Genomic DNA, 53,008 nt, shown 5'->3' on the forward strand with positions numbered 1-53,008 from the left:
CAGAGGGCGCCTGATCCGGGCGATCCTGAGGCTCGCCATGTTTTCGGGCGATCGCCCGACAAGTTCATTCAGAATGTGCACCTATTCCGCGACCAATATGCTGGAAACGACGACATTCCCTCCGAGCATGTTGTTGTATTTGATGAAGCGCAGCGGGCCTGGAATCAGCAAGAAACGGCCCGTTTCATGCGAGAAAAGCGAGGCTTGGCAGATTTTGGCCAATCCGAACCGGAATTCCTGTTGTCTGTAATGGACCGGCATTCCGATTGGTGCACGGTAATTTGCCTCGTGGGGGAGGGACAGGAAATCAACCGTGGTGAAGCCGGCATCACGGCCTGGATATCAGCCTTGGCCAAGGGCCGACTGGCCGACTGGACGGTTCACGCATCTCCGCAGTTGGTTGCGGCTAACTCGTCCCTGTCTGCGGATGTTCGCTGGATGCTGGAACGGCGTTCCAGCGGATTCGACCCCGCGCTTCATTTGTCGGTCTCAGTGCGGTCTTTCCGCGCTGAGACGGTATCCGCCGGCTCTGTTGCAAAGATTGGCGGCAGTCAGAGGTAGGCTGTCGCTCTGCGCCGATCAGGCGGCTGCTGCGAAATGGTGGTTGAGCATGCCCATGGCCTCCGTCAGCGCCGAGGGCCCAATGCCAAAAGCTCTCTCCACAAGGCGCACCTCGCCCCTGATGCCGGGCTGCAGGCACCAGGGGCGAGCCTGTCCTTTGCGCAGGGCTCGCATGACTTCGAATCCCTTGATCGTGGCATAGGCCGTGGGGATCGATTTGAAACCGCGCACCGGCTTGATCAGTATCTTGAGCTTTCCGTGATCGGCCTCGATCACGTTATTGAGATACTTCACCTGCCGGTGGGCCGTCTCCCGGTCCAGCTTTCCTTCGCGCTTCAATTCGGTGATCGCTGCACCATAGCTCGGCGCTTTGTCGGTATTGAGCGTGGCAGGCTTTTCCCAGTGCTTCAGGCCTCGCAGGGCCTTGCCCAGGAACCGCTTCGCTGCCTTGGCGCTGCGGGTCGGCGACAGGTAGAAATCGATCGTGTCGCCCCGCTTGTCGACTGCCCGGTACAGGTAGGTCCACTTGCCCCGCACCTTGACGTAGGTTTCATCCAGGCGCCAGCTCGGATCAAAGCCACGCCGCCAGAACCAGCGCAGCCGCTTCTCCATCTCCGGGGCGTAGCACTGGACCCAGCGATAGATCGTCGTATGGTCGACCGAAATGCCGCGTTCCGCCAGCATTTCCTCAAGGTCGCGATAGCTGATCGGATAGCGACAATACCAGCGCACCGCCCACAGGATCACATCACCCTGGAAATGGCGCCACTTGAAATCCGTCATCGTTCCGTCCGTCCAATCTCCGCCAAGCATGCTCAAGCTTCACGATTTTTGCAACAGAGCCTATCCGCCTATGTCCATGCCCTGCTTTCAGATGATGCACACGCGGCAAAGGCTGCACTGCCGGCGCGAGAGCGGTTCTCCATCGTGCGCACCCGATCCTTGTCCACGGCACGGAACTGGCTTCGAAGCAGGCGCCGGGCAGATGAACGGGCTGGCTTGTTGGCGTCATCAAACGCGATTCGACTGAAGCCTGAAGGTTTGCATGTGAAGGCGAAGGTCGATGTTGCCAGCTGGTTTCTCAACAGCGGCTTGGACATTCGTGCATCAAATGCGCTGGAGGACGCGGCAACGGAGTTCGATGTGCAGGGGCTGGAACTCGACTGGACCGGGGTCGCATGGGACTTGAACCTGATGCGCGGCCCGGATGGTTGGGTCCCACGCCGATTCCGTGGAACCGCCTGGGAAAATGTGAACGACAGCGACAAGCGCGCCTATGTCATCAACAGTTATCGCGTGTTGTTGACGAGAGCACGGCAGGGCATGGTCTTGTTCGTTCCCCGCGGGGACGCTGCGGATCCAACTCGTCCGCCTGAATCCTATGATGCAATCGATGGCTGGCTGGCAGAATGCGGCGTTCCCACGCTTGACGTCTGATCCTCAAACCACCGGCTTCCACCGCGCCGCAAGCCGCTTTCGACAGGCCCTGATTCCCAATGTGGAGAGGTGGCGAAGCCGCCGCCGCCGCCGCAAAGAGGCGGCTGGGCTGAAGGAGAGAGACGATGGCGCTGGTTGAAACGGATATTGCCGACGGGGTGGCGATCGTTACGCTGAACCGGCCCGAGGCGATGAATGCGCTGTCGAAGGCGCTGCGCGCCGAACTCGCCGCGGTGATGGTGGAAATGGACCGGCGCGACGATGTGCGGGCCGTGGTGCTGACGGGGGCCGGAACCCGCGCCTTCACGGCCGGGCTCGATCTGAAGGAGCTCGGCTCCGACGCGAGCGCCATGGGCGACGCGACGGGCGAAACGCCGCAGGCCAACCCGGTGAAGGCCATCGAACAGTGCCGCAAGCCGGTGATCGGCGCAATCAACGGCGTCGCCATCACCGGCGGCTTTGAGCTGGCGCTGGCCTGCGACGTGCTGATCGCATCGGAAAACGCCCGTTTCGCCGACACCCATGCCCGCGTCGGCATCATGCCGGGCTGGGGGCTGTCACAGAAGCTCAGCCGCCTTATCGGCCTCTACCGGGCAAAGGAACTCAGCCTGTCGGGCAATTTCCTCGACGCCGCCACGGCGGAACGCTGGGGGCTGGTGAACCGCGTCGTCCCGGCGGATCAGCTGCTGCCGGCGGCGAAGAAACTCGCCGCCGACATGGCGACGATCGAGCCCGGATTCTCGGCTGCCTACAAGAAGCTGATCGATGACGGCTTCGCCGCAAGCTTCGGGGAGGGGATGGCGCTCGAACATGCCCGGTCCAGTGCGGCAAACGGCAGCGTCACGCCGGACGAGGTTGCGAAGCGCCGCGAAGCCGTGCAGGCAAGAGGCCGGCAACAATAAGGGCCGTCAACAGCAAAGGGATCCTGCACGAATGAAGGCGATTGTCCTGGCGGCGGCTGCCGCATTGATTGCGGCGCCGGCGGCTGCCGAAACCGTGCTGATCACGGCGGAACGGATGGTGGACGTGCTGACGGGCCGCACAATCGAAAAGCCCGCGATCCTGGTGGAGGATGGCCGCATCCGGCAGATCGGCACCCAGGGGACGCTGACCATCACCGACGGCAAGCGGCTCGACTTCCCCGGGCTCACGCTGGTGCCTGGCTTCATCGACATGCATGTCCACCTGTCGGGTGATCCCCGCATCAGCCCGATGGACAGCCTTCTGAAGACAGACAGCTACTGGCCGATCGTCGGGGCCGTGCAGGCCCGCAAGATGCTGGATACGGGCTTCACGACGGTCCGCAACGTCGGCTCCGGGGATTTCAACGATGTCGCCATCAAGCAGGCGATCGACGATGGCTGGGTCGTCGGCCCGCGCATCGTGCCCGCCGCCTATTCGCTGGGCGCGACCGGCGGTCACTGCGACGAAACCTTCTATCCGCCCAGCTTCGAACGCACCAGCCGGGGCGTCGCGGACGGTGCGGATGCCCTGCGCGCCAAGGTGCGCGAAATCCGCAAATATGGCGCGGAAGTTATCAAGGTCTGCGCGACGGGCGGCGTGTTCAGCCGCAACACCGAACCCGGCCAGCAGCAACTGCGCGAGGACGAGCTGAAGGCGATCGCTGATGAAGCCCATATGTGGGGCGTCAAGGTGGCGGCCCACGCCCATGGCACGGCCGGCATCAAGGCCGCGATCCGCGCCGGCATCGACACGATCGAGCACGCCAGCCTGATCGACGACGAAGGCATCCGCCTTGCGAAGGAACGCGGCGCCTATCTGTCGATGGACATCTACAACACGGATTACACTCAGTCCGAAGGCCGCAAGAACGGCGTGCTGGAGGACAACCTCCGCAAGGACCGCGAAGTGGCCGACGTGCAGCGCGAAGGGTTCCGCAAGGCGAATGCGGCGGGCGTGAAGATGGTGTTCGGCTCGGATGCCGGCGTCATGCCGCACGACCTGGCGGTGAACCAGTTCGCAACCATGACGCGTTTCGGCATGAGCCCGCTCCAGGCCCTTCGCGCAGCCACCAGCACCGCAGCCGAGGCGCTCGGCCGGGAAAAGGACGTGGGCGCAATTGCTGTCGGCCGCTACGCCGACATGGTCGCCGTCGCGGGCAACCCGCTGGAAAGTGCCACCCCCCTCCTTTCGGCGAAGGCCGTGGTGAAGGGCGGCGAACTCGTCAGCGACCGCCGCTAAAGCAGCAGCAGGGCAAGGGCCGCCGCCGCCATGGCGGCGGTCGCTGCCCACCCCAGCAGTCTTTGCCAGCGTGGCGCGACGAACGGGCCCAGCAGCCGGCGGCTTGAAGCGACCCGCATTGTGGCGGCCATCAGAGGAACGGCGATGATTCCGTTCAGCACGGCGCTCCAGACCAGGGCCTTGATCGGGTCGATCGGCAGGAAGATGACGCAAAGTCCGATCCCCATTCCGGCCGCGATGACGGCATAGAAGGCGCGGGCGCCTTCAGGCTTGCGCTCCAGCCCCACCGGCCAGCCGCGCAGTTCCCCGATGGCATAGGCGGCCGAGCCCGCCAGCACGGGGAGCGCGAGCAGCCCGGTGCCGATGATGCCAAGGCTGAACAGCAGGAAGGCGAAGGGGCCGGCGATCGGCCGCAGGGCTTCGGCGGCTTCTGCCGATGTCGTGATGTCGGTGATGCCGGCACGGTGAAGCGTGACGGCCGTTGTCAGCATGATGAAGAAGGCGATCAGGTTCGAGAAGGCCATGCCGACGATGGTGTCGAGGTCGATCCGGCGCAGTTCGGCCGGCGCCTCGGCGGGGGCGTTGATCAGGTTCGTTCCATTGCCCCTCAGCGTCGCATCCTCGATTTCCTCGGACGCCTGCCAGAAGAACAGATAGGGGCTGATCGTGGTGCCGAAAACGGCGACGACGATCAGCACGGCGTCCCGTGTCCAGCTTATCTCGGGACGGAAGATGAAGCGCGCCACATCCGCCCAGTCGATATGGACGCTGAAGACGACACCGACATAGGCGAACAGCGCCAGTGTCATCCATTTCAGGAACACGACGTAGCGGTGATAGGGGATGAAAACCTGCAGCAGCAACGAGCCGATGGCGAAGAGGATTGAGAACAGGGCCTGCCCGCGCCCGGCCAGCAGTTCGGCCGCCGCCCCCATCGCGGCAAGGTCCGCGCCGATGTTCACGGCGTTCGCGATGAACAGCAGGGCGATGAACAGGCTGATCAGCGGGCGCGGCATCACTTCGGCCATGTTGCTGGCAAGGCCGCGCCCGGTGACGCGACCGATCCGGGCGCAGATCGCCTGCACCGCGGCCATCAGCGGATAGGTGAAGATGACGGTCCACAACATGTTGAGGCCGAACTGGGCGCCTGCCTGGGAATAAGTGGCGATCCCGCTCGGATCATCGTCGGCGGCGCCGGTGATCAGGCCAGGGCCAAGCCGACTGAAGAACAGGGCCGGTCTCCGGTGCTTGCGTGGGGAAGGCGTGCCGTGGGGGGCAGGGGGGCTGGCTGTCATCGCAACTCCGGGTCGGGTGCGCCTGCGTTGAACATCTTGCCGGGGAATGGCAAGCGGCCGGGCAGCGCCCGCCCTGCCTGTTGACCTTTCGGGGCGGCAGGACTATGGGCGGCGCTCGTTTCCGGGGGGCTTCGGTTCTGCCGCCGTTCCCAGGGAAGCGGGAAAAGATACGACAGGCCGAGCCGCGCGGCGAGCAGCCCTCTGGGCTTGCTCGCGCTTATGCCGTGGATTTCCGTTTGGAAAACAGGGGCGGGTCTGGGCTGGAGTAGGCCGGATTCCATGGTGGAATCGGGCCGAACAGAGAAAGACGTTCTGCGAATGCCCACGATTAACCAGTTGATTCGCAAGGGCCGCGAGCCGCAAAAGGCGCGCAACAAGGTCCCTGCGATGGAAGCCTGCCCGCAGAAGCGCGGCGTGTGCACCCGGGTCTATACCACGACCCCGAAGAAGCCGAACTCGGCGCTTCGGAAGGTTGCCAAGATCCGTCTCACCAACGGCTTCGAAGTGATCGGCTACATCCCCGGTGAAGGCCACAACCTGCAGGAACACTCTGTGGTTCTGATTCGCGGCGGCCGCGTGAAGGATTTGCCCGGCGTGCGCTACCACGTGCTCCGCGGCGTCCTCGATACGCAGGGCGTCAAGAACCGCAAGCAATCGCGCTCGAAGTACGGCGCGAAGCGTCCGAAGTAAGCTGGGGAGACCAAGCCAATGTCACGTCGTCGTCGCCCCGAGAAGCGCGAAATCCTGCCCGATCCCCGTTTCGGCGATCAGGTTCTCACCAAGTTCATGAACCTCGTGATGTACGAGGGGAAGAAGTCGGTCGCTGAAACGATCGTCTATTCCGCCCTCGACACCGTCGAACAGCGCGCGAAGCGTGATCCGCTCGGCGTGTTCCACGATGCGCTCGCGAATGTCCGTCCGCTGGTCGAAGTCCGGTCTCGCCGGGTCGGCGGTGCCACCTATCAGGTGCCTGTCGAGGTTCGTACGGACCGCGCCCAGGCGCTCGCCATCCGCTGGCTGATCGCGGCTGCCCGCAACCGTCCGGAAAAAACGATGTCGGCCCGCCTGTCTGCCGAACTGATGGAAGCCGCCAACAACCGCGGCGCCGCCGTCAAGAAGCGCGAAGACACGCACAAGATGGCGGAAGCCAACCGCGCCTTCTCGCACTACCGCTGGTAGTTCAAAACCTAGTTACCGGAGCACAACATGCCTCGCTCTCACCCGCTTGAGAAGTATCGCAATATCGGCATCATGGCACACATCGATGCCGGCAAGACGACCACGACCGAGCGGATCCTCTATTACACCGGCAAGTCCTACAAGATCGGCGAAACGCATGAAGGCACGGCCACGATGGACTGGATGGAGCAGGAGCAGGAGCGGGGCATCACCATTACCTCCGCTGCGACGACCTGTTTCTGGAATGACCACCGGATCAACATCATCGACACGCCGGGCCACGTCGACTTCACGATCGAAGTCGAGCGTTCGCTGCGCGTGCTCGATGGTGCGATCACCTGCTTCGACGGCGTCGCCGGCGTGGAGCCGCAATCGGAAACGGTGTGGCGCCAGGCGGACAAGTATCGCGTGCCGCGCATGTGCTACGTCAACAAGCTGGATCGCACCGGCGCGAACTTCGATCGCTGCGTGCAGATGATCAAGGATCGTCTGGGTGCACGCCCGGCGGTGCTCTATTTCCCGATCGGCCTCGAAAGCGACTTCGTCGGCCTCGTTGACCTGGTCGAGAACCGGGCCATCGTCTGGCTCGAGGAATCGCTGGGCGCGAAGTTCGAATATCGCGAGATTCCCGATGAGCTGAAGGACAAGGCGGCTGCCGCCCGCGCCGAGCTGATCGAAATCGCCGTCGAGCAGGACGATGCGGCGATGGAGGCCTATCTGGAAGGCAAGGAACCCGACACGGCGACGCTGAAGAAGCTGATCCGCAAGGGAACGCTGGCGTTCGATTTCGTGCCGGTGCTCTGCGGCTCCTCGTTCAAGAACAAGGGTGTTCAGCCCCTGCTCGACGCCGTGATCGATTATCTGCCCAGCCCGCTGGACATCCCGGCCGTTCAGGGCGTGAAGCCCGGCACGGAAGAGGAAGACACCCGCGACGCGAGCGACGAAGCGCCGTTCAGCGCGCTTGCGTTCAAGATCATGAGCGATCCGTTCGTCGGTTCGCTGACCTTTGCGCGCATCTATTCCGGCAAGCTGGAAACCGGCACCTCGGTTCTGAACTCGGTGAAGGACAAGCGCGAGAAGATCGGCCGCATGCTGCTGATGCATGCCAACAACCGGGAAGACATCAAGGAAGCCTATGCCGGCGACATCGTCGCGCTGGTCGGCCTCAAGGAAACGACCACCGGCGACACGCTGTGCGCGCCGCTGAAGCCGATCATCCTGGAGCGCATGGAATTCCCCGAGCCCGTCATCGAAGTGGCTGTGGAACCCAAGACGAAGGCCGACCAGGAAAAGATGGGCATCGCGCTCAACCGTCTGGCGCAGGAAGATCCGAGCTTCCGCGTGACGTCCGACGTCGAATCCGGTCAGACGATCATCAAGGGGATGGGCGAACTCCACCTCGAGATCCTCGTCGACCGCATGAAGCGCGAGTTCAAGGTGGAAGCCAATGTCGGCGCGCCGCAGGTGGCGTATCGGGAATCGCTGGCCCGCAAGGTGGACATCGACTTCACGCACAAGAAGCAGTCCGGTGGTACCGGCCAGTTCGGACGCGTGAAGATCATCGTCGAGCCGGGCGAGCGTGGTTCCGGCATTACCTTCGTGGATGAAGTGAAGGGCGGGAACGTTCCGAAGGAATATATCCCGGCCGTCGAAAAGGGCATTCGTGAAGTGGCCGCCTCGGGTGCGCTGATCGGGTTCCCGATCATCGACTTCAAGGTGACGCTGTACGACGGCGCCTACCACGACGTCGACTCTTCGGCACTGGCCTTTGAAATCACCGGCCGTGGCGCCATGCGCGAAGCCGCCAGCAAGTCCGGCATCAAGCTGCTGGAGCCGATGATGAAGGTGGAAGTCGTCACGCCCGAGGACTTCATGGGGGATTGCATCGGCGATCTGAACAGCCGCCGGGGTCAGATCCAGGGCACCGACAGCCGGGGCAACGCCCAGGTGATCGAAGCCCTGGTGCCGCTGGCGAACATGTTCGGCTATGTGAACCAGCTCCGTTCCATGACCCAGGGGCGCGCGCAGTACACCATGCAGTTCAGCCACTATGAGGAAGTGCCCTCCAACGTGGCCGAGGAAGTGAAGGCGAAGCTGGGCTGAGCCCGGTTTCAACAACTGACAAACGATTGAGGAAAAGAGGAAACCCAAATGGCGAAGGCGAAGTTTGAGCGGAACAAGCCGCACTGCAACATCGGCACCATCGGTCACGTCGACCACGGCAAGACATCGCTGACGGCTGCCATCACCAAGGTGCTGGCGGAAACCGGCGGCGCCACGTTCGTTGACTATGCGAACATCGACAAGGCCCCGGAAGAGCGCGAGCGCGGCATCACCATCTCGACGTCGCACGTCGAGTATGAAACCGACCAGCGCCACTATGCGCACGTCGACTGCCCCGGCCACGCCGACTATGTGAAGAACATGATCACCGGTGCCGCGCAGATGGACGGTGCAATCCTCGTCGTGTCCGCGACCGACGGCCCGATGCCGCAGACCCGCGAGCACATCCTGCTTGCCCGTCAGGTCGGCGTGCCGGCTCTCGTCGTGTTCATGAACAAGGTCGACCAGGTTGATGACCCGGAAATCCTCGAACTCGTCGAGCTTGAAATCCGCGAACTGCTGTCGAAGTATGAATTCCCGGGCGACGACATTCCGATCATCAAGGGTTCGGCCCTGATGGCTCTGGAAGACAAGAACCCGGAAATCGGCCGCGACGCGGTCCTCGAGCTCATGAAGGCCGTCGACGAGTACATCCCGCAGCCGGAGCGCCCGCTCGACAAGCCGTTCCTGATGCCGATCGAAGACGTGTTCTCGATCTCGGGCCGCGGCACCGTCGTTACCGGCCGTGTCGAGACCGGCATCATCAAGGTTGGCGAGGAAGTCGAGATCGTCGGCATCAAGGACACGGTGAAGACTGTCTGCACCGGCGTCGAAATGTTCCGCAAGCTGCTCGATCAGGGGCAGGCCGGCGACAACATCGGCGCCCTGCTGCGCGGCACGAAGCGTGAAGACGTCGAGCGCGGCCAGGTGCTTTGCAAGCCCGGCTCGATCAAGCCGCACACCGAGTTCAAGGCCGAAGTCTATGTGCTGTCGAAGGATGAAGGTGGCCGTCATACGCCGTTCTTCGCCAACTACCGTCCGCAGTTCTACTTCCGCACGACCGACGTGACGGGCACCGTGGAACTGCCGGAAGGCACCGAGATGGTCATGCCGGGCGACAACGTCACCCTCGGCGTGAAGCTGATCGCGCCGATCGCCATGGACCAGGGCCTGCGCTTCGCCATCCGCGAAGGTGGCCGGACTGTCGGCGCAGGGGTTGTCGCGTCGATCATTAAGTAATATAGGGCTGCCTCCCGCCCGGCCGGTGATTCGTCGCTGGCTGGGCGGGATTGCTTTTGGCGGGATGCCGAAACCGGCTGAACGCGAGAAGTTAAGCTGTTTGGACTGTCGATCCTGGTTTGAATCGGTGACGTTGATCCCTCCTTTGGGGATGCGCCACCGGAACGAGAAGAGTTGGGAATATGGAAACGCAGAATATCCGCATCCGCCTGAAGGCTTTCGATCACCGCGTGCTTGATGCCGCGACCGGAGAGATCGCCGACACCGCCAAGCGCACGGGTGCCGATGTCCGCGGCCCGATCCCTCTTCCGACCCGGATCGAGAAGTTCACGGTGAACCGCTCGCCGCACGTCGACAAGAAGTCGCGCGAGCAGTTCGAGGTCCGCACCTACAAGCGGCTTCTCGATATCGTGAAGCCGACGCCGCAGACGGTCGATGCGCTGATGAAGCTGGACCTGGCGGCGGGTGTTGATGTTGAGATCAAGCTTCAGGGCTGATTTCTGCAGGTAGCCAAGCCCTCCGGCGTTCTTCGGTGGGCCTCTGAGTGGTCAAGCCCCGATGGCGCAAGCGCCGGACAGGGCCTCTGATGAAGGAATTGAAATGCGAACCGGCGTTATCGCCAGGAAGGTGGGCATGACCCGCCTGTTCCGTGAAGACGGGGTCCATGTGCCCGTCACGGTCCTGGCCCTCGAAACGAACCAGGTCGTCGCCCAGAAGACGGCGGAGCGTGACGGCTATGTCGCGGTCCAGCTCGGTGCTGGCTCGGCCAAGGCCAAGAATCTGACCAAGCCCGAGCGCGGCCATTTCGCCAAGGCGGAAGTGGAGCCGAAGGCCATGCTCGCCGAATTCCCGGTGGCGGAAGACGCCCTGGTCGAAGTCGGTGCCACCATTTCTGCGGATCATTTCCTCGTCGGCCAGATGGTCGACGTGACGGGCGCGACGCAGGGCAAAGGCTTTGCGGGCGCCATGAAGCGCTGGGGCTTCGGCGGTCTTCGTGCGACCCACGGTGTTTCGGTCTCGCACCGCTCCCACGGTTCGACCGGCCAGCGCCAGGATCCGGGCAAGGTTTTCAAGAACAAGAAGATGGCCGGCCACATGGGTGACCGGAATCGCACGCAGCAGAATCTCGAGATCGTCCTGACGGACGCCGAGCGGGATCTGCTGTTCGTGCGCGGCTCGGTGCCGGGTTCGAAGGGCGGCTGGCTGCTGGTTCGCGATTCCGTGAAGGTTTCGCGCCCTGCCGATGCGCCGTATCCGGCTGCCGTGAAGGGTGCGAACGCACCTGTCGAGGCCCCTGCCGAGGAAGCTCCGGCCGTCGAAACGACTGGTGAGGAGCAAGCGTGATGAAGGTTCAAGTTCAAACGCTTGATGGCGGCAAGGCCGGTGAGCTCGAGCTCAACCCCGAAATCTTCGGGCTGGAGCCGCGCACGGACATCCTCCACCGCGTTGTCACCTGGCAGCTGGAAAAGCGTCGTGGCACCGCCCGTGGCGCCAAGGGCCGTTCCGAAGTGTCGCGCACCGGCAAGAAGTTCGGTCGCCAGAAGGGCGGCGGCACTGCCCGTCACGGCAACCGCGCGGCTCCGCAGTTTATCGGCGGCGGCAAGGCGCATGGCCCCGTGGTCCGCGACTTCAACCCCAGCCTGAACAAGAAGGTGCGGGCACTGGGCCTGAAGGTTGCGCTGTCCGCCAAGGCCCGCGAGGGCAAGCTCGTTGTCGTTGACAACCTTGCGCTGGACGCTGCCAAGACGAAGGGCCTGAAGGCGAACCTCGAGAAGCTCGGCGTTGCCAACGGTCTGTTCATTGACGGCACTGCGGTCGACGTGAACTTCGCGCTGGCCAGCCGCAACCTGTATAAGGTTGATGTGCTTCCCGCGATTGGCGCCAATGTCTACGACATCCTGAACCACGATCACCTGGTGCTGACGCGCGCCGCGGTCGAGAGCCTGGAGGCGCGTTTCAATGGCTAAGCAATCCGAAACCATCGACCTGAAGCACTATGACGTGGTGGTGAAGCCCATCATCACGGAAAAGTCGACGCTGGTCGGAGAGCATAACCAACTGGTGTTCGAAGTCGCCAGGACGGCCTCCAAGCCGGAGATCAAGGCGGCGATCGAAGCGCTGTTCAACGTGAAGGTCACGGCTGTGAACACGCTGATCCAGAAGGGCAAGACGAAGCGCTGGCGGGGCAGCCCCTACCGGCGGTCCGATCTCAAGAAGGCAATCGTGACGCTGGCGGAAGGCCAGTCGATCGACGTGACGACGGGTATCTGACGCCATGGCACTGAAGCAATATAATCCGACGAGCCCGGCCCGCCGCGGCCTCGTGCTCGTCGACCGCTCGGCGCTCCACAAGGGTAAGCCCGTCAAGGCGCTGACCGAGGGCAAGACCAAGACCGGCGGCCGCAACAACATGGGCCACGCAACGGCTCGCGGCATCGGCGGCGGTCACAAGCAGCGTTACCGGATCATCGATTTCAAGCGTCGCACCTGGGATACCCCGGCGACTGTCGAGCGCCTGGAATATGACCCGAACCGTTCGGCCTTCATTGCGCTCATTACCTATGCAGACGGCAAGCAGGCCTACATCCTGGCGCCGCAGCGTCTTGCTCCCGGCGACAGTGTCGTGGCCGGCAAGAAGGTTGACGTGAAGCCCGGCAATGCGATGGAAATCGGCCAGATCCCGGTCGGCACCATCGTGCACAACGTTGAGCTGAAGCCGGGCAAGGGCGGCCAACTGGCGCGCGCTGCCGGCACGTTCATCCAGGTTGTCGGCCGTGATCGCGGCATGGTGATCATCCGCCTGAACTCGGGTGAGCAGCGCTATGTCCGTTCGGACTGCATGGCGACGGTCGGTGCGGTGTCCAACCCGGACAATTCGAACCAGTATCTGGCCAAGGCCGGTCGGGCCCGCTGGCTGGGCATTCGCCCGCTGACCCGCGGTGTCGCGAAGAACCCGGTCGATCACCCGCATGGTGGTGGTGAAGGTCGCACCTCGGGCGGCCGTCACCCGGTCACCCCGTGGGGCAAGCCGACCAAGGGCGCCAAGACGCGTTCGAACAAGGCGACGGACAAGATGATCATCCGGTCCCGCCACGCGAAGAAGAAGAGGTAAGCGATGGCACGTTCCGTCTGGAAGGGCCCGTTCGTCGAACTGAGCCTGCTGAAGAAGGTGGAGTCGGGCAGCAAGGGCCCGATCAAGACCTGGTCGCGTCGCTCGACGATCCTGCCGCAATTCGTTGGCCACACGTTCAACGTGTACAATGGCAAGAAATTCGTGCCGGTCTCGGTGTCGGAAGAAATGGTTGGCATGAAGCTTGGTGAGTTCGCGCCGACGCGGACCTTCCCGGGCCACGCCGCCGACAAGAAGTCGAAGAGGTAAGCGAGATGTCGAAACCCCAAGCAGGTCGCAAGGTCGGCGAGCGCGAGGCGCTTGCGGTCGCGACCACCGTGCGTGGTTCGCCCCAGAAGCTGAACCTCGTCGCCGGTCTGATCCGCGGCAAGAAGGCCGAGGAAGCCGTCGTGGCCCTGAACTTCTCCCGCAAGGCGATGGCCGTGGATGTGCGCAAGTGCCTCCAGTCCGCGATTGCCAATGCGGAAAACAACCACAACCTCGACATCGATCGGCTGTGGGTGAAGGAAGCCTCGGTCGGTAAGTCGATCACCATGAAGCGCTTCGCGACCCGTGCGCGGGGCCGTTCCTCGCGCATTGTCAAGCCGTTCAGCCGGCTTCGGATCGTGGTTCAGGAGCGTGACGTGACGGAAGGGCAGGACGCGTAACATGGGTCAGAAGACTTCCCCCATCGGCCTTCGCCTTCAGATCAACCGCACCTGGGACAGCCGCTGGTACGCCACCGGCGACGACTATGGTCGGCTGCTTCTGGAAGACCTGAAGATTCGCCAGTTCATCCAGAAGGCGCATCCGCAGGCTGCCATCTCCAAGGTTGTCATCGAGCGTCCGGCAAAGCTGTGCCGCGTCTCCGTCTTTGCCGCGCGCCCCGGCGTGATCATCGGCAAGAAGGGCGCCGACATCGAGAAGCTGAAGAAGCAGATCGGTGCGATGACCAAGAGCGAGGTGAGCCTGAACATCGTCGAGATCCGCAAGCCGGAAATCGACTCCAAGCTCGTGGCGCAGGGTGTTGCCGATCAGCTTGAGCGCCGTGTCGCGTTCCGTCGCGCGATGAAGCGCGCGGTGCAGTCCGCGCTCCGGCTTGGCGCCGAAGGCATCAAGATCACCTGCTCCGGGCGCCTTGGCGGCGCGGAAATCGCGCGGGTTGAATGGTATCGCGAAGGGCGCGTGCCGCTGCACACGCTTCGCGCGAACGTCGATTATGCAGAAGCCCAGGCGCACACCGCCTATGGTGTCTGCGGCGTCAAGGTGTGGATCTTCAAGGGTGAGATCCTCGGCCACGACCCGCTGGCCCAGGACCGGCTGATGATGGAATCCCAGACTTCGGGAGTTCGCCCGGCCCGGTAAGCGACGAGATATTCTCGTCGCCTTATCGGAGGGCTCTCCCTCGACTGAAGGCGAGACAAGATGCTGCAACCGAAACGGACTAAGTTCCGCAAGGCCTTCAAGGGCCGTATTCATGGGGATGCCAAGGGCGGCACCCAGCTGAACTTCGGCGCCTTTGGCCTGAAGGCGATGGCGCCCGAGCGGATCACCGCGCGCCAGATCGAAAGCGCACGTCGCGCGATCACCCGCCACATGAAGCGCCAGGGGCGCCTCTGGATCCGCATCTTCCCGGATGTGCCGGTCTCCTCGAAGCCCGCCGAAGTGCGGATGGGCTCGGGCAAGGGCTCGCCGGAATTCTGGGCTGCCCGCGTCAAGCCGGGCCGGATCATGTTCGAGATCGATGGCGTCAGCCACGAGATCGCCGCCGGTGCGTTCGAGCGCGCGGCCGCCAAGCTTCCCATCAAGGTGAAGATGGTGACCCGCCTTGGCGAGCAGAAGGACTGATCATGGCCAAGACTGAACTCAAGAGCCGGTCGGACGCCGACCTTGCCAACGATCTGCAGGCGCTGAAGCGCGAGCAGCTCAACCTGCGGTTCCAGGCTGCGACGCAGCAACTGGAAAAGCCGAGCCGGGTGCGCGAAGTGCGCCGTGGCATCGCCCGCATCCAGACCGAACAGAATGCCCGGGCCAAGGCCCAGGCTTCGAACGCTTAAGGAGGCCCTGATGCCCAAGCGCGTGCTGCAGGGGACGGTGGTCTCCGACAAGACGGACAAGACCGTCGTTGTGCTGGTGGAGCGGCAGGTGCCGCACCCCCTGTACGGCAAGATCATCCGTCGTTCGAAAAAATATCATGCCCATGACGAAGCCAATGCCATCAAGGCCGGCGATGTCGTGCGGATCGAGGAATGCGCCCCCATCTCCAAGCTGAAGACGTGGCGCGTTCTGGAAAAGGTAGGCTAAGCCATGATCCAGATGCAGACCAGGCTCGATGTTGCCGACAACTCGGGCGCCAAGGAAGTGATGTGCATCAAGGTGCTCGGCGGGTCCAAGCGCCGCTTTGCCGGCGTTGGCGACGTGATCGTCGTCTCCGTGAAGGAAGCCGCACCGAAGGGCCGTGTGAAGAAGGGCGACGTGCACCGCGCCGTCGTCGTCCGCACCGCCAAGGACATCCGCCGGGCCGACGGTTCGGTGATCCGCTTCGATGGCAACGCCGCCGTCCTGATCAACAAGAACGAGGAGCCGATCGGCACCCGTATCTTCGGCCCGGTGGTCCGCGAACTGCGGTCGACCGGCCACATGAAGATCATTTCGCTCGCGCCGGAGGTGCTGTGATGTCGATGGCGAAGATCAAGAAGGGCGACACCGTTGTGATCCTGTCCGGCAAGGACAAGGGGCGTGAAGGCCAGGTCGTCAAGTCGCTGCCGAAGGATGGCAAGGTTGTCGTGTCGGGCGTGAACATGATTGCGCGCCACACCAAGCCTACGCAGGCCGATCCGGAAGGCGGCGTGAAGCGGCGCGAGGCGCCGATCCATGTGTCGAACGTGGCGATCAAGGATCCGAAGACGGGCAAGCCTGCCCGTGTCGGCTTTGAAGTCCGCGACGGCAAGAAGGTGCGGGTCCTGAAGGGCTCGGGCGAGGTGCTGAATGGCTGAAGAACGCGTGAAGCCGCGGATGCAGAAGCTCTATGAAGAGCGGATCCGCAAGGCGATGACCGATGAGTTCGGGTACACCAACCCGATGCAGGTCCCGAAGATCGAGAAGATCGTGATCAACATGGGCGTCGGCGAGGCGACCCAGGACAAGAAGAAGGTCGAGATCGCGGCTGCCGAAATGATGGCGATCGCGGGCCAGAAGCCTGTCGTCACCCGGGCCAAGAAGTCGATCGCACAGTTCAAGCTGCGCGAGGGCATGCCGATCGGCTGCAAGGTCACCTTGCGTCGGGACAACATGTACGAGTTCCTGGACCGTCTGATCACCATCGCACTGCCGCGCGTGAAGGACTTCCGGGGCGTGAACCCGAAGAGCTTCGACGGTCGTGGCAATTATGCGATGGGTCTGAAGGAACAGATCATCTTCCCGGAAGTGCCCTACGACAAGATCGACAAGATCCGGGGCATGGACATCATCATCACCACCACCGCTGGGACCGACGACGAGGCGCGCGCGCTTCTTCGTCACTTCGGAATGCCGTTCATTGGCGATGCGGAAGCGCGCCAAGCGGCTGCGGCTTGAGATAGAAGAGAGAGCTTAAGTCCATGGCGAAACTGAGTTCGATCAACAAGAACGAGCGTCGCAAGCAGCTGGTCAAGCAGTATGCGGCCAAGTTCGAGAAGCTGAAGGCAATCGCGGACGATGAAAGCCGCGATGAGGGCGAGCGCCTGATCGCGCGCCTGAAGATGGCCGAGCTGCCGCGCAACGCGAACCCCACCCGCGTGCGCAACCGCTGCGAACTGACGGGGCGCAGCCGCGCCTACTACCGCAAGTTCAAGCTTTCCCGCGTGATGCTGCGTGAACTGGCCAACAAGGGCCTGATCCCCGGCGTCACGAAGTCGAGCTGGTAAGGGCCGACAGACATGAACATGACCGATCCTCTGGGTGATATGCTCACCCGCATCCGCAACGGCCAGTCCGCCAAGAAGGACAGCGTGCTCACGCCCGCGTCGCGTCTCCGGGCCTCCGTTCTCGATGTGCTGCAACGCGAAGGCTATATCCGTGGCTACTCCAAGGAGGAGACCACCGGGCCGCAGCCGAACATCCGCATCGAGCTGAAGTATTTCGAAGGCCAGCCGGCGATCCAGCACCTCGCGCGGGTGTCGAAGCCCGGTCGTCGCGTCTACGCCGGTGCCCAGGAGCTGCCGCGCGTGAAGAACGGCCTTGGAATCACCATCGTCTCGACGCCGAAGGGCGTTCTCTCCGACGCGGAAGCTCGGGCCGAGAACGTCGGCGGCGAAGTCCTCTGCCAGGTGTTCTGATCATGAGCCGCATCGGAAAGAAGCCCGTTGCGATTCCTGCCGGTGTGCAGGCGTCCATCAACGGAGGAATCATCGAGGTGAAGGGGCCCAAGGGCACCCTTTCCATGCCGCTGGCCGATGACATCAGCTACGCGATCGAAGCAAACGAGATCCGCGTGAGCCCGGCAAATGAGACCAAGCGCGCCCGCGCCTTCTGGGGCATGCAGCGCACGCTGGTTTCCAACCTGGTGGTGGGCGTCTCCGACGGCTTCACCAGGGTGCTGGAAATCACCGGGGTCGGCTATCGCGCCGCTGTCCAGGGCAAGATCCTGCGTCTGCAGCTGGGCTACAGCCACGACGTCAACTACGAGATCCCGGACGGGATCACGATCAAGACGCCGGACCAGACCACGGTCGAGATCTCCGGTTCCGACCGGCAGAAGGTGGGCCAGGTGGCCGCCGAGATCCGTCGCTGGCGCAAGCCCGAGCCTTACAAGGGCAAGGGCATCAAGTATCGCGGCGAGTTCATCTTCCGCAAGGAAGGGAAGAAGAAGTAATGGTGAAGCATCTTTCCCCCTTCGAGGCCCGTCGGCGCCGCGTGCGCACGGCTCTCGTCGCCAAGGCCGGTGGCCGTCCCCGCCTGTCCGTCCATCGCTCGCAACAGCATATCTATGCGCAGGTGATCGACGACGCGGCCGGCCGGACGCTGGCTGCCGCCTCCACGCTCGAGAAGGATTTCACGGGCACTGGTGCAACCGTTGCGGCTGCCGCCGCGATCGGCAAGCTGCTGGCCGAGCGTGCCAAGGCGGCGGGCGTCTCCAAGGTCGTGTTCGACCGGGGCGGATTCATTTTCCACGGCCGGGTGAAGGCTCTGGCCGATGCCGCCCGCGAAGGCGGACTGGAGTTCTGATATGGCTGACGACGTGATCGAAACCGAAGTGGCGGCAACGGAAGCCGCGCCGCAGGAAGAACGCCGCGGCCGTGGTGGTCGTGGGCGTGGTGGCCCCGGCGGGGACCGTGGCGGCCGTGGCGGCCGCGATGGTGACCGCCGTCGCCGCGAACCCCGCGCAGCCGAGGGCGAGGACGGGCAGGAGCTCATCGAGAAGCTCGTGCACATCAACCGCGTCTCCAAGACGGTGAAGGGCGGCAAGCGCTTCGGCTTTGCGGCGCTGGTCGTCGTGGGCGATGGCAAGGGCCGTGTGGGCTTCGGCCATGGCAAGGCGCGCGAAGTGCCGGAGGCCATCTCCAAGGCGACTGCGGCGGCCAAGAAGGCGATGATCCGCGTTCCGCTGCGCGAAGGCCGCACCCTGCACCATGATGGCTACGGCCATTTCGGCGCCGGCAAGGTCCATGTCCGCTCGGCCACCGCCGGTACGGGCATCATCGCCGGGGGCCCGATGCGCGCTGTGTTCGAAAGCCTGGGCGTGGCCGACGTGGTCTCCAAGTCGACCGGCTCCAACAACCCCTACAACATGGTGCGCGCGACCTTCGCCGCGCTCGAAGGGCAGACCTCGCCTCGCACGGTCGCCCAGCGGCGTGGCAAGAAGGTGGCGGATCTGCTGGCCCGTCGCGGCGACATCAGCCCGGCCCAGGCCGCGGCCGATGCCGACGCGGTTGTCGCCTGAGGAGAGTGACGATGGCAGACGTGAAAACCGTTAAGGTGACGCAGATCGGTTCGCCGATCCGCCGCACCAAGGACCAGCGCGCGACCCTGATCGGCCTGGGCCTGAACAAGATGCACCGCACGCGTGAACTGCAGGATACCCCCGAGGTGCGCGGCATGATCGCCAAGGTGCAACATCTGGTGAAGGTGGAGGGCTGAGCCCTCTGCCGTTCACTGCGCGAACAAAGCGAAAGCGAGTGCAATGACCAAGCTCAATCAAATCAATGACAACCCCGGCGCCCGCAAGGACAGCGTGCGCGTTGGCCGCGGCATCGGCTCCGGTCTCGGCAAGACGGCCGGTCGTGGTCAGAAAGGCCAGAAAAGCCGTTCAGGCGTGGCCATCAAGGGCTTTGAAGGCGGCCAGATGCCGCTGCACATGCGTCTTCCGAAGCGCGGCTTCAACAAGCCGAACCGGGCCGAATACAGCGAAGTCAACACCGGTGCCCTGCAACGGGCCGTCGACGCCGGGCGTCTCGACGCCGGGAAGCCGGTCGATATGGCGGCGCTGCAGGCTGCCGGCCTCGTCACCCAGCCGAAGGACGGCGTCCGTCTCCTCGGCAAGGGCGAACTGAAGGCAAAGCTCGATCTGCATGTTTCCGGCGTCACGAAATCCGCCCGGGCCGCAGTCGAAGCAGCCGGCGGTTCCGTTACGCTTCCCGTGAAGAAGGTGGCTGCAGAAGCCTGAGCCTCCGGGCTTTGCAAGGCCGGGCCGAGCGCCTACATCCTGACCAGATGTGGCGCCCGGCCCGACCGGGCAGCCGGATCGAGGACTGCGCCGGGAACCGGCCCCCAGACAGGATGAGACAATGGCGACAGCCGCCGACTCCCTTGCCCAGAACCTGAGTTTCGCCAACTTCTCCAAGGCGACCGATCTGAAGAAGCGCCTGTGGTTCACCGTGGGCGCTCTGATCGTTTTCCGCCTCTGCTCGTTCGTGCCGCTTCCCGGTATCGACCCGCTGGCCCTCAACCAGCTCTTCACCCAGACATCGGGCGGCATGCTCGACTTCTTCAACATGTTCTCGGGCGGCGCGCTTGAGCGGATGTCGATCATCGCGCTCGGCATCATGCCCTACATCACGGCCTCGATCGTGGTGCAGTTGATGGGCTCCATCTACGAGCCCTGGAAGGCGCTGAAAAAGGAAGGGGAGAGCGGCCGCAAGAAGCTGAACCAGTACACGCGCTTCGGAACCGTGATCCTCACCATCTTCCAGGGCTATGGCATCGCCGTCGGCCTCGAAAGCTGGGGCGCCTCGGCCGGTGCGTCCGCCGTGATCGATCCGGGCTGGTTCTTCCGCATTTCCACCATCATCACCCTGCTGGGCGGAACGCTGTTCCTGATGTGGCTGGGCGAGCAGATCACCAGCCGCGGCATCGGCAACGGCATTTCGCTGATCATCATGGCCGGGATTGTGGCGCAGGTGCCTGTGGCCATCGGCGGCCTGTTCGAACAGGGCCGAACCGGTGCCATCTCGGCCGGCTTCATCATCGCCGTGCTGATCGTCGGCCTTGGGGTCATCGCCTTCATCTGCCTGATGGAGCGCGCCCAGCGCCGGATCCCGATCCAGTATCCGAAGCGCCAGATGGGCAACCGCATGTTCCAGGGCGACACTAGCCATCTGCCGCTGAAGCTGAACACGGCTGGCGTGATCCCGCCGATCTTCGCGTCCTCGTTGCTGCTGCTGCCGCTCACCATCGCCCAGTTCATGGGCCAGGAAGGCGGGCCGGACTGGCTGCTCACGGTCACCACCTCGCTCCAGCATGGCGCGCCGCTCTACATGGCGCTTTATGCGGGTGGCATCATCTTCTTCAGCTTCTTCTACACCGCCGTGGTGTTCAATCCTGAAGAGACAGCCGAAAACCTGAAGAAGCACGGCGGCTTCGTGCCCGGCATCCGCCCGGGCGAGAAAACCTCCCAGTATCTGGATTTCGTGCTGACCCGCATCACCGTGATCGGCGCCGCATATCTGACCTTGGTCTGTCTTCTCCCGGAATTCCTGATCAGCCAGATGGCAATTCCCTTTTATCTGGGGGGCACGTCGCTGCTGATCGTGGTCAATGTCACGATGGATACGGTCGCCCAGATCCAGGGCCACATGCTGGCGCACCAGTATGAGGGGCTGATCAAGAAGGCGAAGCTGAGAACAGGGGGGCGGCGTTGAGCAACGCGGGGGCATCCGAAGGCATCAACATCATCCTGCTGGGCCCCCCGGGCGCCGGCAAGGGCACGCAGGCCAGCAGCCTCGTCGAAAGCCGCGGCATGGTCCAACTCTCGACGGGTGACATCCTGCGCGCAGCGGTGAAGGCCGGAACGGAAGTCGGCAAGCTCGCCGACGACATCATGAAGGCCGGCAAGCTCTTCCCCGACGAGCTGATGGCCGAGATCCTTGGCGAGCATCTGGATGGCATCCCACTGTCCAAGGGCGTGATCTTCGATGGCTACCCCCGGACCGCTGTCCAGGCGGACCTGCTTGACGGTCTGCTGTCGGCCCGCGGCCGCACGCTGCATCATGTGATCGAGCTGGTCGTTGATGAAGATGCGCTGGTTGATCGCATCACCGGCCGCTTCACCTGCGCCACATGCGGCGAAGGCTATCACGACCGCTTCAAGCCCACGAAGGCCGAAGGCGTCTGCGACAAATGTGGCGGCACTACGTTCAAGCGCAGGCCCGACGACAATGAGGAAACCGTGCGCACGCGCATGGCGGAATATCGCGCGAAAACCGCGCCGATCCTGCCCATCTATGCGGCACGGGGCCTGGTGAAGAATGTGGACGGCATGGCCGGGATGGACGAAGTGTCCGCCGCGATCGCCGCCATCCTGGACGGGAAACCGGCCCGGGACTCGAAACAGGCTTGACAGTATCGGAATTCAGGCGGCGCGCCCTTGACAGCCACGCCTGTCATCTATAGCGACGCCTCTTCCGATTCCCACGCGCGTGCAGCCGTAGCCCCGGATTGTTCCGGTTGGCCCGGTTTCCGCTGGCGGGAAGTCGGCAGCGCAGAGAGATGGAGCGCCCCGCCCAAGGCGCACCGTGGAGCAGGAGCAGTTTGTGGCACGTATCGCAGGGGTCAACATCCCCACCAACAAGCGCGTGGAAATCGCGCTCACCTACATTCATGGCATCGGCCGGACCCGCGCCAAGGAAATCACGACCAAGCTCGGCTTCCCGCCTGAGCGTCGCGTGCAGGATCTGACGGACGCCGAAGTGCTTTCGATCCGCGAAACGATCGACCGCGACTACACGGTCGAAGGCGATCTTCGTCGGGATACGGCGATGAGCATCAAGCGGCTGATGGATCTGGCCTGCTATCGCGGCCTGCGTCACCGCAAGGGCCTGCCCGTCCGCGGTCAGCGCACGCACACCAATGCCCGCACCCGCAAGGGCAAGGCCAAGCCGATCGCAGGGAAGAAGAAGTAATGGCACGCGCACCTGAAAGGCTGAAGCGCCGCGAGCGCAAGAACATCACGGCCGGCGTCGCGCATGTGAACGCCAGCTTCAACAACACGATGATCACCATCACCGATGCGCAGGGCAATGCGATTGCCTGGTCGTCGGCCGGCACCATGGGCTTCAAGGGCAGCCGCAAGTCGACGCCCTACGCCGCGCAGGTCGCCGCCGAGGATGCCGGCAAGAAGGCGGCGGAACATGGCGTCCGCACGCTGGAAGTGGAAGTGAAGGGGCCCGGTTCGGGTCGTGAATCTGCGCTTCGTGCCCTGCAGGCCGTCGGCTTCCAGATCACGTCGATCCGCGACGTCACGTCCATCCCGCACAACGGGGTGCGTCCGCCGAAGCGCCGCCGGGTCTGACGTCATCGCATTTCCGCCCGGCGGTGCCCACCGCCGGGCGGCCGCGCTTTCCGCTCCGCTGCGGCGAAGCGCCTGAGGGGCACGAAACAAGAGGCTGATGGTCGACGGGCCATCCCGCCAAAGGCAAAGGTGAAACGATCGTGTCAGCAGCCTATGCGAAGAACTGGCAGGAACTGAAGAAGCCGAACGCGCTGGACGTGAAGGCCGGCGGTTCGGCAAGCAAGAAGGTGTTCGTGGCGGAGCCGCTCGAGCGCGGGTTCGGCCTGACACTCGGCAACGCGCTGAGGCGCGTGCTGTTGTCGAGCCTTCAGGGCGCGGCAGTCACCGCCATCAAGATCGATGGCGCGCTTCATGAATTCTCCTCGCTGCCGGGCGTTCGCGAGGACGTGACCGACATCGTGCTGAACGTGAAGCAGGTCGTCGTGAAGATGCAGGGCGATCAGGTTAAGCGCCTCTCGCTGTCCGCTTCCGGCCCCGGCGAAGTCACGGCCGGCCAGATCGCCGTTTCCGGCGACATCGAGATCTCGAACCCGGATATGGTGATCTGCACGCTCGATGAGGGCGCGACCTTCAACATGGAACTGACGGTGCAGACCGGGAAGGGCTATGTCCCCGCTGCCCTGAACCGTCCGGCCGACGCCCCGATCGGGCTGATCCCCATCGATGCGCTGTATTCACCGGTCCGCCAGGTCGCCTACAAGGTGGAACCCACCCGCGTCGGCCAGGATCTTGACTATGACAAGCTGACCCTGACGGTTGAAACCGACGGCTCCGTGCCGCCGGAAGATGCGGTCGGCTATGCGGCCCGCATCCTTCAGGACCAGCTGCAGCTGTTCATCAACTTCGAAGAACCGGCTGCCCGCCCGGTCGCCGCCGCCCCTGTGGCCGGCACGGTCGACGAGGCGCCGACGGACGTGATGATGAACCGCAACCTTCTGAAGAAGGTGGACGAACTGGAACTTTCGGTCCGTTCGGCCAACTGCCTGAAGAACGACAACATCATCTACATCGGCGATCTGGTGCAGAAGTCGGAACCGGAAATGCTCCGGACGCCGAACTTCGGCCGCAAGAGCCTGAACGAGATCAAGGAAGTTCTCGCGTCCATGGGCCTGCGCCTCGGGATGGATATCCCTGGCTGGCCGCCCGAGAATATCGAGGATCTCGCCAAGAAGCTCGAGCAGGAATTCTAAGACCCGAGGCGCCCGGGGTTGTGCGGGCGTGGACTGGGGTACCTGACCCACCCATCGAAGCGGGGCTTCGATGGGGGCAGGGCACGGCCCCTTTACGAACGGAGACAGGAAAATGCGTCACAAGATTGCCCATCGGAAGCTCGGCCGCACCACTGAACATCGCATGGCGATGCTGAAGAACATGTCGGCTTCGCTGATCAAGCACGAACAGATCGTCACCACGCTCCCCAAGGCGAAGGAACTTCGTCCCTATGTCGAAAAGCTGGTGACGCTGGCCAAGAAGGGCGGTCTTTCCAACCGCCGCCTCGCCCATGCGCGCCTGCAGGACGATGCGCAGCTGAAGAAGCTGTTCGACGTGCTGGCTCCGCGCTACGCTGGCCGTCCCGGCGGCTATGTCCGTGTGCTGAAGGCCGGCTTCCGCGCCTCCGATCAGGCCGCCATGGCCGTGATCGAGTTCGTGGATCGCGATGTCAGCGCCAAGGGCCAGGATTCCGGCCCGGTCGAGGCTGCCGAAGCAGCCTGAGCCGGCGTCGCAATGCAACGAAAAAGCCCGGCAGGCGCCCCGCCTGCCGGGCTTTTGCGTATCCGGCGCAGTCGGTTCCGCAATGCTGCCCTGCAACATGCGGCCTCCCATTTCCCATGCTCATGGGCTAAGGCCGAATCATCGGGCAAACAGAGGATGGTCGTCGATGGCTGAGAAGCGGGAAATGCGTCCACGCGGATATTACAAGGCCTGGCGGCCGATCGCGACGCGCTGGATGGACAATGACGTGTACGGCCATGTCAACAATGTCGTCTATTACAGCTTCTTCGACACCGCCGTGAACGCCTGGCTGGTGGAACATGGTCTGCTCGATATCGAAAAGGGCCCGATGATCGGCCTCGTCGTCGAAACCGGCTGCACCTACGCCCGACCCGTCGCTTTCCCGGAGGAGGTGCAGGCCGGCATCGCCGTCAGCCGCATCGGCAACACGTCGGTCCGCTACGAGATCGGCCTGTTCGTGAAGGGCAGCAATCAGCCGGCGGCCGAAGGCTTCTTCGTCCATGTCTATGTGGACAGGGAAGGCCGTCGCCCCAAACCGCTGTCGCCGGACTGGAAGAGCGTGATCGGCAGGATCGCTGTCGACAGCTGATCCTCGGCACTGGCGCGACTCGGATTCGGGCCTTATGAGCCCGCCATGTCAGTCTCCGCCGAAGCCCAAGCCAACACCGTCCTGATCCTCGACTTCGGGAGCCAGGTCACCCAGCTCATCGCCCGCCGTGTTCGAGAGGCGCATGTCTATTGCGAGGTGGTGCCCTTCCACGGCGCAAGGGCCGCGCTGGAACGGCTGAAACCGAAGGCCATCATCCTGTCGGGCGGCCCCGCCAGCGTCACGGAAGGCGGCTCCCCCGAACTTGCCCCCGAAGTGCTGGCGGCCAACGTGCCCGTGCTTGGGATCTGCTATGGTCAGCAGGCGATGGTGAAGGCGCTCGGCGGCCAGGTATCGCCGGGGCGAACCCGTGAATTCGGCCGGGCCGAAGTGAAGGTCGTCGCACCCTGCCGCCTGTTTGAAGGCGTCTGGACCGACGACGCCAGCCACATCGTCTGGATGAGCCACGGCGACCGCGTGGACAGCCTGCCCGACGGATTCGAAGTCGTCGCCGCTTCCGAAGGCGCGCCCTATGCCTTCATCGCCGATGAAAGCCGCGCCCTCTACGCTGTGCAGTTCCATCCGGAAGTGGTGCACACGCCTGACGGCCGGGCACTGATCGAGAATTTCGTGCTGCGCGTGGCCGGCGCCAAGCCCGTGTGGAGCATGGCGAGCTTCCGCGAGACGAAGATCGCGGAAATCCGCGCCCAGGTCGGGCAGGGCAGGGTGATCTGCGGCCTGTCGGGCGGGGTCGATTCCGCTGTCGCCGCCGTCCTCATCCACGAAGCCATCGGCGACCAGCTCACCTGCGTCTTCGTTGATCACGGCCTGATGCGCCTGCACGAGGCGGAGCAGGTCGTGCAGCTGTTCCGCGACCACTACAACATCCCCCTCGTCCATGTGGACGCCGAAGAGCTGTTCCTTGGCGGCCTCGCCGGCGTCACCGACCCGGAGGCGAAGCGCAAGTTCATCGGCAAGACCTTCATCGACGTGTTCGAGGCCGAGGCGAAAAAGATCGGCGGCGCGAAGTTCCTGGCGCAGGGCACGCTCTATCCGGACGTGATCGAAAGCGTGTCCTTCACCGGCGGCCCTTCCGTCACCATCAAGAGCCACCACAATGTCGGCGGTCTGCCCGAACGGATGGACATGGCCCTGGTGGAACCGCTGCGCGAACTGTTCAAGGATGAAGTCCGCGCGCTGGGCCGCGAACTCGGCCTGCCCGAAGTGTTCGTGGGCCGTCATCCCTTCCCGGGGCCGGGCCTCGGCATCCGCATTCCCGGCGAGGTGACGAAGGAAGCCTGCGACATCCTGCGTTTGGCTGACGCCATCTACCTGGAAGAGATTCGCGCAGCCGGCCTCTATGATGCGATCTGGCAGTCCTTTGCCGTGCTGCTGCCGGTGCGCACCGTCGGCGTGATGGGCGACGGCCGCACCTATGATCGCGTCTGTGCGCTGCGCGCCGTGACCAGCGTGGACGGCATGACGGCCGATATCTACCCCTTCGAACCGGCCTTCCTCAGCCGCGTCGCCACCCGGATCGTGAACGAGGTTCGCGGCATCAATCGCGTGGTCTATGACTACACCTCGAAGCCGCCCGGCACGATCGAGTGGGAATAGCTTCTGCCCCTCCGAGGTGATCACGCGAGCGCCGGCAGCGGCTCTAGGTCCGGGTTCGCGTCGCGGATGCAGCGCGTCCAGCGCAAGTCGCCGGCATAGCGCCAGGCCATCCGGCCTTCGTCGTCCAGGGCGAAAAGGTGCAGCCAGCGATTGTCGAACAGCGCGCGCACTTCGGGGTGGCGTTCCAATATTCCGGCGATCGCCTCGCGCGGCGCTTCGATCAGCACGGAAAGCCGAAGCGGCTCATGGATCAGCCGTTCGCCATCGTGAACCGATTGCCAGGGCAGTCCGGGCCGCAGCAGGCCGCCATTGCCCTCGATCACGCCGATCCCGCCCGTAACGTTATGGAGCAGCTTGTTGCCCGCCCCGAAGACCTCGGGCGCAACGGTCGAACCATAATATTGAAGGCTGATCCAGCTGGCGACGACCACCGGCGCCGTCAGGATCAGCTCCAGAACGCCGAAGCCTTCGTCGCGTCGCCAGTCATAGTCGTGCAGGAAAGCCCGCCCGGCCAGATCGCGCCCGGCGGTGCGCGACCGCGGCGCCGCGACAAAGGCCTCGCAGCCGGCGAGTGCCCATTCGGGGCGAAGCTCGGCCCAGTCGCGGGCGCGATGCGGGATGTCCCGATTGCGGGTGACGCGCGGCAGGCGCAGCGCCCGTTCCGCCCGGGCCAGAGCGCTTGCGGAAGCAAGCCAGCGTCTGGCCTGATCCAGATCGGTGGCATGGGCCTCAACCGGATGATCGGCCTCATAGACCTTGACGGCATCGGTCGTCGTGTCGTGCAACGCGGCCAGGAACAGCGTGTCTTCGGGAATCCGGATGCCGCGCGTGCCGAGACCTGCGCGAACTTCGCGGTCGTTGAGCAGTGCGGCGAGCAGCCGCGCGTTGACCTCGCCGGAATAGCCGCCGCAGGCGCCGCAATGCAGTGCGCTGGCATGCGGGTTGTTGACGACATTCGCCCCATGGCCGGCGAGCAGAACAAGGCGCGCGAAGCCATCGGTGAGTGACATTGCCTTCAGCACGTTCGCTGCCATCATCAGCCGCGCTTCCAGGTCGATCAAGACGGCCGGACGCGGGGCCGGATCGTTGGGCGGCGTCTGTCGCGTCAGCGCCAGACCATCACGCAAGAGCTTGCCGACATAGATCGGGCCTGTGGCCTCCACGAAGGCGAACGAGGAAATGGCAGCCAGTTTGAAGCGGCCCCAGGCGCGCTTCGCGCGTGCCGTGATCCGTGCGGCCAGGTCCGCTTCGGCCGCCGCCGGCGTTGCTTCGCCCGCGCATGTCAACAGCCGGGGCGTCAGCAGCACCGGCAGGCGCGCCTCGACGACATCCGATGCGAAGCGGCGATGGCCGATGCCGAGGCCGAAGAACCCGGCAAATCCCAGCGTCCGGATGCCGGGGTCGAGACTTTCCAGTGCACGACGAAACACTTCCGAGCGCACGTCGATGCAGAAGGCCATCTGAAGTTTCGGGCGATCAGCAGCGGCAGACGCCACAGACGGTCCCGCAAGGCGTGACTGAAGGCGCCGCTGCGCAGCGCGCTCGGCCGCCTCCTGATGGATGGCGTCGACGACATCCGCCCGGCTCGCTGAGACCGGCACGGCATAGGCGGCGAGCGCAGCCTGCCATTCGGGCGCCAGCGCGGACGCGTATTTGCGCAACAGGGCTGCCTCCCAGAACAGGCGGATGGTCAGCAGGTCGGTCACGCTCGTGTCGGTCTTGCCGACAAGTTCGGCTTGCCAGAGCCGATGGCGTGCAACCTGGGCCCAGCCGCCGAGGGTGACGAGCAGCCTGTGGAAATAGCTTTCCAGCGCCGCCCCGGACAGACCAAGACAGGCAGCGCATTCGACGAGCGCATCCCCGGCATCCGTCGGTGCATTCGCCACTTCCTGTGCGAAACCCGCGAGGCCCGCGATTTCCGGTGTCAGGTCATGGATCGCGGTGATCCGCCATGCGGCATAGGCGCCCTTCGCCGGTACACTGGCCCAAAGCGCCTGGCCCTGATCGAAATAGCCGGACGCCCAGTGGCCGATGCGGTCATTGACGATACCGGGCCAGTCGACCGAGGCCACATCGCGAGCCAGATCGGCGACCGTCGGGATGGCCTGCGGCGCCATGCCTTCGGCCCCGATGGCCTGCTTCAGTGCTGCGAACGTCTTCGGTCGAAGCGCCGGGGGCGCCGCCTCGAAAGCGGCGCGAAGATCATCCTCTGCGATTTCGCCCGACCGCAACCTGTCCGCATACCATGACCTCGGCATCGTCAGCGCGATCCCGGCGGCACGCCGCAGACGGGCCGCCGCAGTCGCCAGCGGTTCGCCTGTCTGGCCCAGGAATGGGTTGACCGCGACACTGGAAGCGAGCGGCCAGAGGGGGGGAATGGCCCGCGCCGCACGACTGGCCGCCTCGATGACCGCATCAGGCGACAGGATTGGTTGTCTGGTCGTTGTCGTCAGCATGCGTGTTGTCCTTGTTCTCAGTGGGGTCACGACGGCTTCCGGACAGACCAGCCGCCCAGGATGCGATCGATCGTGGCATTGACGTAAAGGCCATTGGAAAGATGGACACGAAGGCCCCAGGCGGCAGGGTGCGAAGCCCACAGCGGGAATAGCGTCTGCGCCACGGCCAGCAGCCCGAAGCTGAGCACGGCGAGCGCAATCAGGGTCCATTCCAGACGGCCGGGCGCGGGAGTTGCCGGCAAAACCCCCGCCGTCAGCCATTCGGCCGCGGTCTGCAGGGCGAAATACCCAATCGCAGCGGCGCTTGCGTAGGCTGCGGTCCGGCGCGTCAGCGGGCTGGGCGCCGCATCTGCGAGCCCCTGGGCCAGCAGATAGGCGACCCCGAAGATCAGGATGGCGCCCAGTGCGAGCGCCTGGGGCGATTTGTGCTCGAACCCAAAGGCGAAGCCGAACGCCGCACCGATCCCGGCATATATCGCAAGGGCGATCAGGAAGGCGCGGCCAACGGCGGATCCGTCGGGAACGGCGACCGGTCCGGGGCGGCGAATGGCGGCCACCTGCTCGACGGCCCCTCCCGAAGCCAGAAACGCATGCGCCTTGTAGAGCGAATGGGCGACAATGTGGAGCAGCGCCAGCGGGAACAGCGCAAGACCGCACTGCAACATCATGAACCCCATTTGCGCGACCGTCGACCAGGCGAGCGAGGTCTTCACCGCGGGCTGCGTCAGCATCACGAGCGCACCGAACAACGCCGTGAACCCGCCCAGCATCGCCAGCACGGCGAGCACGCCGGGGGCCGACAGCATCACGTCTGCGAAACGGATCAGCAGGAAACCGCCGGCATTGATCACGCCGGCATGAAGCAGGGCCGAAACCGGCGTCGGCGCCTCCATCACTTCGGTCAGCCAGCCATGTGTCGGGAACTGCGCCGACTTCAGGACCGCGGCGAGCGCGAGCATGGCCGCAGCGGCGATCAGGTGCCAGGAGGTATCGCCGGCCCGGGCCAGCGCGTTGATCGTGGCGATATCGCTTGTTCCGAACTCTGCCGAGAGAAGGAGGGCCGCGCTGATCAGGGCGATGGCGCCGATTGTCGAGAACAGACGCTTCTTGCGCGCCGCGCGCTGCGCAGCCACGCGTTCGGGGTAGAACAGCAGCAGGCGGTGCAGCGCGAAGCTGGTCGCGATCCACGCCCCGATCAGCTGGACGAGATTGCCCGCCTGAACGAGAAGCAGCACGGCTGCGAGCGCGGCGCAAAGCCAGCCGGTGAAATAGCCCTGTCGGGCCTCGCCATCGAGATAGGTCCGGGCGAACCTCACGACGATCCAACCGACAAACGAGACCAGCAGGAGCATCGTCGCGCTCACCGCATCCAGCCGGACCGACAGACCGATGCCGCCCCAGCCGGACAGCCCGCCATCGCCGGGGCCGTGCAGGATCAGAACCATCAAAGAAGCAATTGCGATCAGCAGACCGCCAAACGCGGCGCCTTCCGCGAAGATCGGCACCAGGGGGGGGCGTCGCCCTTTCCGCACAAATCCAGGGACGGCGGCAACAAGCAGCAGCAGCGGCGCAAGGAGCGGGAGAAGGTGAAGCGACAAGGCAATCCCCTGGATCAGTGGCGGTCGGGAGGCCAGGTAGCGATGGAAGAGATTGGATAAAAATTCATTGTTGACGAGGAATCGTTCGATATTATCGAACTTATGGCATCCCTGAACTACAATCATCTTCGCTACTTCTGGGCGGTCGCCCACGACGGAAATCTCACCCGCACCGCAGAGCGGCTGAATCTCACGCAGTCGGCGCTGTCGGTGCAGATCCGCAAACTCGAGGAGCGGCTCGGCCATCCGCTGTTCGAGCGCCGGGGCAGGCAACTGCATCTGACAGAAGCCGGGCAGATCGTCCTCGACCATGCCGACGCGATCTTCGCCACGGGGGACGAGATGCTTGGCACGCTTCAACAGACGGGGTCAGTCCGGCAGGCGCTGCGCGTCGGTTCGCTGGCAACCCTTTCGCGCAACTTCCAGATGGAGTTCCTCCGCCCGCTTCTGGGCCGCACGGATATCGATCTCATCCTTCGATCCGGCAGCGCGGGCGAACTGGTTCGGGCTCTCCAGGCGCTCAACCTGGATGTCGTCCTGCTCAATCAGGCGCCGCCGGGGGATGCGCTGACTCCGCTTGTCGCGCACCGTCTTGCGGAGCGCCCGGTCAGCCTGGTGGGAACGCCGGATCGGCTGGGGCATGCCGCAAGCCTTGCGGATCGACTGCGCAGCCACCCCATCATCCTGCCGACGACAGACAGCAGCGTGCGCACCGGCTTCGATGCGCTTGCGGACAGGCTGGGTGTCCGGCCGCAGATCGTGGCCGAAGTGGAGGACATGGCGATGATGCGACTTCTCGCCCGCGAGGATATCGGTCTGGCCGTTCTTCCCCCGATTGTCGTCAAGGACGAGATTGCGGCAGGCGTCCTTGTGGAAGGCGATCCATTGCCGGGCATCGTGGAGACGTTCCACGCCGTCACCATGTCCCGACGCTTCCCCAACCCTCTGGTCCGGCTTCTGCTTCAACCCGCGATCGCAGTGGGAGATGCCTAGGGTCAGGCCCCAGGGTCCGGCGGCGGCAAGGCCGCGATCTGCGCGGACAGATGCCGTACCCACGGGATTTTTCCCGTCCCATTGCGGCCAGCAGGATCAATGGCGTAGCTTTCCGAAGACCGCCCAGGGCGGATCTTCTGGCGAACATGGGGTGAATTGATGATCGGGAACAATGGGTTGATCCTGCATGCCGCAATCGGGCAGGCGTATCCGCGATGACCTTCACGATTTACGGAATCCGCAACTGCGACACGATGAAGAAGGCCCGTGTCTGGCTGGAGGCCGCCGGCATCCCGCATGTCTTCCATGACTACAGGGTTTCGGGCGTGGACGAAGCCGCGCTCCGGCGCTGGTGCGCGGCGCTTGGCTGGGAAACGGTGCTGAACCGCGCCGGTACCACCTTCCGCAAGCTGCCCGAGGCGGACCGGCAGGGGCTGGATGAGCCCCGCGCCATCGCGCTGATGCTGGCCCAGCCCGCCATGATCCGGCGGCCCGTGCTGGAAGGGCCGGGCCTGTTGCTGGCCGGCTTCAAGCCCGCGATCTACGCCGAGGCACTCAAGACCGCCGGCTGATCGGCGCCATCGCCAATTGCTCGGCCGGCCGAGAGGGAAGGCCGGGGTCGGGGCCACCCCGCCACACGCCCTGCCGCATGGCGATTGCCATGCCCGCAGGCAGCGGGCAGGAACAGGGCGGAAAGGAAGCAGGCCATGATCCGAAGGGCAGGAATCGTGCTGATGGTGCTGGCGTCGCCGGCGTGCAGCCCGAAGAAGATCGTGACGACCCCGGTGCAGGCCGTGGGTCAGGCGGCCGGAAGCGTGGCGCGGGCTGCCGCGCCTGTTGCGGCCGGCGCAGCGGTCGGCGCGGTCACGGCCAACCCGACGGCGGCGGTGGCGGCGGGCAGGGCGGCTTCCGGCGCCGTTTCAGGCGCCGGCACGCGGGAAAGCAGCAGCGACACACCGGCAGATTCAGCCTCCGGCCCGGAAAGTCCGAAATGATCCTCATCCATCACAATCCCAAATGCGGCACCTCGCGCAATGTGCTGGCAGCCATCCGGGCCAGCGGCGTCGAGCCGGTGGTGATCGACTATCTGAAAGAGGGCTGGACCAGGGGCCAGTTGCTGGGGCTGTTCGCCGCCGCCGGGCTGACGCCCAGGCAGGCGTTGCGCGCAAAGCAGGCCGAAGCCGCCGGGCTGGAGGATGCCGACGACGAGGCGCTGATCGCCGCCATGATCGCGCATCCGGTGCTGGTGGAGCGGCCCTTCGTCTGCGCCCCGAAAGGTGTCCGGCTGTGCCGCCCGTCCGAACAGGTGATCGCCCTGCTGGACGCCCCGCTGCCGGCCGGCTTCGTCAAGGAAGACGGCAAGCCGATGGCATCGGCCTGATCGTGCGGCGCGTAATCCTGCTGCTGTGCCCTCCGGCCCGCTCGGCCGCCCGCCCCCGTTCCTGTCACTTCACCAGAGCCTGACAGCGAGGCCCCGAGACGCTAGGACAGCCCCATGTCCACGACCTTCACACTCGACACGGCCACCTCCCGCGCGCATCCCGTGCCGGAACCCGTCCGCCGCCTGACGGTGCCTGCCATCCAGGCCCGCAAGAAGGATGGCGCCACCGCCGAACCGGTGGTGATGCTGACCGCCTACACCGCGCGCATGGCGCAGCTGCTGGATCCGCATTGCGACATGCTTCTCGTGGGGGACAGCCTGGGCCAGGTGATCTACGGCCTCGACACCACTGTCCGTGTCTCGCTGGAAATGATGATCGCCCATGGCGCCGCCGTCGTACGCGGCAGCTATCGCAGCGTGGTCGTGGTGGACCTGCCCTTCGGCACTTACGAGGCTTCGCCCGAACAGGCGTTCGAAACCGCAGCCCGCGTGCTGCGGGAAACCGGCGCGGCCGCCGTGAAGATGGAAGGCGGCGAAGTGCTGGCTCCCACCGTGGAATTTCTGGTGAAGCGGGGCATTCCCGTTGTCGGCCATGTCGGCCTGACTCCACAGGCGGTCAATGCGCTCGGCGGCTATGGCGCACGCGGACGCAGCGCCGCCGAAGCCGCGAAGATCGAGGCGGACGCCCGTGCGATCGCGGCGGCCGGCGCCTTCGCGCTGGTGGTGGAAGGCGTGGTGGAGCCGGTGGCACGCGCCATCACCGCCGCCGTGAAATGCCCCACCATCGGAATCGGCGCCTCGCCCGACTGTGACGGTCAGGTGCTGGTCGTGGACGACATGCTGGGCATGTTCGAGCGCGTGCCCCGCTTCGTGCGCCGCTTCGACGATCTCGCGGGCCGCATCTCGACGGCTGCCGCAACCTATGCCGACGCCGTTCGCAGCCGCAGCTTTCCGGCCGAGGCGGAACTGTATCTGCCCAAGGCCCCGAAGGGCTGAACGCCCGTTCATCGCCGGGCAAAGCGCCCCCCGCGATAGCAGGCCCGCCGCCGGGCCTGTGGAGGGGGCTTTCGGTTTGCCGAACCACTCTCTAAAGGACTGGCGACACGCCGAACAGGATGTTGCCGGCTTCGCCCGGCCCGAATTCATTCAGGGAACAAGCCTTGGCCAGCACACCGCCCAGCAAACCCTCCGACCCGAGGGACGACGCCTTCATCCGGGAAGTCGATGAAGCCTATCGCGAAGACGAGATGAAGAAGTTCCTCGTCACCTGGGGGCGCTGGATCCTGCTGGTGGTGGTGATCGGGCTTGTGGCGCTTGGCGGCTGGTTCTGGTGGCAGGCCGAACAGACCCGACGGATCGAAGCGGTGTCGGAACAGTTCACGGCCGCCCTCGAAAAGGCCGAATCCGGCGGTTCGACCGAGGCGCTGAAGGAACTCGAAGCCGTGGCCGCCGGGCCGAGCAGCGGTTATCGCGCGCTCGCCGGCATGACGAAGTCCGGAATCGCGCTGAGCGGCGGGGACGAAGCGAAGGCCGCCGCCGAGCTGAAGCAGGTGGCTGGCGATGCGAAAGCCGCGCAGGCCTTCCGCGACGTCGCCACGATGAAGCAGCTCAGGATCGAGTTCGACAAGCTGTCCCCCGCCGAGGTGCTGAAGCGCACGGAGCCCTATCTGGCGGGCGACAGCCCCTGGTTCCCGATCGCTGGCGAACTGGCCGCCCTTGCGCATCTGAAGGCCGGTGCGCCCGAAAAGGCCGGCGCGCTCTTCTACCGGATTGCCGCCGACGATCGCGCGCCCCAGTCGCTGCGTGCCCGCGCCGAGCAGATGGCCGCCACGCTGGGCCAGGACGTGACCAAGATCGAGGACGAGCGCCGTCGCAAGGCCGAAGCCGAGGCGAAGGCGGACGCGCAGGGCGCCGCAGCGCCGGCAGGTGCCCCGGCCGCCGAGGAGGCCGCGAAATGAGGATGGAACCCCGCATGCGGACGGCCGCGATCCTTGGCCTGGTTTCGGTGGCGCTGCTGGCGCTGCCGGGCTGCGGCGCCTTCAAGAGCAAGGGCAAGAAGCCCGCCACCATGGGTGAGCGGATTTCCGTGCTCGACTATGAACGTCAGGTGGAGGCCGAGGCCGAACTGCAGGGCGTGGACGTGATCCTGCCGGCCGCGCAGGTGAATGCCGAATGGGTGCAGCCGGCCGGAAATGCCGCCGGCAACCTGGGCCATGTGGCCCTCTCCGATACGCCGCGGCGCCTGTGGTCCGCAAAGATCGGAACCGGATCGGATGCCACCCGCAAGCTGAACGCAACCCCGGTGATCGCGGAAAACCGCCTGTTCACGATCGACACCGAAGGCCAGGTCGCCGCCTTCGACGCGACGACCGGAAGCCCGTTGTGGCGCCGCCTGATCGAACTGAAGGGCGAAGGGACCCGCCCCGCCTTCGGTGGCGGTGTCAGCGTGATGGGCGGCCGCGTGTTCGCAACCACCGGTTTCGGCATCGTGGCGGCGCTGGATGCCGCCTCCGGCGCGGAAGCCTGGCGCGTGAAGCTGCCGACCCCGCTGCGCGCAGCCCCGGGCGTTGACTCCGGCCGCCTGTTCGTCACCAGCCAGGATGGTCAGCTCACCGCGCTCAGCGCCGAAAACGGCGAACAGTTGTGGCAGGCCAACGCCACGGTCGAGCCCGCCTCCATCCTCGGGCCGGGCGCACCCGCCGTCGCACTCGACACCGTTGTCGCGGGCTTCCCTTCGGGTGAACTGTTCGCGCTGCGCGTGGAAAACGGGCGCACAGCCTGGCAGGATCAGCTGGCCCGCACGGGTCGCACCACCGCGCTCGGCGCGCTGTCGGGCATCGCCGCCTCTCCCGTGATCGATCGCGGCCGCGTGTTCGCCATCGGCCATGGCGGCCGCATGGTGGCGCTGGAAATGGCCACCGGCCAGCGCGTCTGGGAACGGGAATTCGCGGGCGTGAACTCGCCCTGGCCCGCCGGAGACTGGGTCTTCGCCGTCACCGTCGAAGGCCAGCTCGTCGCCGTCAGCCGCACCGATGGCAAGATCCGCTGGGTCAGCGATCTGGGCCGCTGGAAGAACGCCAAGAAGAAGAAGGGCGCCATCGAATGGTTCGGCCCGGTTCTGGCCGGCAGCCGCCTGATCCTGCTATCCTCCGAAGGTGAAATGGTCTTCGTATCCCCGCAGACCGGCGACGTGCAGGCCCGGCAGAAGCTGGCCGCCGCCGCCTATCTGCCGCCTGTCGTCGCCAACAACATCCTCTATGTGCTGACGGACGACGGCACGGTCACGGCCTACCGCTAGCCAGATGGCGGATCCGCGTCTCCCTCGTGTCGTCATCCTCGGGCGACCCAATGTCGGCAAATCCACGCTGTTCAACCGGCTCGTGGGCAAGAAGCTGGCGCTCGTGGATGATCAGCCCGGCGTCACGCGGGACCGACGCGAAGGCCGGGCCCGGCTGTTCGATCTGGAGTTCACCGTGATCGACACCGCCGGGCTTGAGGAGGCCGAGGCCGGCAGCCTCTCGGACCGGATGCGCCTGCAATCCCGGGCCGCGCTGGAGGGGGCGACTGCCGCCCTGTTCGTGGTCGATTCCCGTCAGGGCCTCACCCAGTCGGATCGGCATTTCGCCCGCTGGCTGCGGCAGGAAGCCGGTGTGCCGATCATCCCCGTCGCCAACAAGTGCGAGGGCAAGGCCGCGGAATCGGGCCTGATGGAGGCGTTCGAACTGGGCCTTGGTGATCCCGTTCCGCTTTCCGCCGAACATGGCGAGGGGCTCGCCGACCTGTTCGAGGCGCTCGCCCCGCTGCTGCCGGAGCCGTCCGACACCGCTGACGAAACGCCGGAAGAGCCAGCTGCGGATTCGCCGCTGAAGCTTGCCATCGTGGGCCGCCCGAATGCCGGGAAGTCCACCCTCATCAACAGGCTGCTGGGTGAAAACCGGCTGCTGACGGGGCCCGAGGCGGGCATCACCCGCGATTCCATCGCCATTCCCTGGGAATGGAATGACCGGCGGGTGGAGCTGATCGACACCGCCGGCATGCGCCGCAAGGCGAAGGTCGTCGACAAGCTGGAAAAGCTCGCCGTTGCGGATGCGCGCCACGCCGTGGATTTCGCGGAAGTGGTCGTGCTGCTGCTGGATGCGACGCTCGGTCTTGAATCCCAGGATCTGCGCATCGCGGACATGGTGCTTCAGGAAGGCCGCGCGCTGATCGTCGCCATAAACAAATGGGATTCGGCGCAGGATCAGAGCCGTCTGTTCAACGGTATCAAGAAGGCGCTGGATGAAGGGCTGGCGCAGGTGAAGGGCGTGCCGGTGCTCACCGTCTCCGCGCTCACCGGAAAGGGCCTCGACGTGCTGATGGAAGTCGCCTTCGAAACGCGCGAGCGCTGGAGCCGGCGCGTGCCGACGGCCGGGCTGAACCGCTGGTTCGAAGCCGCGCTGGAACGAAACCCGCCCCCGGCACCGGGCGGGCGACGCATCAAGATGCGCTACATCACCCAGGCGCGCACCCGTCCGCCCACCTTCATCGTCTTCGGCAACCGGCTGGACGAACTGCCGGAAAGCTACAACCGCTATCTGGTGAACAGTCTGCGGGACGATCTGGACCTGAAGGGGCTGCCGATCCGGATCAACATGCGCTCGAGCCGCAACCCCTTCGGCGGGTGATCCCATGCAGCGCGCGGACGAACTGCTGAAGCGGGGGCGTCCGGCCGATCCGGCGCTGATCGACCGCGACCGGCGGCTGACCTATGCCGAACTGGATGCCCGGGTATCCGCCGTCGCCGGTGCGCTGGCGGCGCGGGCCGCCCCGGGCGAGCGCATCGCCGTTTGGCTGCCCAAGAGTCTGGAATGCGTGATCCTGCTGTTCGCGGTTCTGCGTGCCGGGCTGGTGATGGTTCCGGTCAATCCGGCGCTGCGCGGCCAGCAGGTGCACCATATCCTCACCGATTCCGGGGCGTGCCTCATCGTCACCCACAGGGCGCGCGCCGCGACGCTCGTGGATTCCCCCTGTCCGGTGCTGGAGCTTGAGGCGGACTGGCCGGCGCTGGCGGCCGGGGAAGCGCTGGAAGGGCAGGGCACGGGCGGGAACTCGCTTGCGGCCCTGCTTTACACATCGGGGTCCACGGGGTCGCCCAAGGGGGTCATGGTCACCCATGCGAACCTGCTGACAGGCGCGCGCAGCGTCGCCGCCTATCTTGGAACGGGTCCGGATGACCGGCTGCTGTCGGTGCTGCCGCTCAGCTTCGATTTCGGATTCTCTCAGCTGACCACCGCCTTCCATGCGGGGGCGTCGGTCGTGCTTCTCGATTATCTCACCCCGCGCGATGTGGTGCAGGCCTGCCTGCGCCACGCCATCACCCAGCTCGCAGCCGTGCCGCCGCTCTGGGTGCAACTGGTCGCGCTCGACTGGCCGGCAGAGGCTGTGGCGACCATGCGTACCCTTTCCAACAGCGGCGGCCGCCTGCCGGTGCCGACAGTCAGGGCGCTCAGGGCCCTGTTCCCAGACGCCCGCCTGCACCTGATGTATGGCCTGACGGAAGCCTTCCGGTCGACCACGCTGCCCCCTGAACTGGCGGATACGCACCCATCCAGCATCGGCCGTGCGATCCCGGAGGCCGAAATCCTTGTCGTCCGGCCCGATGGCGCCCTGACGGACGATGGCGAACCGGGCGAGCTTGTGCATTGCGGCCCGCTGGTGACACTGGGCTATTGGCACGATGCGGAACGGACTGCCCAGCGCTTCCGGCCCGCGCCTTTCGGTTCCCGCTACGGGGGCATGGCCGTCTGGTCGGGGGACACGGTGGTTCGCGATTCCGAAGGGCTGCTGACGTTCGTGGGCCGCGCGGACGAGACGATCAAGACAATGGGCACCCGCGTCTCGCCAACCGAGATCGAGGAACTGGCGCACCAGAGCGGGGCCGTTGCGCAGGTCGTGGCGCTCGGCCTGCCCGACGAACTTGCCGGTCAGCGCATCCGGCTGGTGGCGGCGCCGGCCGTCGGGCTTGAAGCATCCGCCGCAGAAGCGCGGCTGATGGCCTGGTTCCGAAAGGAAGCGCCGCACTTCATGCAGCCGACCGGTGTCGTCTGGCTGGATGCGCTGCCGGTTTCGGCGAACGGCAAGCTGGATCGCAGCCTGATCCGCAAGCAGTTCGGGCAATGACGGGGCGCATTCCGCCAGGGTTCGGCCGGGATCCGGCCGGTCGCCTTCTGGTCGCCGGCCGGCCGGCGGAAGACTGGACGGCCGAAGCGGGGGATACCCCGCTGTTCCTCTATGACAGGGCCCTCCTGACCGCCCGTGTGCAGGCCTTCCGCGCGGCGATGCCGCAGGGGCTGCAGCTGCATTACGCGGTGAAGGCCAACCCCATGCCTGAACTGCTGGCACACATGGCGGGGCTTGTGGACGGCTTCGATGTCGCGTCCGCCGGGGAAATGGCGAAGGCGCTGGCGTCCGGCATGCCGGACGACCGGATCAGCTTCGCAGGCCCCGGCAAGCGTGACCGCGAACTGGAGGCTGCCGTGAAGGCCGGCGTTGCGCTGAACGTCGAATCGGCGGGCGAACTGGACCGGCTGGCGGCGATCGCCATACGGCTTGGGCAGGCGGCGCGGGTGGCGCTTCGGGTGAATCCGCCCTTTGCGCTGAAGGGGGCCGGCATGAAGATGGGGGGCGCTGCCAGCCCCTTCGGCGTCGATGCGGCGGCGGCGGTTCCGCTGCTGCGCCGCATGGCGGAACCACCGTTCGCCTTCGAGGGCCTTCACCTGTTCGCAGGTTCGCAGAATCTGTCGGCGGAAGCGATCCTGCAGTCGCAACGCCAGTCGGTCGCGCTTGCGGCGGATCTGCTGGCGGAAGCCGGGCTTCAAGCCCCGCTCATCAACCTGGGCGGGGGCTTTGGCGTCCCCTATTTTCCCGGGGACACCGCGCTGGATCTTTCCATGCTTGGTGCCGGCTTGTCGGATATTCTGCACAGCCGCCCCGGGGTTCTGGCGGGCAGCCGCTTCGCACTGGAGCTGGGGCGCTGGCTGGTGGCGGAAGCCGGCGTGTATCTGTGCCGCGTGGTGGATCGGAAAACCTCTGGCGGAGAGACGTTCCTGGTGACGGACGGCGGCCTTCACCACCAGCTTGCCGCGACCGGCAATTTCGGAACGGTGATCCGCCGCAATTATCCGGTGGTGAACGCCAGCCGGGCCGACGGGTCAGCGGGAACCATGTCCGTGGTGGGGTGCCTGTGCACGCCGCTGGATCGCCTGGCGGACCGGATCGACCTGCCGCCGACCGGCGTGGGGGATCTGATTGCCGTGTTCATGGCAGGCGCCTATGGTCGTTCGGCAAGCCCGGAGGCCTTTCTCGGCCATCCGTCCCCGATCGAAATGCTTGTCTGATCAGGGGGTTCTGAAGCGCTCGGAAATGGTCGTCCGGTCGCCATGGCGGATATCGCCGGGCATCAGAAGCATCGCGGTCGCGGCTCCGGCCACCACACCGAGTGTCAACCCGATGATCCAGACGAGGATAGCGCCCCGGACGCCGGATTTTGGTCGCTCCTGCATCCCATTCACGCTCTTGGCCTGCTTTCAGTTTGTTTTAGCGATCCCTGAGGGCGATCATGCAATGTTCGTGCCAAATTAACCATTGTATGAATTCAAGGGGTTAATTGAAGCGCGGGGAAAACTTCTGTAAACTATTCCGACGCTTGGCCATAGCTGGCCCGGATGAACCACAAGCCGTCCGGCGGCGCATTCAGCCGCAGGGCGGCCCTGTCCCGTGCCTGAAGCGCCGATTTCACATGCGCCGCAGACCAGCGACCTTCCCCCACGAGAACCAGCGCCCCGACCATCGACCGCACCTGGTGGTGCAGGAAGGATCGCGCCGCCGCGCGGATCGTCACCAGCTCGCCGTCAGCGGAAATGGCCAGTTCGTCCAGTGTCTTGACCGGGCTTTGCGCCTGGCAGTGGACATGCCGGAAGGTGGTGAAGTCGTGCCGTCCCACCAGCAGGGCCGCGGCTTCGGTCATGGCCGCGATGTCCAGCGGTTTCGGCCGGCGCCAGACCAGCCCGTCGTTCCAGGTCAGCGGGGCCCTGCGGCAGAGGATCCGGTAGTCATAGGCCCGGCCGGTGCAGGAGAAGCGGGCGTGGAAATCCGGTGCGGCCTCCTGCGCATCCAGCACCGCGACGGGCTGACCGGCCAGCTTCAGCCGGGCGTTGATCCCTTCCATCAGCCGGAAGGCCGTGAGTTTCGATTCCAGTTCCGCATGGGCGACCATACCGCTGGCATGCACCCCGGCATCCGTTCGCCCGGCCGCGTGGACGACCGGTTCTTCGCCGGTGATGTGGGCCAGGGCGGTTTCCATCGCTTCCTGCACCGAAGGCCCATGCGGCTGGCGCTGCCAGCCCATGAATGGCCGACCGTCCCATTCCAGCGTGAAGCGGATGCGGCGGGTCAAACCGGGTCGCCGGGCTGAAGGCGGCGGCCGCGCAGCCAGTCGGCGGCGGCCATCCGGGGCTTGCCCTCGGGCTGGACGGTCAGCAGGCGAATCGCCCCGTCACCCGCCGCCACCAGACTGTCGCCGATCAGGGCGCCCGGCATGCCGCTGCCGAGGGCCTGTTCGGCGGCGATCAGCTTCACCCGCTGGCCCGCGCTTTCGAACCAGGCGCCGGGACTGGGCTGCATGGCGCGCACCAGCCGGTCAATCTGCTGTGCGGGTTGCGCCCAGTCGATCCGGGCTTCGGCCTTGTCGATCTTGTGGGCATAGCTGACGCCCTGATCCGGCTGCGCAACCGCCGGATGGCCGGGCAGGTCGGCCAGCACGTCCAGCATCAGTTTCGCGCCGAGGACCGCCAGTGCATCGGTGAGTTCCCCGGCGGTTTCCCGCAGAATCGGGATACGGCCTTCCAGCCGGACGGGGCCGGTATCCAGCCCTTTTTCCATCTGCATGATCGCAACCCCGGTCTCCGCATCCCCGGCCAGGATCGCGCGCTGGATTGGCGCTGCGCCACGCCAGCGCGGCAGCAAGGAGGCATGGATGTTGAGGCAGCCGTGGCGCGGCGCATCCAGCACGGCCTTCGGCAGCAGCAGGCCATAGGCCGCAACCACCGCACAATCGAGATCGAGGGCGACGAACGCGGCCTGTTCGTCCGCGCCCTTCAGGCTTGCGGGTGTGCGCACGGGCAGGCCAAGTTCATCCGCACGGCGGTGGACAGGCGACGGGGTGATGCGCCCCCGGTTCGCCGGGCGGGGCGGCTGGGTATAGACGGCGACGACGCTGTGGCCGGCTTGCACCAGGGCGTCCAGCGCGGCGACCGCGAAATCCGGGGTTCCCATGAAGGCAATTCGCATGGCAGAGCCGATAGAATGGACGACGCCCTGCAGCAACTGACAGCGCTGATCGCCCGGCTTCCGGGGCTGGGGCCAAGATCGGCACGGCGGGTGGTGCTGCAGCTGATGAAGCACCGCGAAACGCAGTTGCAGCCGCTGGTTGCAGCCTTGCAGCGCGTTGATGCGTCGCTGTCGCCGTGCGGGATCTGCGGGAATCTGGATACGGTGAACCCCTGCCGGATCTGCACCGATCCAAAACGGGATCCGGCGCTTCTGTGCGTTGTCGCCGACGTGGCCGATCTTTGGGCGCTGGAAAGGGGGCGTCTGTTTGCGGGCCGCTATCATGTTCTGGGCGGCACGCTTTCCGCGCTGGACGGGATCGGGCCCGAGGCCCTTTCCATTGACGCGCTGAAGGACAGGGTGGCGGGCGATCCGCCGGTTTCCGAAGTGGTGCTGGCGATGAACGCCACGCTGGAGGGGCAGACGACGGCGCATTTCGTGGCGGAGGCGCTGGAAGGGCTTGGCGCCCGCGTGACGCAGCTGGCGCATGGCGTGCCGGTGGGGGGCGAACTGGATTATCTGGATGAAGGCACGCTGGCGCAGGCGCTCAGGCTGCGCCGGCCGCTGGCTTGACCGGGGCGGCGTAGCTTCCTAGCTATTGCCCATGGCTATCCTGCCCATTCTTGAAGTGCCCGACCCGCGCCTGCGCCGCATTTCCGAGCCCGTGGCCGAGGTGACGGACGAGATCCGCACGCTGATCGCGGACATGTTCGAGACGATGTATGACGCGCCCGGAATCGGGCTGGCGGCGGCGCAGGTGGATGTGCCAATCCGGCTGCTGGTGATGGACCTGGGCGACGGGCCCGAGGATGAAGAGGGCAAGGGCACACCCAATCCGCGCGTGTTCATCAACCCGGAACTGTATGACCCGAGCGAGGACTACAGCGTCTATAACGAGGGCTGCCTTTCCGTGCCGGGCCAGTATGCCGATGTGGAGCGGCCCGCCGTGGTTCGCGCCCGCTGGCTGGACGAGCATGGCGTGGCCCATGACGAACAGCTGGACAGCCTGACGGCGACCTGCCTGCAACATGAGATGGACCATCTGGACGGCATCCTGTTCATCGACCATCTGTCGCGCCTGAAGCGGGACATGGTGCTGAAGAAGCTGGAGAAGGCCCGCCGCGAAAAGGCGGGGAAGAAAGCCGCCTGATGCCGGGCGGCCGGCGGGACAGGGTTGAGCATGCCCGGGCGCCGGACAATCATGACGAGATCGAGCAACAGCTTCAACTGCGGCTGTTCGAGATCCTGATCGCCTATCACCGCCAGCAGCGGGCAGCCGTGATCCTGCTGGAAGGCTGGGATGCGGCCGGGAAGGGCGGCCTGATCAAGCGCCTGTCCGCCGAACTGGATCCACGCTTCTATGAAGTGGTGCCGGTTTCGGCGCCGAACGATCATGAACGGCGCCAGCATTATCTGACCCGCTTCTGGGCGAATCTGCCCGAGGCGGGGAACTGGACGGTGTTCGACCGCAGCTGGTACGGCCGGGTGGCGGTGGAGCGGGTGGAGGGCTTCGCCAGGCCTGAGGACTGGGGCCGGGCCTATGGCGAGATCAACGCCTTTGAATCGACGCTGGTGACGCATGGCACGCGGTTGGTGAAGCTGTTCCTGCATGTGAGCCAGGACGAGCAGGACAAGCGGCTGATCGACCGGCTGGAGCAGCCGTGGAAGCGCTGGAAGGTGACGACGGAGGATTTCCGCAACCGGGCCCGGCGCGCCGATTATGTGGAAGCCTATGAAGAGATGTTCGAGCGCACCGACACGGAACATGCGCGCTGGCACATCATCGGCGCCAATCACAAGAAACAGGCCCGGATCGAGGGGTTGCGGATCATCGCGGACGAACTGGCGAAGGACGTGGACCTGACCGACCCGCCGCTGACGCCGGACCTGCGGAAGCTGGCCGAGCGCGAACTGGGGTGCAAGCTGAAGCCGAGATAGCATGGCGCGCGGCGCAAACCACGAATAACCATATTGGTTGTTCCACGTGGAACATTGCCCTACACTTTGAAATCAAGGGCTTGGGTGTAGGAGCTGTTGGATTTGTTGGAGATTATGCCGGTCGGTTGCCCAGCGGGGGGGGGCGGGGGTGGCGGCTAATTGGTATACTATCCCCGGAATCTCTGCCAGAAATCGAAAGTTGCAGTGACCGCATCCTTGGCAAATTTACTGCTTGGCATTCAAACTCTCCCGCTCAGCAAGCCTTCGCCGTTCGGCGATTCGCCTCATCCATTTAAAAAATAAGTGATAGATCAGACCAAATGGTATCATAATAATACCAAATGCTAACCCCTTGTAAAAACCATCCTCTTTAGTGAGCGTTGAATTATATGCATCAATATTTTTATTTCGAATTAATTGATTTTCTCTAGTTATTATTATCTTATCATTTTCCATATCAACTACGGATAGAATCATCCATATGCCTCGATACTCGAACAGTTCAACACGGGCCTGAATCGGGAACTTCTTCCCAAAAAGACAGCTCGATGTCGTTCGAGAACCGACATCGCACTGAATTGGACGGGCGCTGCCGTCTTTCATCCGCAACCGCAACTTGTCCCCCCTGAGGTCAGGGCGTGTGATAACGCCTTCCTTCCAGAAACTGGGTGAACGGATTGCCGTGGGATACACATCTACCCATTCCGAGCGCGCGCCGGACATCCAAACGAACACCGTAAGCAGCGGAAGGCCAATCCAGATGTGCAGGAGCAGCTTGTTGCTCCAACGATAGAGCCATATCGGAACGGCCAGTATAGGCTTGTACCACGTCACCGTTCTCTCCCCGCCTCAGACACTGCCCTCTCCAGCGGGCTCAACAGATAGTCGATCACGCGCCGTTCATCGGTGCGAATTTCCGCGCTGGCCGCAAGTCCCGGCGTTACCTCGATCGTGCTGCCGCGGGGCGGCGGTGTCACCGTCACCCGTGCGGCGTACACCGGACCCAGCTTCTCGTCCTGGATCGCATCCCGGCTGATCCACGCCAGCTTCCCCTCCAGCGTGCCGTAGCGCGTGAACGGGAACGCCTCCAGCTTCACCGTCACAGGCTGACCCACCTCCACGAACCCGGCGTCGCGGTTCAGCACCTGTGCCTCCACGATCAACTCGCCGCTGTCCGGCACCACCACAGTCCTTGTTTTGGGATCGGGTCCGCCGCCTTCAGCACCGCGCCTTCGCTGTAGATCGCCAGCTGCTGCACCACCCCGTCCACCGGGCTGCGAAGGGCCTGCTGGTTCTGGCGCTGCGTTGCCTTGGTCAGCTCTTCCCGCGCCAGCCGTGCATCGGCTTCGGCCAGATCGGGCAGACGTTCACGCATCACGCACATTCGATCTGATTACCCGCTGATGCCGGGCTTGTCGAAGGTGGGGTTGCGCGCTCAACTGCTCGGGTGGGCAGATCGGGGCAAGATCGGTCGGGGCTTCGACCCTTCGACTGGCTCAGGGCTCAGCCTGAGCGGGGGGTGGGGTTGTGGGGATGCCGGCGGACTGGCCCGGGCGTTGCGCCCCTCTCTCCAACTCTCCCCCCGGCGGGAGGAGAGGGCTGTTGTGAATTGATCGAGTTTGTCTTGCAGGCGGGGCGCCCCCACCCCAACCCCTCCCCTTAAGGGGAAGGGCTTTTGATTGTGCCGGTTTTGAGGATGGCTGAGGACATCATTATTCTGGCCCGTGTGGCGCGCAATCCGGCCTTATGCCGTGAATTCACACCGGATAACGGATCTCCAGCACTTCCAGATATCGCTCCCCGGCGGGCAGGCGGGCTGTTCTTGTTTCGCCGATGCGGGCGCCTTTCAGGGCGATGGCGACCGGGCTGTTCCAGGCGATGCGGCCGTTCGTGGCGTCGGCCTCGTCGCGGCCGACGAGGGTCAGCGTCTGTTCGCGGTCGTCCTCATCCACCAGCTTCACCGTGGCGCCGAAGAAGACCCGCGCCTTGTCCGGCTGGCGGGCTGGATCGACGACCTGAAGGTCTTTCATGCGGCGGGCGAGGTGGGCGAGTTCGCGATCAATCTCCCGCAGGCGCTTTCGGCCGTAGAGATAGTCACCGTTTTCGGAGCGGTCGCCGTTGCCGGCGGCCCAGCTGACGGTTTCGACCATCTGCGGCCGCTCGACGGTGAACAGCTGATCATAGCGGGCCTTCAGGGCGGCCATGCCGGCGGGCGTGATGGGGTCGCTCACCTCAGGGGTTCTTCAGCCATTGCGAGACACGGGGCTGGGCGCCCTGCCTTGTGGGTTCCAGAAGGGAATAGACCACGGCATTTTCGCTGACCCGCTGGACGTAGGTGCGGGTTTCGCTGATCGGGATCATTTCCACCCAGTCGATGAGGTCGTGCGTGGTGCCGCCGCGCGGATCCCCGTTCATGGCGATCCATTTGCGGACATTGCCGGCCCCCGCGTTGTAGGCGGCGATCGCCATCATCGCGTTCGAGAAATTGTCGCGCCTGAGGCGGATGTAATAGCTGCCCAGCGTGACGTTGTAGGCCGGATCGTCGAACAGGCGCTGCGGGCTGTAGGGCAGGCCCAGCTTGTTCGCGACATCCTGCGCGGTGGCGGGCATCAGCTGCATCAGGCCGCGCGCGCCGGCCGAGGAGAGGGCGGTGCGGTCGAAGCTGGATTCCTGCCGGGCGATGGCGTGGCTGATCAGCCAGTCCGCCGGGGGCACGGGCGCGCTGGCGGGCAGGCGCGGATAGGCGAGATCGAAGGTGGAGAGGTCGCCGCGCGGGCGGGCGGCCTTCCATGTCCAGACGCCGAGATCGGGGCGCTTCAGCGCCTTGCCATATTCGGCCGCCGCGCGGGCCTGGGCGGGGGTTTCGAGGCTGTCGGCAAGCGCCCGGGTGAAGAGCGAGGCGCGAACCGCCTCTCCGCCATCGACCAGCAGCTTCAGGGCCTGGCCCATCGACGAGCCTTCGACCCGCTGCCTGTCAGCATCCGTTGGCTGGATGCGCGGCACCATGGGCAGGGCCGGGGCGCGCCCCAGCTCCTCTGCCGCGAGCTGGCCGTAGTAATAATCGCTGTGGCGGGCGGCGCGTTCGAAGGCGGCGGTGGCGGCCGCCTGCTGGCCGCGCGCCTGTTCGGCCCGGCCGAGCCAGTAATCGCCGCGCGTCTGGCTGATGGGGGTGGTGACGGTGGCGTTGAAGCGGGTGAAATGCTGCTGGGCGTGATCGGGGCGGTTGAGCTTCCGGAGGGCGAGCCAGCCGGCGAGCCAGTCCGTATCGGAAAGATCGACGCGGACGGAGAGGGGGAGGGTGGCGGGGTTCACGCCGGGCGCCACGGCCTTGTGGTTGGAAAGGATTCGGTAGGCGGTGAGGTGATCGCCCCGCCGCATCGCGGCGCGGCCGAGCGCAAGGCGGCGTTCGAGCCAGGTTTCGGGTGCGGTGACCCCCGCATCCGTGTCGCCGGCGGCGAGCAGCGCTTCGGCTTCGGCGAGGCGGCCCTTGCGTTCGAGGAAGATCGAGCGGTCGTGCGTGAGGCCGGGATTGCGGCGGTGGCGTGCCGGAACGGAGGCGACGCGGGCTTCGGCGTCTGCGGCCCCGCTGCGCAGGGCGATGCGGGCCTGGGAAAGGGCGCGGGCTTCATCATCGAGGAGGGGGAAGAGCCGGGCGGCCGCCGTGGTCTGCCCGGCCCAGATGAGGGCATCGGCGCGTGCAGCATGATCTTCGCGGGTGAAGTTCGAGCCGAAGCGGGCGAGAAGCGCGGATTCGAGTTCCGGCGGGATGGACGGACGGGCCCAGGCGGCACGGGCCTGGGCGAGCGCTTCCGGCCCGGAGAGGAGCAGGGCGTTGCGCGCCTGACCCGCCGACGTGGCGGGCGGGATTGCGCGGAAGAAGGCGCGTGCTTCGCTGTCGGACGACTTTGCCGGATCGGCCGCCTGGGTTTCGGCGCGGCGGCGGATGGCGGCGTGGCCGGGCCAGCCGGGGTGGTTCGAAAGCCACTGGGCCTGTGCCGCGAGCGGGTAGGTGACGCCCGCGGGCGGCGTGCGGCGTAGCCATTCCCAGGTGGCGAGGCTGTTTGCGGTGGCGCTGGGCGCGCCCTGTGGGGCAGCCGACGAGCCGGCCTGATAGGCGGCGAACTGCTGGGCAAGCCAGGCGCGCGCGGCCGGATCGGATTGCGCGAGGGCGGGGGAGGCTGCGGCAAGCAGGGCCGCGACGGCGAGTGACAGGCGATGTTGCACGGACATTGGGAAGTCTTTAGGCAGACACGGCGATTGCGCCAAGGCTGCCGGGTGACTGTTGCCGGGCAAGCGAGGCAAGCCGCCGCTTTCCGAGGATTTTTCCATGCCGCTGATCACTGGCTCCATTCCCGCGCTTGTCACCCCGTTCCGCGATGGACGTGTGGACGAGAAAGCGTTCGAGGCGTTCGTGGACTGGCAGGTTTCCGAAGGATCCGGCGGGCTGGTGCCCTGCGGGACGACGGGGGAATCCGCCACGCTGTCCATCGAGGAGCATGACCATGTGGTGGGCCTGACGGTGAAGGCGGCGAAGGGCCGCGTGCCGGTGATCGCGGGCTGCGGATCGAACGACACGGCGGTGGCGCTGCACCATATGGAATCGGCGGCGAAGGCCGGGGCCGATGTGGCGCTGGTGGTCTGCCCCTATTACAACAAGCCGGGGCAGCGCGGGCTGATCGCGCATTTCCGGCACCTGGCGGACAATGGGCCGCTGCCGATCCTGATCTACAACATCCCGGGCCGGTCCGGTATCGACATGACGACGGAGACGATGGCGGAACTGGCGGATCATCCGAACATCATCGGCTGCAAGGAATCGACAGGTGACATCGAGCGGATCAGCCAGATCCGGCAGGAATGCGGGCGGGATTTCCTGATCCTCTCAGGCAACGACTATATGACGCTGGGGATCATCGCCCATGGCGGCCATGGCGCGATTTCGGTGACGGCCAATGTTGCGCCCGCGCTGAACGCGCAGCAGGTGAAGGCCTGCCTGGAAGGCGATTTCGCCACGGCGCTGGCGCTGCAGGACCAGCTGTATCCGCTGCACCGGGCTCTGTTCACGGATGCGTCCCCCGGGCCGACCAAATATGCGCTGTCGGTTCTGGGCCACATGGAGGCCGGCACGCGGCTGCCTGTCGTGGAGCCTTCGGACGTTTCGAAGGCGGCCGTGGATGCGGCGCTGGCGCACGCGGGCATTGCGCCCTGATGGCACGGCCTCGCCCCAGCGGAGAGAAGGTGAAGACCGTCGCCGAGAATCGGCGCGCGCGGTATGAATATGCCTTCGAGGATATCTATGACGCCGGCATCGTGCTGGTGGGCACCGAGGTGAAGGCGCTGCGCTTCGGGGAGGGCTCCATCGCGGAGAGCTATGCCGAAGTGAAGGACGGCGAGGTGTGGCTGGTGAACGCCAACATCCCCGAATTCAGCCATGGCAACCGGCATAACCATGAACCGAAGCGGCCGAGGAAGCTGCTGCTGACCCAGCGCGAGATCACGAAGCTGCATGGCGCGGTGGCGCGGCAGGGCATGACGCTGGTGCCGCTTTCCGTTTATTTCAACGCGCGCGGCAAGGCGAAGGTGGAGCTGGCGCTGGCCAAGGGCCGCAAACTTCACGACAAGCGCGCGGCCGAGAAGGAAAAGGACTGGAAGCGCGAAGCGGCGCGGCTGCTGCGCGACCGGGGATAGCACCCGGGTAGGCCGGATTTCCCGCACGGCCCGACGGATTTTCGCCCGTTCTGTTGTTGTTCAGGACAGGGCGACACATCTTTGCCTTATTGCCCGTGAATGGGCCCGGCCTTGCGCCGTGAAGATGGTGGCCGGCGATTGGTGCCTAAGAGGGGAAAAGCCTTGTTCGGGAGGTGGTTGAAGTTGCCGACGCGGGAGGAGCTGGAGGCGAATCGCCTGCTGCGCCCGTTTGCCCGGCATCTGTCTTCCCCCCTGGTGTGGCGGTTCAACCGGCGCGGTGTTGCGCGCGGCACGGCGCTTGGCCTGTTTTCCGGCTTTGCGGTGCCCGTGGCGCAGACCCCGTTCGCGGCGCTGTTCGCGGTGGCCGCGCGCGCGAACCTGCCGGTGGCGGCTGTGGCCACTTTCGTGACGAACCCGTTCACCGTGCCGTTCATCTACGTCCTGGCCTTCATGGTGGGGAAGGAGGCGATCGGCATGAAGACGGAAACGCTGTTCAGCCTGACCCCGGGGGCCGGACCGATCGAGCGGGCGATCGGCTGGACCGTGAACCTGGCCGGCCCGACCTATGTGGGGTTGCTGATCTTCGCCGTGGTGGGCGCGGTTGCCGGCTGGACGACGGTGCATGTGGGCTGGCGCCTGTGGGTGGGCCATCGCTGGAGTCGCCGACGGCGCAGCCGGGCCATGCGCGGGCCCCGCACGCCGATGGGTCTGGGCGCGCCGGGCGGCAGCTGATCCTGCGCCGATCTTCCCGGAGGCGCGCCGACTGGATTTAACGCATCGCCGTTCCGGCCGTGAACACGCGGAGTTTCCGGGAGGTTCACGGCGATCATGATGTTGGGGATCCCCGGCACGGGCAATGATGCGGATCCGGCGGGCGGCGTTGTCCGCACGCGCGCGGTGGGGCTGCTGGCCGCGGGATTGGCGCATGACCTGAACAACATGCTGGGCGGGATCGTGGCGACAGCGGAGCTGCTGCAGGATCGCGCGCGGGATCCTGGCGATTCCCGCGATCTTTCCGCCATCGTGGATCAGGCCGTGAAGGCCAGCGGGCTGGTGCGCCAGATCCTGGCCTTTTCCCGCCAGGATCTGCTGAATCCCGTACCGGGCGAAGTGGGCGACCTGTTGCGGCGGATGGCCCCGGTGCTGACGGCGCTGGCCGGGCCGCGCGTGGCGGTGGAGATTGGGCATGGCGCGCCGGCCCCGGTGCATGCGGACCCGACGGCGCTGGAACGGGTTCTGGTGAACCTGGTGCTGAACGCACGGGACGCGATCCTGGAATCCGGGCGGGGCAGTGGCTGCATCCGGGTGGAGAGCGGCCGGATTCCGCCGGGCGCACGGCCGGACGCCGGACGGGCCTTCATGCCGGCCGTGCCCTATGCCGTGCTGAGCGTGGCGGACGACGGGCCCGGCGTGGAGCCGGCCATCGCCGCGCGGATCTTCGAGCCCTATTTCACCACCCGGCCGAAGGGGCAGGGGCTTGGGCTTTCGGGCGCCTTCGGCCTGGTGAAGCAATCCGGCGGCTTCCTGTTGCTGGAGCCTTCGCGCCGCGGGGCCCGCTTTGCCGTGTATCTGCCGGAGACCGCTGCCGGGGCGCCTGCATCGCCACAGGGTGCGCAGGCCGGTCGTCTGCTGCTGCTGGTGGAAGACGAACCGATGCTGCGCCTGTCCGTGGCGCGCGGCCTGGAACGGCAGGGCTGGCGGGTGCGCCAGGCGCCGGACGGCGAGGCGGCGCTGAAGCGGCTGGCGCAGGAGCGGCCTGCGGCGATGGTCTCGGACATCCGGATGCCGGGGCTGGACGGGATCGGGCTGACGGCTGCCGCGCGGGCGATGTGGCCCGGGCTGCCGGTGCTGCTGACCTCTGGCTATGCCGACGAGGCGGCGCGCGCGGCCGTGCCGGGGCTGGGAGTCGGGTTTATCGCCAAGCCCTATACGGTGCGGTCCCTGGGGGAGAGGTTGCGCGAGCTGGTGTGAATCCGGCGGCAAACAGGCGCTTGCAGGGGAAGAACAAAAGGGGTACGAAGCTTGCGTGGCGGCTGGCGCGCGGCTAGTTGGCTTGCAGGGTCTTTGCCCGTTCGGGCGGTTGGGAACAAGGGATTCGAATGGACAGGGAAAAGGCTCTCGAGGCGGCGCTGGCGCAGATCGACCGGGCGTTCGGCAAGGGATCGGCAATGAAGCTGGGCCAGCGCGAAACGCTGGAAATCGAATCCATCTCCACCGGCTCTCTGGGGCTGGACATCGCACTGGGCATCGGGGGACTGCCGCGCGGCCGGGTGATCGAGATCTATGGCCCGGAATCGAGCGGCAAGACGACGCTGGCGCTGCATGTGATCGCCGAAGCGCAGAAGGCGGGCGGCGTTGCGGCCTTCGTGGATGCCGAGCATGCGCTTGATCCTGTCTATGCCAAGAAGCTGGGCGTGGACACGGACAACCTGATCGTTTCCCAGCCGGACACGGGCGAGCAGGCGCTGGAAATCACCGATACGCTGGTGCGTTCGAACGCGATCGACGTGCTGGTGGTGGATTCGGTGGCGGCGCTGGTGCCGCGTGCGGAAATCGAAGGCGAGATGGGCGACAGCCATGTCGGCCTGCAGGCCCGGCTCATGAGCCAGGCGCTCAGGAAGCTGACGGGCTCGATTTCCCGCAGTCGCTGCATCGTGATCTTCATCAACCAGGTGCGGATGAAGATCGGCGTGATGTACGGCAACCCGGAGACGACGACGGGTGGCAACGCGCTGAAATTCTATGCTTCGGTTCGGCTGG

At 65.5% G+C, this 53,008-nt stretch carries 67 protein-coding genes (2 of these 67 only partly in view); 55 read left to right on the plus strand and 12 right to left on the minus strand.

From position 1 onward, the window contains the following. A protein-coding gene (locus ACW9TV_RS07595) for a DNA/RNA helicase domain-containing protein (protein ID WP_494302898.1) crosses the window boundary here: on the plus strand, nucleotides 1–561 show its 3' portion. Its footprint begins 801 nt before the window's first position; only the last 561 of its 1,362 coding nucleotides appear in the window; its start codon lies off the left edge, out of view; the stop codon is at nucleotides 559–561. Between the two features lie 18 nt (nucleotides 562–579). Here ACW9TV_RS07595 and ACW9TV_RS07600 read toward each other — a convergent pair whose 3' ends face one another. Further along, nucleotides 580–1,344 (minus strand): IS6-like element IS6100 family transposase, encoded by a 765-nt coding sequence (locus ACW9TV_RS07600; RefSeq protein WP_001389365.1) that lies wholly within the window; start codon nucleotides 1,342–1,344, stop codon nucleotides 580–582. Here ACW9TV_RS07600 and ACW9TV_RS07605 point away from each other — a divergent pair. The 3 genes from ACW9TV_RS07605 to ACW9TV_RS07615 all read left to right on the plus strand — a co-directional run bounded on the left by ACW9TV_RS07605 (nucleotide 1,321) and on the right by ACW9TV_RS07615 (nucleotide 4,200). Further along, nucleotides 1,321–1,998 (plus strand): DNA/RNA helicase domain-containing protein, encoded by a 678-nt coding sequence (locus ACW9TV_RS07605; protein ID WP_494302899.1) that lies wholly within the window; start codon nucleotides 1,321–1,323, stop codon nucleotides 1,996–1,998. The genes ACW9TV_RS07600 and ACW9TV_RS07605 overlap by 24 nt on opposite strands. A gap of 125 nt (nucleotides 1,999–2,123) precedes the next feature. After that, nucleotides 2,124–2,900 (plus strand): enoyl-CoA hydratase, encoded by a 777-nt coding sequence (locus ACW9TV_RS07610; RefSeq protein ID WP_494302900.1) that lies wholly within the window; start codon nucleotides 2,124–2,126, stop codon nucleotides 2,898–2,900. Between the two features lie 31 nt (nucleotides 2,901–2,931). Next, the gene (locus ACW9TV_RS07615) at nucleotides 2,932–4,200 is read left to right on the plus strand and encodes a Xaa-Pro dipeptidase (RefSeq protein WP_494302901.1); all 1,269 of its coding nucleotides are present in this window, start codon (nucleotides 2,932–2,934) and stop codon (nucleotides 4,198–4,200) included. Here the strand turns inward: ACW9TV_RS07615 and ACW9TV_RS07620 are convergent. Then, on the minus strand, nucleotides 4,197–5,495 hold the full coding sequence (locus tag ACW9TV_RS07620) for an NRAMP family divalent metal transporter (protein ID WP_494302902.1): 1,299 nt from the start codon (nucleotides 5,493–5,495) through the stop codon (nucleotides 4,197–4,199). The genes ACW9TV_RS07615 and ACW9TV_RS07620 overlap by 4 nt on opposite strands. A gap of 318 nt (nucleotides 5,496–5,813) precedes the next feature. On the opposite strand from ACW9TV_RS07620, the gene rpsL reads away from it, so the two are divergent. From rpsL to guaA, 33 genes are all read left to right on the plus strand, one after another. Continuing rightward, nucleotides 5,814–6,185: a 30S ribosomal protein S12 gene (rpsL, locus tag ACW9TV_RS07625; protein WP_152577498.1), complete on the plus strand. Its 372-nt coding sequence runs from the start codon at nucleotides 5,814–5,816 to the stop codon at nucleotides 6,183–6,185. Between the two features lie 18 nt (nucleotides 6,186–6,203). Next, nucleotides 6,204–6,674, plus strand: coding sequence for a 30S ribosomal protein S7 (gene rpsG / locus ACW9TV_RS07630; RefSeq protein WP_494302903.1), 471 nt, complete (start codon nucleotides 6,204–6,206; stop codon nucleotides 6,672–6,674). Nucleotides 6,675–6,701: 27 nt separating this feature from the next. Then, a complete protein-coding gene (gene fusA, locus ACW9TV_RS07635) occupies nucleotides 6,702–8,777 on the plus strand; it encodes an elongation factor G (RefSeq protein WP_494302904.1) in 2,076 nt (691 codons plus the stop codon). Between the two features lie 48 nt (nucleotides 8,778–8,825). After that, nucleotides 8,826–10,016, plus strand: coding sequence for an elongation factor Tu (tuf, locus tag ACW9TV_RS07640; RefSeq protein WP_445389026.1), 1,191 nt, complete (start codon nucleotides 8,826–8,828; stop codon nucleotides 10,014–10,016). A gap of 182 nt (nucleotides 10,017–10,198) precedes the next feature. Beyond that, nucleotides 10,199–10,513 carry a 30S ribosomal protein S10 gene (gene rpsJ, locus ACW9TV_RS07645; protein ID WP_140927701.1) on the plus strand — a complete coding sequence of 105 codons (315 nt, stop codon included), beginning with the start codon at nucleotides 10,199–10,201 and terminating at the stop codon, nucleotides 10,511–10,513. Between the two features lie 103 nt (nucleotides 10,514–10,616). After that, nucleotides 10,617–11,360: a 50S ribosomal protein L3 gene (rplC, locus tag ACW9TV_RS07650; RefSeq protein ID WP_494302905.1), complete on the plus strand. Its 744-nt coding sequence runs from the start codon at nucleotides 10,617–10,619 to the stop codon at nucleotides 11,358–11,360. After that, nucleotides 11,360–11,983: a 50S ribosomal protein L4 gene (gene rplD, locus ACW9TV_RS07655; protein WP_494302906.1), complete on the plus strand. Its 624-nt coding sequence runs from the start codon at nucleotides 11,360–11,362 to the stop codon at nucleotides 11,981–11,983. Before rplC ends, rplD begins: the two co-directional genes overlap by 1 nt. Continuing rightward, nucleotides 11,976–12,287 carry a 50S ribosomal protein L23 gene (locus tag ACW9TV_RS07660; RefSeq protein ID WP_374386560.1) on the plus strand — a complete coding sequence of 104 codons (312 nt, stop codon included), beginning with the start codon at nucleotides 11,976–11,978 and terminating at the stop codon, nucleotides 12,285–12,287. Before rplD ends, ACW9TV_RS07660 begins: the two co-directional genes overlap by 8 nt. Nucleotides 12,288–12,291: 4 nt before the next feature. Then, nucleotides 12,292–13,128, plus strand: coding sequence for a 50S ribosomal protein L2 (gene rplB, locus ACW9TV_RS07665; protein WP_494302907.1), 837 nt, complete (start codon nucleotides 12,292–12,294; stop codon nucleotides 13,126–13,128). A gap of 3 nt (nucleotides 13,129–13,131) precedes the next feature. Further along, complete coding sequence (rpsS, locus tag ACW9TV_RS07670) at nucleotides 13,132–13,395, plus strand: 30S ribosomal protein S19 (protein ID WP_374386564.1); 264 nt, start codon at nucleotides 13,132–13,134, stop codon at nucleotides 13,393–13,395. A gap of 5 nt (nucleotides 13,396–13,400) precedes the next feature. Beyond that, a complete protein-coding gene (gene rplV, locus ACW9TV_RS07675; RefSeq protein ID WP_494302908.1) occupies nucleotides 13,401–13,793 on the plus strand; it encodes a 50S ribosomal protein L22 in 393 nt (130 codons plus the stop codon). A 1-nt stretch (nucleotide 13,794) separates the two neighbouring features. Next, nucleotides 13,795–14,490, plus strand: coding sequence for a 30S ribosomal protein S3 (gene rpsC / locus ACW9TV_RS07680; RefSeq protein WP_494302909.1), 696 nt, complete (start codon nucleotides 13,795–13,797; stop codon nucleotides 14,488–14,490). A 60-nt stretch (nucleotides 14,491–14,550) separates the two neighbouring features. After that, on the plus strand, nucleotides 14,551–14,973 hold the full coding sequence (gene rplP, locus ACW9TV_RS07685; RefSeq protein WP_494302910.1) for a 50S ribosomal protein L16: 423 nt from the start codon (nucleotides 14,551–14,553) through the stop codon (nucleotides 14,971–14,973). A 2-nt stretch (nucleotides 14,974–14,975) separates the two neighbouring features. Next, a complete protein-coding gene (gene rpmC / locus ACW9TV_RS07690) occupies nucleotides 14,976–15,182 on the plus strand; it encodes a 50S ribosomal protein L29 (RefSeq protein ID WP_374386570.1) in 207 nt (68 codons plus the stop codon). 10 nt (nucleotides 15,183–15,192) lie between these two features. After that, nucleotides 15,193–15,429 carry a 30S ribosomal protein S17 gene (rpsQ, locus tag ACW9TV_RS07695; RefSeq protein WP_494302911.1) on the plus strand — a complete coding sequence of 79 codons (237 nt, stop codon included), beginning with the start codon at nucleotides 15,193–15,195 and terminating at the stop codon, nucleotides 15,427–15,429. 3 nt (nucleotides 15,430–15,432) lie between these two features. Continuing rightward, nucleotides 15,433–15,801 (plus strand): 50S ribosomal protein L14, encoded by a 369-nt coding sequence (gene rplN, locus ACW9TV_RS07700; protein ID WP_374386572.1) that lies wholly within the window; start codon nucleotides 15,433–15,435, stop codon nucleotides 15,799–15,801. Further along, on the plus strand, nucleotides 15,801–16,121 hold the full coding sequence (gene rplX, locus ACW9TV_RS07705) for a 50S ribosomal protein L24 (RefSeq protein WP_494302912.1): 321 nt from the start codon (nucleotides 15,801–15,803) through the stop codon (nucleotides 16,119–16,121). The genes rplN and rplX overlap by 1 nt, the downstream gene beginning before the upstream one ends. Next, on the plus strand, nucleotides 16,114–16,701 hold the full coding sequence (gene rplE / locus ACW9TV_RS07710) for a 50S ribosomal protein L5 (RefSeq protein ID WP_494302913.1): 588 nt from the start codon (nucleotides 16,114–16,116) through the stop codon (nucleotides 16,699–16,701). The genes rplX and rplE overlap by 8 nt, the downstream gene beginning before the upstream one ends. A gap of 23 nt (nucleotides 16,702–16,724) precedes the next feature. Beyond that, a complete protein-coding gene (gene rpsN / locus ACW9TV_RS07715; protein WP_374386578.1) occupies nucleotides 16,725–17,030 on the plus strand; it encodes a 30S ribosomal protein S14 in 306 nt (101 codons plus the stop codon). A gap of 12 nt (nucleotides 17,031–17,042) precedes the next feature. Further along, nucleotides 17,043–17,441, plus strand: a complete 399-nt coding sequence (gene rpsH, locus ACW9TV_RS07720) for a 30S ribosomal protein S8 (protein ID WP_494302914.1) — start codon at nucleotides 17,043–17,045, stop codon at nucleotides 17,439–17,441. Between the two features lie 2 nt (nucleotides 17,442–17,443). After that, nucleotides 17,444–17,977: a 50S ribosomal protein L6 gene (gene rplF / locus ACW9TV_RS07725; protein WP_494302915.1), complete on the plus strand. Its 534-nt coding sequence runs from the start codon at nucleotides 17,444–17,446 to the stop codon at nucleotides 17,975–17,977. A 2-nt stretch (nucleotides 17,978–17,979) separates the two neighbouring features. Further along, nucleotides 17,980–18,330 (plus strand): 50S ribosomal protein L18, encoded by a 351-nt coding sequence (gene rplR, locus ACW9TV_RS07730; RefSeq protein ID WP_494305059.1) that lies wholly within the window; start codon nucleotides 17,980–17,982, stop codon nucleotides 18,328–18,330. Nucleotide 18,331: 1 nt separating this feature from the next. Continuing rightward, nucleotides 18,332–19,045 carry a 30S ribosomal protein S5 gene (gene rpsE, locus ACW9TV_RS07735; RefSeq protein WP_494302916.1) on the plus strand — a complete coding sequence of 238 codons (714 nt, stop codon included), beginning with the start codon at nucleotides 18,332–18,334 and terminating at the stop codon, nucleotides 19,043–19,045. A 20-nt stretch (nucleotides 19,046–19,065) separates the two neighbouring features. Then, nucleotides 19,066–19,242 carry a 50S ribosomal protein L30 gene (gene rpmD / locus ACW9TV_RS07740; protein ID WP_374386607.1) on the plus strand — a complete coding sequence of 59 codons (177 nt, stop codon included), beginning with the start codon at nucleotides 19,066–19,068 and terminating at the stop codon, nucleotides 19,240–19,242. 43 nt (nucleotides 19,243–19,285) lie between these two features. Further along, nucleotides 19,286–19,768, plus strand: coding sequence for a 50S ribosomal protein L15 (gene rplO, locus ACW9TV_RS07745; protein WP_494302917.1), 483 nt, complete (start codon nucleotides 19,286–19,288; stop codon nucleotides 19,766–19,768). A gap of 121 nt (nucleotides 19,769–19,889) precedes the next feature. After that, entirely contained in the window at nucleotides 19,890–21,242 is a 1,353-nt protein-coding gene (gene secY, locus ACW9TV_RS07750; RefSeq protein ID WP_494302918.1) for a preprotein translocase subunit SecY, read from the plus strand. A gap of 23 nt (nucleotides 21,243–21,265) precedes the next feature. Further along, nucleotides 21,266–21,940: an adenylate kinase gene (locus ACW9TV_RS07755; RefSeq protein ID WP_494305060.1), complete on the plus strand. Its 675-nt coding sequence runs from the start codon at nucleotides 21,266–21,268 to the stop codon at nucleotides 21,938–21,940. 193 nt (nucleotides 21,941–22,133) lie between these two features. Beyond that, a complete protein-coding gene (gene rpsM / locus ACW9TV_RS07760; protein ID WP_494302919.1) occupies nucleotides 22,134–22,502 on the plus strand; it encodes a 30S ribosomal protein S13 in 369 nt (122 codons plus the stop codon). After that, on the plus strand, nucleotides 22,502–22,891 hold the full coding sequence (gene rpsK, locus ACW9TV_RS07765; protein WP_199553356.1) for a 30S ribosomal protein S11: 390 nt from the start codon (nucleotides 22,502–22,504) through the stop codon (nucleotides 22,889–22,891). The genes rpsM and rpsK overlap by 1 nt, the downstream gene beginning before the upstream one ends. Nucleotides 22,892–23,031: 140 nt before the next feature. Beyond that, a complete protein-coding gene (locus ACW9TV_RS07770) occupies nucleotides 23,032–24,081 on the plus strand; it encodes a DNA-directed RNA polymerase subunit alpha (RefSeq protein WP_494302920.1) in 1,050 nt (349 codons plus the stop codon). Nucleotides 24,082–24,193: 112 nt separating this feature from the next. Beyond that, nucleotides 24,194–24,604, plus strand: coding sequence for a 50S ribosomal protein L17 (gene rplQ / locus ACW9TV_RS07775; RefSeq protein WP_494302921.1), 411 nt, complete (start codon nucleotides 24,194–24,196; stop codon nucleotides 24,602–24,604). A gap of 166 nt (nucleotides 24,605–24,770) precedes the next feature. Continuing rightward, nucleotides 24,771–25,214 carry an acyl-CoA thioesterase gene (locus tag ACW9TV_RS07780; RefSeq protein ID WP_494302922.1) on the plus strand — a complete coding sequence of 148 codons (444 nt, stop codon included), beginning with the start codon at nucleotides 24,771–24,773 and terminating at the stop codon, nucleotides 25,212–25,214. A gap of 45 nt (nucleotides 25,215–25,259) precedes the next feature. After that, nucleotides 25,260–26,828 carry a glutamine-hydrolyzing GMP synthase gene (guaA, locus tag ACW9TV_RS07785; protein WP_494302923.1) on the plus strand — a complete coding sequence of 523 codons (1,569 nt, stop codon included), beginning with the start codon at nucleotides 25,260–25,262 and terminating at the stop codon, nucleotides 26,826–26,828. A gap of 20 nt (nucleotides 26,829–26,848) precedes the next feature. On the opposite strand, the gene ACW9TV_RS07790 is transcribed toward guaA, so the two are convergent. After that, entirely contained in the window at nucleotides 26,849–29,284 is a 2,436-nt protein-coding gene (locus tag ACW9TV_RS07790) for a YbcC family protein (protein ID WP_494302924.1), read from the minus strand. 26 nt (nucleotides 29,285–29,310) lie between these two features. Next, nucleotides 29,311–30,789 carry a proton-conducting transporter transmembrane domain-containing protein gene (locus ACW9TV_RS07795; protein WP_494302925.1) on the minus strand — a complete coding sequence of 493 codons (1,479 nt, stop codon included), beginning with the start codon at nucleotides 30,787–30,789 and terminating at the stop codon, nucleotides 29,311–29,313. Between the two features lie 195 nt (nucleotides 30,790–30,984). Here ACW9TV_RS07795 and ACW9TV_RS07800 point away from each other — a divergent pair, with 195 nt between their 5' ends. From ACW9TV_RS07800 to ACW9TV_RS07845, 10 genes are all read left to right on the plus strand, one after another. Next, the gene (locus ACW9TV_RS07800; RefSeq protein ID WP_494302926.1) at nucleotides 30,985–31,875 is read left to right on the plus strand and encodes a LysR family transcriptional regulator; all 891 of its coding nucleotides are present in this window, start codon (nucleotides 30,985–30,987) and stop codon (nucleotides 31,873–31,875) included. A 215-nt stretch (nucleotides 31,876–32,090) separates the two neighbouring features. Further along, on the plus strand, nucleotides 32,091–32,447 hold the full coding sequence (locus ACW9TV_RS07805; protein WP_494302927.1) for an ArsC family reductase: 357 nt from the start codon (nucleotides 32,091–32,093) through the stop codon (nucleotides 32,445–32,447). A 135-nt stretch (nucleotides 32,448–32,582) separates the two neighbouring features. After that, nucleotides 32,583–32,870 (plus strand): hypothetical protein, encoded by a 288-nt coding sequence (locus ACW9TV_RS07810; protein WP_494302928.1) that lies wholly within the window; start codon nucleotides 32,583–32,585, stop codon nucleotides 32,868–32,870. Continuing rightward, nucleotides 32,867–33,256, plus strand: coding sequence for an arsenate reductase family protein (locus tag ACW9TV_RS07815; protein ID WP_494302929.1), 390 nt, complete (start codon nucleotides 32,867–32,869; stop codon nucleotides 33,254–33,256). The genes ACW9TV_RS07810 and ACW9TV_RS07815 overlap by 4 nt, the downstream gene beginning before the upstream one ends. Before the next feature lie 114 nt (nucleotides 33,257–33,370). Further along, a complete protein-coding gene (panB, locus tag ACW9TV_RS07820; RefSeq protein ID WP_494302930.1) occupies nucleotides 33,371–34,252 on the plus strand; it encodes a 3-methyl-2-oxobutanoate hydroxymethyltransferase in 882 nt (293 codons plus the stop codon). A gap of 164 nt (nucleotides 34,253–34,416) precedes the next feature. After that, nucleotides 34,417–35,214 (plus strand): tetratricopeptide repeat protein, encoded by a 798-nt coding sequence (locus tag ACW9TV_RS07825; RefSeq protein ID WP_494302931.1) that lies wholly within the window; start codon nucleotides 34,417–34,419, stop codon nucleotides 35,212–35,214. Further along, complete coding sequence (locus tag ACW9TV_RS07830) at nucleotides 35,211–36,554, plus strand: outer membrane protein assembly factor BamB family protein (RefSeq protein ID WP_494302932.1); 1,344 nt, start codon at nucleotides 35,211–35,213, stop codon at nucleotides 36,552–36,554. Before ACW9TV_RS07825 ends, ACW9TV_RS07830 begins: the two co-directional genes overlap by 4 nt. A gap of 4 nt (nucleotides 36,555–36,558) precedes the next feature. After that, a complete protein-coding gene (der, locus tag ACW9TV_RS07835) occupies nucleotides 36,559–37,920 on the plus strand; it encodes a ribosome biogenesis GTPase Der (RefSeq protein ID WP_494302933.1) in 1,362 nt (453 codons plus the stop codon). 4 nt (nucleotides 37,921–37,924) lie between these two features. After that, nucleotides 37,925–39,415: an acyl-CoA ligase (AMP-forming), exosortase A system-associated gene (locus ACW9TV_RS07840; RefSeq protein WP_494302934.1), complete on the plus strand. Its 1,491-nt coding sequence runs from the start codon at nucleotides 37,925–37,927 to the stop codon at nucleotides 39,413–39,415. Further along, a complete protein-coding gene (locus tag ACW9TV_RS07845; protein WP_494302935.1) occupies nucleotides 39,412–40,632 on the plus strand; it encodes a pyridoxal-dependent decarboxylase, exosortase A system-associated in 1,221 nt (406 codons plus the stop codon). Before ACW9TV_RS07840 ends, ACW9TV_RS07845 begins: the two co-directional genes overlap by 4 nt. Here ACW9TV_RS07845 and ACW9TV_RS07850 read toward each other — a convergent pair whose 3' ends face one another. The 3 genes from ACW9TV_RS07850 to fmt form a co-directional block, all read right to left on the minus strand. Further along, a complete protein-coding gene (locus ACW9TV_RS07850; protein ID WP_494302936.1) occupies nucleotides 40,633–40,797 on the minus strand; it encodes a hypothetical protein in 165 nt (54 codons plus the stop codon). 131 nt (nucleotides 40,798–40,928) lie between these two features. Beyond that, on the minus strand, nucleotides 40,929–41,642 hold the full coding sequence (gene truA, locus ACW9TV_RS07855; protein WP_494305061.1) for a tRNA pseudouridine(38-40) synthase TruA: 714 nt from the start codon (nucleotides 41,640–41,642) through the stop codon (nucleotides 40,929–40,931). Between the two features lie 44 nt (nucleotides 41,643–41,686). After that, on the minus strand, nucleotides 41,687–42,583 hold the full coding sequence (gene fmt, locus ACW9TV_RS07860; RefSeq protein ID WP_494302937.1) for a methionyl-tRNA formyltransferase: 897 nt from the start codon (nucleotides 42,581–42,583) through the stop codon (nucleotides 41,687–41,689). A 15-nt stretch (nucleotides 42,584–42,598) separates the two neighbouring features. On the opposite strand from fmt, the gene recR reads away from it, so the two are divergent. From recR to ACW9TV_RS07875, 3 genes are read left to right on the plus strand one after another with little or no spacing between them, the layout of a single operon-like run. Further along, complete coding sequence (gene recR / locus ACW9TV_RS07865) at nucleotides 42,599–43,195, plus strand: recombination mediator RecR (protein ID WP_494302938.1); 597 nt, start codon at nucleotides 42,599–42,601, stop codon at nucleotides 43,193–43,195. Between the two features lie 31 nt (nucleotides 43,196–43,226). Further along, on the plus strand, nucleotides 43,227–43,772 hold the full coding sequence (gene def, locus ACW9TV_RS07870; RefSeq protein ID WP_494302939.1) for a peptide deformylase: 546 nt from the start codon (nucleotides 43,227–43,229) through the stop codon (nucleotides 43,770–43,772). Beyond that, nucleotides 43,772–44,560 carry a polyphosphate kinase 2 family protein gene (locus ACW9TV_RS07875; protein WP_494302940.1) on the plus strand — a complete coding sequence of 263 codons (789 nt, stop codon included), beginning with the start codon at nucleotides 43,772–43,774 and terminating at the stop codon, nucleotides 44,558–44,560. Before def ends, ACW9TV_RS07875 begins: the two co-directional genes overlap by 1 nt. A gap of 225 nt (nucleotides 44,561–44,785) precedes the next feature. Here ACW9TV_RS07875 and ACW9TV_RS07880 read toward each other — a convergent pair whose 3' ends face one another. From ACW9TV_RS07880 to ACW9TV_RS07900, 5 genes are all read right to left on the minus strand, one after another. Beyond that, nucleotides 44,786–45,394 carry a hypothetical protein gene (locus tag ACW9TV_RS07880; protein WP_494302941.1) on the minus strand — a complete coding sequence of 203 codons (609 nt, stop codon included), beginning with the start codon at nucleotides 45,392–45,394 and terminating at the stop codon, nucleotides 44,786–44,788. Next, nucleotides 45,391–45,741, minus strand: coding sequence for a beta-barrel domain-containing protein (locus ACW9TV_RS07885; protein WP_494302942.1), 351 nt, complete (start codon nucleotides 45,739–45,741; stop codon nucleotides 45,391–45,393). Before ACW9TV_RS07885 ends, ACW9TV_RS07880 begins: the two co-directional genes overlap by 4 nt. Beyond that, nucleotides 45,720–45,935, minus strand: coding sequence for a hypothetical protein (locus ACW9TV_RS07890; protein WP_494302943.1), 216 nt, complete (start codon nucleotides 45,933–45,935; stop codon nucleotides 45,720–45,722). The genes ACW9TV_RS07885 and ACW9TV_RS07890 overlap by 22 nt, the downstream gene beginning before the upstream one ends. 382 nt (nucleotides 45,936–46,317) lie before the next feature. Beyond that, a complete protein-coding gene (locus ACW9TV_RS07895; RefSeq protein ID WP_494305062.1) occupies nucleotides 46,318–46,764 on the minus strand; it encodes a GreA/GreB family elongation factor in 447 nt (148 codons plus the stop codon). A 28-nt stretch (nucleotides 46,765–46,792) separates the two neighbouring features. Next, nucleotides 46,793–48,790, minus strand: a complete 1,998-nt coding sequence (locus tag ACW9TV_RS07900; RefSeq protein WP_494302944.1) for a lytic transglycosylase domain-containing protein — start codon at nucleotides 48,788–48,790, stop codon at nucleotides 46,793–46,795. Between the two features lie 103 nt (nucleotides 48,791–48,893). Here ACW9TV_RS07900 and dapA point away from each other — a divergent pair, with 103 nt between their 5' ends. The 5 genes from dapA to recA form a co-directional block, all read left to right on the plus strand. Continuing rightward, nucleotides 48,894–49,769: a 4-hydroxy-tetrahydrodipicolinate synthase gene (gene dapA, locus ACW9TV_RS07905; protein ID WP_494305063.1), complete on the plus strand. Its 876-nt coding sequence runs from the start codon at nucleotides 48,894–48,896 to the stop codon at nucleotides 49,767–49,769. Further along, entirely contained in the window at nucleotides 49,769–50,248 is a 480-nt protein-coding gene (smpB, locus tag ACW9TV_RS07910; RefSeq protein WP_494302945.1) for an SsrA-binding protein SmpB, read from the plus strand. Before dapA ends, smpB begins: the two co-directional genes overlap by 1 nt. A 183-nt stretch (nucleotides 50,249–50,431) precedes the next feature. Continuing rightward, nucleotides 50,432–50,980 (plus strand): DUF2062 domain-containing protein, encoded by a 549-nt coding sequence (locus ACW9TV_RS07915; protein WP_494302946.1) that lies wholly within the window; start codon nucleotides 50,432–50,434, stop codon nucleotides 50,978–50,980. 99 nt (nucleotides 50,981–51,079) lie between these two features. Then, entirely contained in the window at nucleotides 51,080–52,219 is a 1,140-nt protein-coding gene (locus ACW9TV_RS07920; protein WP_494302947.1) for a hybrid sensor histidine kinase/response regulator, read from the plus strand. A 128-nt stretch (nucleotides 52,220–52,347) separates the two neighbouring features. Next, nucleotides 52,348–53,008, plus strand: the 5' portion of a protein-coding gene (gene recA, locus ACW9TV_RS07925) for a recombinase RecA (RefSeq protein WP_494302948.1). 365 nt of this gene lie beyond the right edge of the window; only the first 661 of its 1,026 coding nucleotides appear in the window; its start codon is at nucleotides 52,348–52,350; the stop codon falls past the right edge of the window.

The sequence above is a fragment of the Sandaracinobacter sp. T42 genome, assembly GCF_059115405.1.

Coding starts and splice junctions, on each gene's coding strand:
- ACW9TV_RS07605 (WP_494302899.1), top strand. CDS start 1,321: ATGGCGCCACTTGAAATCCGTCATCGTTCCGTCCGTCCAATCTCCGCC.
- ACW9TV_RS07600 (WP_001389365.1), bottom strand. CDS start 1,344: ATGACGGATTTCAAGTGGCGCCATTTCCAGGGTGATGTGATCCTGTGG.
- ACW9TV_RS07610 (WP_494302900.1), top strand. CDS start 2,124: ATGGCGCTGGTTGAAACGGATATTGCCGACGGGGTGGCGATCGTTACG.
- ACW9TV_RS07615 (WP_494302901.1), top strand. CDS start 2,932: ATGAAGGCGATTGTCCTGGCGGCGGCTGCCGCATTGATTGCGGCGCCG.
- ACW9TV_RS07620 (WP_494302902.1), bottom strand. CDS start 5,495: ATGACAGCCAGCCCCCCTGCCCCCCACGGCACGCCTTCCCCACGCAAG.
- rpsL (WP_152577498.1), top strand. CDS start 5,814: ATGCCCACGATTAACCAGTTGATTCGCAAGGGCCGCGAGCCGCAAAAG.
- rpsG (WP_494302903.1), top strand. CDS start 6,204: ATGTCACGTCGTCGTCGCCCCGAGAAGCGCGAAATCCTGCCCGATCCC.
- fusA (WP_494302904.1), top strand. CDS start 6,702: ATGCCTCGCTCTCACCCGCTTGAGAAGTATCGCAATATCGGCATCATG.
- tuf (WP_445389026.1), top strand. CDS start 8,826: ATGGCGAAGGCGAAGTTTGAGCGGAACAAGCCGCACTGCAACATCGGC.
- rpsJ (WP_140927701.1), top strand. CDS start 10,199: ATGGAAACGCAGAATATCCGCATCCGCCTGAAGGCTTTCGATCACCGC.
- rplC (WP_494302905.1), top strand. CDS start 10,617: ATGCGAACCGGCGTTATCGCCAGGAAGGTGGGCATGACCCGCCTGTTC.
- rplD (WP_494302906.1), top strand. CDS start 11,360: ATGAAGGTTCAAGTTCAAACGCTTGATGGCGGCAAGGCCGGTGAGCTC.
- ACW9TV_RS07660 (WP_374386560.1), top strand. CDS start 11,976: ATGGCTAAGCAATCCGAAACCATCGACCTGAAGCACTATGACGTGGTG.
- rplB (WP_494302907.1), top strand. CDS start 12,292: ATGGCACTGAAGCAATATAATCCGACGAGCCCGGCCCGCCGCGGCCTC.
- rpsS (WP_374386564.1), top strand. CDS start 13,132: ATGGCACGTTCCGTCTGGAAGGGCCCGTTCGTCGAACTGAGCCTGCTG.
- rplV (WP_494302908.1), top strand. CDS start 13,401: ATGTCGAAACCCCAAGCAGGTCGCAAGGTCGGCGAGCGCGAGGCGCTT.
- rpsC (WP_494302909.1), top strand. CDS start 13,795: ATGGGTCAGAAGACTTCCCCCATCGGCCTTCGCCTTCAGATCAACCGC.
- rplP (WP_494302910.1), top strand. CDS start 14,551: ATGCTGCAACCGAAACGGACTAAGTTCCGCAAGGCCTTCAAGGGCCGT.
- rpmC (WP_374386570.1), top strand. CDS start 14,976: ATGGCCAAGACTGAACTCAAGAGCCGGTCGGACGCCGACCTTGCCAAC.
- rpsQ (WP_494302911.1), top strand. CDS start 15,193: ATGCCCAAGCGCGTGCTGCAGGGGACGGTGGTCTCCGACAAGACGGAC.
- rplN (WP_374386572.1), top strand. CDS start 15,433: ATGATCCAGATGCAGACCAGGCTCGATGTTGCCGACAACTCGGGCGCC.
- rplX (WP_494302912.1), top strand. CDS start 15,801: ATGTCGATGGCGAAGATCAAGAAGGGCGACACCGTTGTGATCCTGTCC.
- rplE (WP_494302913.1), top strand. CDS start 16,114: ATGGCTGAAGAACGCGTGAAGCCGCGGATGCAGAAGCTCTATGAAGAG.
- rpsN (WP_374386578.1), top strand. CDS start 16,725: ATGGCGAAACTGAGTTCGATCAACAAGAACGAGCGTCGCAAGCAGCTG.
- rpsH (WP_494302914.1), top strand. CDS start 17,043: ATGAACATGACCGATCCTCTGGGTGATATGCTCACCCGCATCCGCAAC.
- rplF (WP_494302915.1), top strand. CDS start 17,444: ATGAGCCGCATCGGAAAGAAGCCCGTTGCGATTCCTGCCGGTGTGCAG.
- rpsE (WP_494302916.1), top strand. CDS start 18,332: ATGGCTGACGACGTGATCGAAACCGAAGTGGCGGCAACGGAAGCCGCG.
- rplO (WP_494302917.1), top strand. CDS start 19,286: ATGACCAAGCTCAATCAAATCAATGACAACCCCGGCGCCCGCAAGGAC.
- secY (WP_494302918.1), top strand. CDS start 19,890: ATGGCGACAGCCGCCGACTCCCTTGCCCAGAACCTGAGTTTCGCCAAC.
- rpsK (WP_199553356.1), top strand. CDS start 22,502: ATGGCACGCGCACCTGAAAGGCTGAAGCGCCGCGAGCGCAAGAACATC.
- rplQ (WP_494302921.1), top strand. CDS start 24,194: ATGCGTCACAAGATTGCCCATCGGAAGCTCGGCCGCACCACTGAACAT.
- ACW9TV_RS07780 (WP_494302922.1), top strand. CDS start 24,771: ATGGCTGAGAAGCGGGAAATGCGTCCACGCGGATATTACAAGGCCTGG.
- guaA (WP_494302923.1), top strand. CDS start 25,260: ATGTCAGTCTCCGCCGAAGCCCAAGCCAACACCGTCCTGATCCTCGAC.
- ACW9TV_RS07790 (WP_494302924.1), bottom strand. CDS start 29,284: ATGCTGACGACAACGACCAGACAACCAATCCTGTCGCCTGATGCGGTC.
- ACW9TV_RS07800 (WP_494302926.1), top strand. CDS start 30,985: ATGGCATCCCTGAACTACAATCATCTTCGCTACTTCTGGGCGGTCGCC.
- ACW9TV_RS07805 (WP_494302927.1), top strand. CDS start 32,091: ATGACCTTCACGATTTACGGAATCCGCAACTGCGACACGATGAAGAAG.
- ACW9TV_RS07810 (WP_494302928.1), top strand. CDS start 32,583: ATGATCCGAAGGGCAGGAATCGTGCTGATGGTGCTGGCGTCGCCGGCG.
- ACW9TV_RS07815 (WP_494302929.1), top strand. CDS start 32,867: ATGATCCTCATCCATCACAATCCCAAATGCGGCACCTCGCGCAATGTG.
- panB (WP_494302930.1), top strand. CDS start 33,371: ATGTCCACGACCTTCACACTCGACACGGCCACCTCCCGCGCGCATCCC.
- ACW9TV_RS07830 (WP_494302932.1), top strand. CDS start 35,211: ATGAGGATGGAACCCCGCATGCGGACGGCCGCGATCCTTGGCCTGGTT.
- der (WP_494302933.1), top strand. CDS start 36,559: ATGGCGGATCCGCGTCTCCCTCGTGTCGTCATCCTCGGGCGACCCAAT.
- ACW9TV_RS07840 (WP_494302934.1), top strand. CDS start 37,925: ATGCAGCGCGCGGACGAACTGCTGAAGCGGGGGCGTCCGGCCGATCCG.
- ACW9TV_RS07845 (WP_494302935.1), top strand. CDS start 39,412: ATGACGGGGCGCATTCCGCCAGGGTTCGGCCGGGATCCGGCCGGTCGC.
- ACW9TV_RS07850 (WP_494302936.1), bottom strand. CDS start 40,797: ATGCAGGAGCGACCAAAATCCGGCGTCCGGGGCGCTATCCTCGTCTGG.
- truA (WP_494305061.1), bottom strand. CDS start 41,642: ATGGGCTGGCAGCGCCAGCCGCATGGGCCTTCGGTGCAGGAAGCGATG.
- fmt (WP_494302937.1), bottom strand. CDS start 42,583: ATGCGAATTGCCTTCATGGGAACCCCGGATTTCGCGGTCGCCGCGCTG.
- recR (WP_494302938.1), top strand. CDS start 42,599: ATGGACGACGCCCTGCAGCAACTGACAGCGCTGATCGCCCGGCTTCCG.
- def (WP_494302939.1), top strand. CDS start 43,227: ATGGCTATCCTGCCCATTCTTGAAGTGCCCGACCCGCGCCTGCGCCGC.
- ACW9TV_RS07875 (WP_494302940.1), top strand. CDS start 43,772: ATGCCGGGCGGCCGGCGGGACAGGGTTGAGCATGCCCGGGCGCCGGAC.
- ACW9TV_RS07890 (WP_494302943.1), bottom strand. CDS start 45,935: ATGCGTGAACGTCTGCCCGATCTGGCCGAAGCCGATGCACGGCTGGCG.
- ACW9TV_RS07895 (WP_494305062.1), bottom strand. CDS start 46,764: ATGGCCGCCCTGAAGGCCCGCTATGATCAGCTGTTCACCGTCGAGCGG.
- ACW9TV_RS07900 (WP_494302944.1), bottom strand. CDS start 48,790: ATGTCCGTGCAACATCGCCTGTCACTCGCCGTCGCGGCCCTGCTTGCC.
- smpB (WP_494302945.1), top strand. CDS start 49,769: ATGGCACGGCCTCGCCCCAGCGGAGAGAAGGTGAAGACCGTCGCCGAG.
- ACW9TV_RS07920 (WP_494302947.1), top strand. CDS start 51,080: ATGTTGGGGATCCCCGGCACGGGCAATGATGCGGATCCGGCGGGCGGC.